40 protein-coding genes and 1 pseudogene (1 of these 41 cut by a window edge) are annotated in these 43,251 nt (G+C 63.1%); 20 read left to right on the forward strand and 21 right to left on the reverse strand.

The genetic code is table 11. The annotated features are described in order from the left end of the window. Positions 1-728: the 5' portion of an LLM class flavin-dependent oxidoreductase gene (locus N430_RS20705; protein WP_110634958.1), read on the reverse strand. Its footprint begins 637 nt before the window's first position; the window shows 728 of its 1,365 coding nt (coding positions 1-728); the start codon lies at positions 726-728; its stop codon lies beyond the left edge, outside the window. Between the two features lie 16 nt (positions 729-744). Then, positions 745-1,716, reverse strand: a complete 972-nt coding sequence (locus tag N430_RS20710) for an aliphatic sulfonate ABC transporter substrate-binding protein (protein WP_110634960.1) — start codon at positions 1,714-1,716, stop codon at positions 745-747. Between the two features lie 192 nt (positions 1,717-1,908). Between N430_RS20710 and N430_RS20715 the strand changes: the two genes are divergently transcribed. Beyond that, positions 1,909-2,787: an SMP-30/gluconolactonase/LRE family protein gene (locus N430_RS20715; RefSeq protein ID WP_110634963.1), complete on the forward strand. Its 879-nt coding sequence runs from the start codon at positions 1,909-1,911 to the stop codon at positions 2,785-2,787. Here the strand turns inward: N430_RS20715 and N430_RS20720 are convergent. The 7 genes from N430_RS20720 to N430_RS20750 all read right to left on the reverse strand — a co-directional run bounded on the left by N430_RS20720 (position 2,784) and on the right by N430_RS20750 (position 11,822). Further along, positions 2,784-3,668, reverse strand: a complete 885-nt coding sequence (locus N430_RS20720; protein ID WP_110634966.1) for a DMT family transporter — start codon at positions 3,666-3,668, stop codon at positions 2,784-2,786. The two genes, N430_RS20715 and N430_RS20720, sit on opposite strands and share 4 nt — an antisense overlap. 182 nt (positions 3,669-3,850) lie before the next feature. After that, positions 3,851-4,513, reverse strand: coding sequence for a bifunctional 2-polyprenyl-6-hydroxyphenol methylase/3-demethylubiquinol 3-O-methyltransferase UbiG (locus tag N430_RS20725; protein ID WP_110634969.1), 663 nt, complete (start codon positions 4,511-4,513; stop codon positions 3,851-3,853). A gap of 27 nt (positions 4,514-4,540) precedes the next feature. Beyond that, positions 4,541-5,362, reverse strand: coding sequence for a phosphatase PAP2 family protein (locus tag N430_RS20730; RefSeq protein WP_110634972.1), 822 nt, complete (start codon positions 5,360-5,362; stop codon positions 4,541-4,543). 2 nt (positions 5,363-5,364) lie between these two features. After that, positions 5,365-6,042 carry a histidine phosphatase family protein gene (locus N430_RS20735; RefSeq protein ID WP_110634976.1) on the reverse strand — a complete coding sequence of 226 codons (678 nt, stop codon included), beginning with the start codon at positions 6,040-6,042 and terminating at the stop codon, positions 5,365-5,367. A gap of 80 nt (positions 6,043-6,122) precedes the next feature. Continuing rightward, the gene (locus N430_RS20740; protein WP_110634979.1) at positions 6,123-7,496 is read right to left on the reverse strand and encodes an efflux transporter outer membrane subunit; all 1,374 of its coding nucleotides are present in this window, start codon (positions 7,494-7,496) and stop codon (positions 6,123-6,125) included. Continuing rightward, entirely contained in the window at positions 7,496-10,627 is a 3,132-nt protein-coding gene (locus tag N430_RS20745) for an efflux RND transporter permease subunit (protein ID WP_110634982.1), read from the reverse strand. The genes N430_RS20740 and N430_RS20745 overlap by 1 nt, the downstream gene beginning before the upstream one ends. A gap of 10 nt (positions 10,628-10,637) precedes the next feature. Further along, positions 10,638-11,822 (reverse strand): efflux RND transporter periplasmic adaptor subunit, encoded by a 1,185-nt coding sequence (locus N430_RS20750; RefSeq protein WP_256592159.1) that lies wholly within the window; start codon positions 11,820-11,822, stop codon positions 10,638-10,640. A 151-nt stretch (positions 11,823-11,973) separates the two neighbouring features. Here N430_RS20750 and N430_RS20755 point away from each other — a divergent pair, with 151 nt between their 5' ends. Both N430_RS20755 and N430_RS20760 read left to right on the forward strand, forming a co-directional pair. Next, complete coding sequence (locus N430_RS20755; protein ID WP_110634988.1) at positions 11,974-13,368, forward strand: ATP-binding protein; 1,395 nt, start codon at positions 11,974-11,976, stop codon at positions 13,366-13,368. Continuing rightward, entirely contained in the window at positions 13,365-14,027 is a 663-nt protein-coding gene (locus N430_RS20760) for a response regulator (protein ID WP_110634991.1), read from the forward strand. The genes N430_RS20755 and N430_RS20760 overlap by 4 nt, the downstream gene beginning before the upstream one ends. Before the next feature lie 312 nt (positions 14,028-14,339). Here the strand turns inward: N430_RS20760 and N430_RS20765 are convergent, their stop codons facing one another. The 5 genes from N430_RS20765 to N430_RS20785 all read right to left on the reverse strand — a co-directional run bounded on the left by N430_RS20765 (position 14,340) and on the right by N430_RS20785 (position 19,819). Continuing rightward, complete coding sequence (locus tag N430_RS20765) at positions 14,340-15,545, reverse strand: MFS transporter (protein ID WP_110634994.1); 1,206 nt, start codon at positions 15,543-15,545, stop codon at positions 14,340-14,342. 72 nt (positions 15,546-15,617) lie between these two features. Next, a complete protein-coding gene (locus tag N430_RS20770; RefSeq protein ID WP_110634997.1) occupies positions 15,618-16,664 on the reverse strand; it encodes a DUF3445 domain-containing protein in 1,047 nt (348 codons plus the stop codon). 17 nt (positions 16,665-16,681) lie between these two features. Beyond that, the gene (locus tag N430_RS20775) at positions 16,682-17,650 is read right to left on the reverse strand and encodes a PDR/VanB family oxidoreductase (protein ID WP_110635000.1); all 969 of its coding nucleotides are present in this window, start codon (positions 17,648-17,650) and stop codon (positions 16,682-16,684) included. Further along, positions 17,647-18,252 (reverse strand): dimethylamine monooxygenase subunit DmmA family protein, encoded by a 606-nt coding sequence (locus N430_RS20780; protein WP_110635003.1) that lies wholly within the window; start codon positions 18,250-18,252, stop codon positions 17,647-17,649. The genes N430_RS20775 and N430_RS20780 overlap by 4 nt, the downstream gene beginning before the upstream one ends. A 142-nt stretch (positions 18,253-18,394) precedes the next feature. Continuing rightward, on the reverse strand, positions 18,395-19,819 hold the full coding sequence (locus N430_RS20785; RefSeq protein ID WP_110635006.1) for a gamma-aminobutyraldehyde dehydrogenase: 1,425 nt from the start codon (positions 19,817-19,819) through the stop codon (positions 18,395-18,397). A 216-nt stretch (positions 19,820-20,035) separates the two neighbouring features. Between N430_RS20785 and N430_RS20790 the strand changes: the two genes are divergently transcribed. Continuing rightward, entirely contained in the window at positions 20,036-20,785 is a 750-nt protein-coding gene (locus N430_RS20790; protein ID WP_110635009.1) for a FadR/GntR family transcriptional regulator, read from the forward strand. Between the two features lie 42 nt (positions 20,786-20,827). Then, complete coding sequence (locus tag N430_RS20795) at positions 20,828-21,574, forward strand: cache domain-containing protein (protein WP_110635012.1); 747 nt, start codon at positions 20,828-20,830, stop codon at positions 21,572-21,574. 119 nt (positions 21,575-21,693) lie between these two features. Here N430_RS20795 and N430_RS20800 read toward each other — a convergent pair whose 3' ends face one another. After that, a complete protein-coding gene (locus N430_RS20800; RefSeq protein ID WP_110635015.1) occupies positions 21,694-22,149 on the reverse strand; it encodes a GNAT family N-acetyltransferase in 456 nt (151 codons plus the stop codon). 133 nt (positions 22,150-22,282) lie between these two features. Here N430_RS20800 and N430_RS20805 point away from each other — a divergent pair, with 133 nt between their 5' ends. The 9 genes from N430_RS20805 (at position 22,283) to N430_RS20845 (ending at position 34,021) form a co-directional block, all read left to right on the forward strand. After that, positions 22,283-23,485 carry an MFS transporter gene (locus tag N430_RS20805; RefSeq protein WP_110635018.1) on the forward strand — a complete coding sequence of 401 codons (1,203 nt, stop codon included), beginning with the start codon at positions 22,283-22,285 and terminating at the stop codon, positions 23,483-23,485. Positions 23,486-25,129: 1,644 nt separating this feature from the next. Next, complete coding sequence (locus N430_RS30050; RefSeq protein WP_371922786.1) at positions 25,130-25,780, forward strand: methyl-accepting chemotaxis protein; 651 nt, start codon at positions 25,130-25,132, stop codon at positions 25,778-25,780. 163 nt (positions 25,781-25,943) lie between these two features. Then, positions 25,944-26,144, forward strand: a complete 201-nt coding sequence (locus N430_RS20815; RefSeq protein WP_110635024.1) for a DUF1289 domain-containing protein — start codon at positions 25,944-25,946, stop codon at positions 26,142-26,144. A gap of 53 nt (positions 26,145-26,197) precedes the next feature. Continuing rightward, entirely contained in the window at positions 26,198-26,833 is a 636-nt protein-coding gene (locus N430_RS20820; RefSeq protein WP_110635027.1) for a LysE family translocator, read from the forward strand. Between the two features lie 131 nt (positions 26,834-26,964). After that, entirely contained in the window at positions 26,965-27,642 is a 678-nt protein-coding gene (locus tag N430_RS20825) for an AAA family ATPase (protein ID WP_110635030.1), read from the forward strand. Positions 27,643-27,919: 277 nt separating this feature from the next. Further along, positions 27,920-29,602 (forward strand): aspartate-alanine antiporter, encoded by a 1,683-nt coding sequence (gene aspT, locus N430_RS20830; protein ID WP_110635033.1) that lies wholly within the window; start codon positions 27,920-27,922, stop codon positions 29,600-29,602. 179 nt (positions 29,603-29,781) lie between these two features. Beyond that, the gene (locus N430_RS20835) at positions 29,782-31,881 is read left to right on the forward strand and encodes an alkyl/aryl-sulfatase (RefSeq protein WP_256592160.1); all 2,100 of its coding nucleotides are present in this window, start codon (positions 29,782-29,784) and stop codon (positions 31,879-31,881) included. Between the two features lie 163 nt (positions 31,882-32,044). Continuing rightward, positions 32,045-33,313 (forward strand): OmpP1/FadL family transporter, encoded by a 1,269-nt coding sequence (locus N430_RS20840; protein ID WP_110635039.1) that lies wholly within the window; start codon positions 32,045-32,047, stop codon positions 33,311-33,313. 39 nt (positions 33,314-33,352) lie between these two features. Next, positions 33,353-34,021, forward strand: a complete 669-nt coding sequence (locus tag N430_RS20845; RefSeq protein WP_110635044.1) for a DUF3313 domain-containing protein — start codon at positions 33,353-33,355, stop codon at positions 34,019-34,021. Positions 34,022-34,103: 82 nt separating this feature from the next. Here N430_RS20845 and N430_RS20850 read toward each other — a convergent pair whose 3' ends face one another. Continuing rightward, positions 34,104-34,928 carry a transporter gene (locus N430_RS20850; protein WP_256592161.1) on the reverse strand — a complete coding sequence of 275 codons (825 nt, stop codon included), beginning with the start codon at positions 34,926-34,928 and terminating at the stop codon, positions 34,104-34,106. A 367-nt stretch (positions 34,929-35,295) separates the two neighbouring features. On the opposite strand from N430_RS20850, the pseudogene N430_RS29755 reads away from it, so the two are divergent. Further along, positions 35,296-35,418, forward strand: a pseudogene (locus N430_RS29755) (chorismate mutase); the annotation flags it as partial. A gap of 135 nt (positions 35,419-35,553) precedes the next feature. Here N430_RS29755 and N430_RS20860 read toward each other — a convergent pair. Next, on the reverse strand, positions 35,554-35,883 hold the full coding sequence (locus tag N430_RS20860) for a hypothetical protein (protein ID WP_110635047.1): 330 nt from the start codon (positions 35,881-35,883) through the stop codon (positions 35,554-35,556). Positions 35,884-35,980: 97 nt separating this feature from the next. Continuing rightward, on the reverse strand, positions 35,981-36,151 hold the full coding sequence (locus N430_RS29495) for a hypothetical protein (protein WP_158288785.1): 171 nt from the start codon (positions 36,149-36,151) through the stop codon (positions 35,981-35,983). A 146-nt stretch (positions 36,152-36,297) separates the two neighbouring features. Between N430_RS29495 and N430_RS20865 the strand changes: the two genes are divergently transcribed. Next, positions 36,298-36,540 (forward strand): hypothetical protein, encoded by a 243-nt coding sequence (locus N430_RS20865; RefSeq protein WP_110635050.1) that lies wholly within the window; start codon positions 36,298-36,300, stop codon positions 36,538-36,540. A gap of 136 nt (positions 36,541-36,676) precedes the next feature. Continuing rightward, positions 36,677-36,940 carry a DUF3077 domain-containing protein gene (locus N430_RS20870; protein ID WP_110635053.1) on the forward strand — a complete coding sequence of 88 codons (264 nt, stop codon included), beginning with the start codon at positions 36,677-36,679 and terminating at the stop codon, positions 36,938-36,940. 45 nt (positions 36,941-36,985) lie between these two features. Here N430_RS20870 and N430_RS20875 read toward each other — a convergent pair whose 3' ends face one another. The 3 genes from N430_RS20875 to N430_RS20885 all read right to left on the reverse strand — a co-directional run bounded on the left by N430_RS20875 (position 36,986) and on the right by N430_RS20885 (position 40,533). Further along, positions 36,986-38,287 carry a nitrate/sulfonate/bicarbonate ABC transporter ATP-binding protein gene (locus N430_RS20875; RefSeq protein WP_110635056.1) on the reverse strand — a complete coding sequence of 434 codons (1,302 nt, stop codon included), beginning with the start codon at positions 38,285-38,287 and terminating at the stop codon, positions 36,986-36,988. Positions 38,288-38,296: 9 nt separating this feature from the next. Then, positions 38,297-40,018 carry an ABC transporter permease subunit gene (locus N430_RS20880; protein ID WP_110635059.1) on the reverse strand — a complete coding sequence of 574 codons (1,722 nt, stop codon included), beginning with the start codon at positions 40,016-40,018 and terminating at the stop codon, positions 38,297-38,299. A 332-nt stretch (positions 40,019-40,350) separates the two neighbouring features. After that, positions 40,351-40,533, reverse strand: a complete 183-nt coding sequence (locus tag N430_RS20885) for a DUF2986 domain-containing protein (protein WP_110635062.1) — start codon at positions 40,531-40,533, stop codon at positions 40,351-40,353. Between the two features lie 113 nt (positions 40,534-40,646). Here N430_RS20885 and N430_RS20890 point away from each other — a divergent pair, with 113 nt between their 5' ends. The 3 genes from N430_RS20890 to N430_RS20900 all read left to right on the forward strand — a co-directional run bounded on the left by N430_RS20890 (position 40,647) and on the right by N430_RS20900 (position 43,098). Continuing rightward, on the forward strand, positions 40,647-41,090 hold the full coding sequence (locus N430_RS20890) for a tetratricopeptide repeat protein (RefSeq protein ID WP_110635065.1): 444 nt from the start codon (positions 40,647-40,649) through the stop codon (positions 41,088-41,090). Positions 41,091-41,398: 308 nt separating this feature from the next. Next, entirely contained in the window at positions 41,399-42,292 is an 894-nt protein-coding gene (locus tag N430_RS20895) for a LysR substrate-binding domain-containing protein (protein ID WP_110635068.1), read from the forward strand. A gap of 101 nt (positions 42,293-42,393) precedes the next feature. Then, entirely contained in the window at positions 42,394-43,098 is a 705-nt protein-coding gene (locus tag N430_RS20900) for an SDR family oxidoreductase (protein WP_110635071.1), read from the forward strand. Positions 43,099-43,251: the final 153 nt, after the last annotated feature.

Raw genomic sequence — 43,251 nt, forward strand, 5'->3', positions numbered from 1 at the left:
CACTCGGCATGCCGGGCGGCGAACTGTTGGCCGCGGGCCGAGGCGCCGGCCTGGAACAGCACCGGGGTGCGCTGGGGTGAGGGCTGGCACAGGTGCATGCCGGGTACCTGGAAATGCTCACCGGCATGGCGGATGGCGTGCACTTTCGACGGTTCGATATAGCGGCCGGTTTCGCGCTCCAGCTGCACCGCATCGTCTTCCCAGCTTTTTTCCCAGAGTTTGTACAGCACCTCCAGGTATTCCTCGGCCAGGTCGTAACGCTGGTCATGGCCCAGCTGGCGGGCCAGGCCCAGGTTGCGCGCGGCGCTGTCGAGGTAGCCGGTGACGATGTTCCAGCCGACCCGGCCATTGCTCAGGTGGTCGAGCGTGGACATGCGCCGGGCGAAGGGATAAGGGTGTTCATAGGTCAGCGAAAAGGTCACGCCGAACCCCAGGTGCTCGGTGACCCCGGCCATGGCCGGCACCAGCAGCAACGGGTCGTTGACCGGCACCTGCACGCCACCGCGCAGGGCGGCTTGCGGGCCACCCTGGTAGACGTCGTAGATACCCAGCACGTCGGCGATGAACAGCGCATCGAACAGCCCGCGCTCCAGCAGGCGAGCGAGGTCGGTCCAGTAATCGAGGCGGTTGAACGCCACGCTGGTGTTGCGCGGGTGGCGCCACAGCCCCGGGGACTGGTGGCTGGCGGCGTTCATACTGAAGGCGTTGAAACGGATGTGGCGGGGCATCGCCTTCACTCCCTGGTCACGGCAATACAGAGGCCGGGTAGACGGCATCGGCGACCTGCAACTTGTGCGGGATCAGGCCCAGGCCCTGGAAGGTATCGGCCAGCTTCTGCTGCTCGGCGACGATCTGTGGGGTGATGGCCACGGCGTTATAGTTGCGCCGCTCGCTGGCCACCTCCAGCACATTGGCGTTGATGCCCAGTTGCGGTGCCAGCAGTGCGGCGACTTCGGCGGGCTTGGCGTTGGCCCACTGGCTGACCTTGCCCAGTTCGCTGAAGAAGGTCTTCAGCAGGTCGCGGTGCTGGTCGGCGAAAGCGGCGGTGGACAGGTAGAAGGTGCGGTTGTTGGTCAGGCCGCTGCCGTCGCGCAGGTTCTTCAGGCCAGGCTGGCTTTCGGCTGCCGCGAGGAACGGGTCCCACAAGGTCACGGCCTGCACGCTGCCCGATTGCAGGGCGGCGACGGCGTCGGCGGCGTTGTTGACATAGGCCGGGGTGATGTCCTGATAGCTCAGGCCGGCCTGCTCCAGGGCTACCGCCAGCAAGTATTGGGCGTTCCAGCCGCGGCCGGTGGCCACGCGCTTGCCTTTGAGGTCCTGCACTGCGGTGAGGTGATCCTGCTCGCGCACCACCAGGCCGATGCCGCGCGGGTAAGGTTGTTCGGCGGCCAGGTAGACCACGGGCTTGCCGGCAGCCTGGGCGAATACCGACGGCGCGTCGGCAGCGTGGCCCAGGTCGATGGCGCCGGTGCTCAGCGCTTCGAGCAGTTGCGGGCCGGCGGCGAACTCGTGCCAGCTGACTTTCACGCCCTGGGGCGCCAGGGCCTTTTCCAGCGCGCCACTGCCTTTGAGGATGTTGATGCTGTTGAACTTCTGATAACCGATGCGCAGGGTCTTGCTGTCTTCGGCAAAGGCGCTGGACCAGGGTAGCAGGCTGCTGGCGACAGCGGTCAGGAGGCCGCCGACGAGCAGGCGGCGCAGGGGGGAGAAGGGCATGGGCGTCGCTCCTTGAGCTGGGTGGGAAACGGTGTACCCAGCCTAAGGAGGTGGCGTTTGGCTTTCAATTTTTTAATTCCATTTGGTTAGATTGTTTTGTTCTTTTTATATCCTTTTGTTGCTATGTCGTCCGATGACGAAATTTTCACATCCTCTTGCTAGGATTCGGGCCAATCAAAAGGAGCCCCGTTCATGCCCATCCTGCGCCGGCGCAGCACCCGTATCGCCCTGACTGCCACCACTGGACTGGTGGCTGCCACCCTGGGTTTTTTCGCCTGGCAGTCGTTCTACCCGGTACAGGCCGCCACTGGCTGGAATGTCGAGGTGCTGCACCGCGACGTGGCCAAGGCCGCTTCGTTGCTGCCCCAGGCTGACGGCAGCCTGCTGGTCAGCCGCGAGCTGGATGACGGCAAAGGCAGCATTCTCAAGATCTCCGCCAACGGCGACCGCGTGGTGCTGATCGACAACCTGTCCAAGCCCGACGGCATGATCGCGGCCCAAGGTGGCTGGGTGTTCAGCCAGGAAGGCGGTCAAGCACCGGTCAGCCTGTCCCGCGATGGTCAAGTCACCCACCTGTTCGACGGTAACAGTGTGCAAGGGCTGTGGAACGATGGCGATCACCTGTATGCCATCGAAGATCGCAAGGGCAATGGGCGCCTGATGCGTTATGACTGGGCCAGCGGCCAGCTCGAAGTGCTGCGTTCGGGGCTGACCGAAACCGAAGGCCTGACCCGCTGCGCCGACGGCCGCCTGCTGTACACCGAGAAAGGCACCGGCATCGTTCGTGCGTTATCCGACGACGGCAAAGACCCGGTAGTGGTCGAGGGCCTGCACCATCCCACCTTCCTGATGTGCGACCAGCGCGGCCTGTGGATCAGCGAAGACAACACCCACCGCGCACGCCTGCTGCGGGTGGACGCCGATGGCACCCAGCACGTGGTGCTGACCTTCCTCAAGGCGCCGCAGTCGATCATCGCCGATGGCAAGGGTGGCTACCTGCTCGCCGAAGGCGGGCGCAATCGCGTGCTGCAGCTGACCCCGCCTGCCGACGAAGCCACTGCCCAGCGTTAACTGGGCAGGCGGCGCTTGCGCCCTGGCAGCAAGCCCAGCACCAGCAGGCAACCGAGCAGGATCACCAGTCCGCCAGCGGCCTGCAGCAGGCTCAGGGTTTCGCCGAGGAACAGCGCGCCGACCAGCACCGCCACCAGGGTGACGACGAACTCGACGCTGATGGCGCGGGTCGCACCGATGCGTGCCACCAGTCCGAAGTACAGCACGTAGGTGGTGGCGCTCATCACACTGCCGCTGAGCGCCAGATACAGCCAGTCGCTGGCCTGCGGCAAGGTTGGCACCGGGACTATCAGCAGCAATGGCAAGGTCAGCAGGCCACCGGCCAGGAACGCGCCGCCCGTCACGGTCCAAGGGTCCTGCCCGCGCAGGTGCAGGCTGGCGTAGTTGCTGCCGAAGGCCGCGCACACGCAGCCGAACAGCGAAGCGAGGCAGCCGTGGATGAAGTCCTCGGTCACTGCCTGCGCCGGGAAACCCACCAGCATGACCATGCCCAGCAGGCCCAGCAACAAGCCGACCAGGCCTTGCGGGCTGATCTTCTCCAGGCCCCAGACACGGCCGATGATCATCGAGAACAGCGGAATGGTCGCAACGAAGATCGCGGCCATGGCCGTGCCGATGCGCGGGGTGGCATAGGACAGGCCGATCAATTGCCCGGCGACGGTGGTGGCGCCGACCACCAGCAACGGCTTGAGCAGCGGGCGCAGGCGCAAGCTCCGGCCCAGCAGGGCGGCGAGGATGGCCAGGGTACCGCCGGCGATGAAGGCGCGCAGGCTTACCGCGCCGACCCAGCCGAAGGCATGCACCACCTTGAGCACCACCAGGAAGGAAAAGCCCCAGGCGATGGCCAGGAACAGGTAGGCGGCGATATCGCGCGGTTGCATGGGGCAGGGTCCATCCAGAAAGGAGGGGCGCAGGCTAGCGGGTTGTTGCAAAGAATTTCAAGATTGATCTCGCCTGTTCCGGCCTATTCGCGGGCTCGCCCGCTCCCACAGATATTGCACAGATCTCAAGTACAGCGAGGTACCTGTGGGAGCGGGCATGCCCGCGAAGAGGCCGGAACAGGCTATCCAGCCACGATCAGCAACGACTGCGGCACCGGGCTCTGCGGATGCTGCGGCTCCTGCAGGCTCAGCAACCTGAACCCCGCCATGTCCAGAGCATTCAGCCAGCTGGCCAAGGTCCGGAAGTACCACGGCATCGGCCGCCACTCCCCGGTAAAGCCAGCAAATGACTCCTCGCGCCAGCCGTCCTGATACTCCCCGCCTGCCACGCTCCAAGGGTGCAGGGTCTGGATCACCAGCACGCCAGCGGGCGTCAGCAGTGCTTTCATTGCAGCGAGCAAAGGAATGATGTCTTGGTGCAACAGGGCGAAATTGGCGCAGATCAGCTCATAGCCGCTGCCGATATTCACCTCACCTTCGGCCAGCTGCGCATAGCTGGCCTGGTGCACCTGCGCCGAGCCTTCGGCCCGCGCTGCCTCGACCAGCGCGGCGTCGCCATCCACGCCCGTCACCTCGATGCCGCGATCAGCCAGCGCCCGCAGCAACCAGCCCTCGCCGCAACCCAGGTCCAGCACCCGTTCAGGCTGGCGACCGAGGATCGCCAGCAGGATTGCCTGATCAGTGACCTGCCGGCGGCTCTCGATGGCGCCGCCACGTACCGCGTCTATCCACGCTTGGGCGTTGTGCTGCCAGCTGTGCAGCAGGGCGTCTTCGGGGCTGGGCATGTCGGTGTTCCTGAGCAGTGAGACTGCTCAAGCATAGGCGTTCGCCGACCTCTTGTCCGAAGGGGCCTGGGCGGGAGCCTGAAGCGCCTCGCGTCCGTAGAAGCCCAGCGCAGTGGCCCAGGTGGTCAGCCACACGAAAATCCCGGCCCAGAAGGTATGCGACATGTAGTGCCAGCCTTGCAGCACGCGGGTGGTGCCGTAGACGAAGCCGATCAGCAGAATGGCCACCAGCAGCTTGCGTGCATGCTGCCAGCGGTAACGCAGCGCCACGAAGTACAGCGCCAGCAGGGTGAAACCGCTGGAAGCGTGGCCGCCCGGCCAGCAACGACCTTCACCCGCCTTGCTGAACCAGCGGAAGTTCTCGTACCACTCCACGTGCGCCTCGGGGCCGCCATAGAGGGTGGTTTCCACCGGGCAATACACGCTGGTGTGGCTTTTCAGGTAATGGATGACCGTGGTGCTCAGGGCAAATGCCACTACCACGAACAGGAAGTCGCGGCGATGGCGGCTGGTAAAGCGCAGCACCGGGCTGATTCTGGCGGCATTCAGGCCGCGGGTGATCAGCGCGTCGGGGTGGTTGGCCAGGCGTGGCCAGATGAACGACAGCAGCGAGCCGATGATCGCCGCCTCGCCGGTCCAGTTCGGCAGGATGCGCGGCCATTTGTGGGTCACTTTCTCGAACAGCTGGTCATGCAGCAGCGGGAATTGCCCACTGACCGGGTCGAGCAGCAGGTTGCTTATCCAGCGGTCCAGCGTGGTGAGGTCGAACAGCAGGAAGGTGATCGCGGCGAGCAACAGCGGCAATAGCAAGTTGTTGACGTAGAACGTGGTGCGTGACGAAACGGGCATGCTTACTTCCCTGTGCTGCTGTTGAGTGTCTGCCATTGGTTGGCGTTGAGTTGCCCGAGCAAGTGTGCCTTGCCGTTGCTGTCTTTGCTGACGAACAGTGCACTGGCATAGCCGGCAACCCGTTCGCCGCCCGCTACGCGCAGCTGGCGTTCGAGGTGGTCGATGCAGCCGCTGTGGGTGACCAGCACCAGGTTGTGGCCTTCGCGCTTGTGCGCCAGGGCGGCGTCGGCAAAGGTGCTGTCACAGCGCGCCAGCCAGTCCTGGGTTTCGATGGCCTTGCCGAAGACGAACGAGGCCGTCTGCTGGGTGCGGACTTCCGGGCTGCTGAGGATATCGGCGTTGGCCAGGCCCAGGCGGCGGACACCATCGCCGACAGCGGCTGCGGCCTGGCTGCCGTCTACGGTGATGCCGGCAGGGTCGCCAAGGCAGGCATGGTTGGAGCGGTCGCAGCGCTCGGCATGGCGGATCAGCACAATCACCTTGCCGCTGTTCCAGGCGCTGTAGACGCCCTGTTCGCTCATCAATTGCGAGCTGCCCAGGTTGGTGACATGCGTGCGCAGCACGTGCCAGAGGCCGAACGCCGTGAACGCCAGCAGCAACGCCAGCAGCCAGACAACAGGCAGTTTCCGGCGTTTCTGGCGCACAAGGCGCGGGTGCGTCGCAATTACATTTTCCAGCATGCTGCCACTCCGAGGACAAGGCTGGCTGCACCTTATCCTCGGCTTTGTGGCCCAATAGTGAAGCGGATGTGAAAATTGTCTTATCCCTGCCAGCCGCCGCCGAGCGTCTTGTACAAGGTCACCCGGTTGACCTGCTCGGCCAGTTGCAGGCTGATCAACGACTGTTGCGCGGAGTAGAGCGAGCGCTGGGCGTCGAGCACATCGAGGAAACTGTCCGAACCTTGCTTGTACAGTGCCAGCGACAGGTTGTAGCTGGTCTGGGTGGCATCGGTCAGGTTGCGCTGGGCGTCGAGCCGTTCATTGATGTGGGCGCGTACCGAGAGCGCATCGGCCACTTCGCTGAAGGCGGTCTGCAGGGTCTTTTCATAGGTGGCCACTTCGATCTCGCGACTGACCTTGGCCGCGTCGAGGCTGGCGCGGTTGCTGCCGGCGTTGAAAATCGGCAGGTTGATCGACGGGGCAAAGCTCCAGGCGCCGCTGCCGCCCTTGAACAGCCCGGACAACTGGCTGCTGGCACTGCCGCCGCTGGCGGTGAGGGTGACGCTGGGGAAGAACGCTGCCCGGGCCGCGCCGATGTCAGCGTTGGCTGCCTTCAGCGTGTGCTCGGCGGCCAGTACGTCGGGGCGGCGCTGCAACAGCGTCGAGGGCAGGCCTGCAGGCAAACTGACCAGCAGCGCGGCATTGCTTTGGCTGTCATCCGGCAACAGTGAGCTGTCGACGCGTTGGCCAACCAGTAAATCCAGGGCGTTGCGGTCCTGCTCGACCTGGCTGGCGTAATTCGCCGCATCGGCGCGGGCCGACTCCACGGTGCTGCGGGCCTGGGCCAGGCTCACCCCGGACTCGCCACCCAGGCCGTGGCTCTGTTGCACCAGGGCGTAGGTCTTCTGCTGGCTGGTGTAGGTTTTGTTGGCCAGCTTGAGCAGCTGCTGGTCAGCGGCCAGGGTCATCCACGCGCTGGCTACCTCGGCCACCAGGCTGATCTGGGTGCTGCGGCGGGTCTGCTCCAGGGCAAGGTACTGTTCCAGGGCAGCGTCCTTGAGGTTGCCCAGGCGCCCGAACAGGTCCAGCTCGTAACTGCTGACGCCAAGGCCGACACTGTACTGGCTGCTGACCGAGGTCGTGCCATTGGACAGCGCGCGCTGGCGAGTGCCATCGGCCGTGGCCGACACCGCGGGCAGCATCGCGGCGCGCTGGATGCGGTATTGCGCCTGCTGGTACTCGACGTTCAGTGCCGCCACCCGCAGGTCGCGGTTGTTGGCCAAGGCCAGGGTTACGGTGTCGCGCAGACGGCTGTCGACGAACAGCGATTGCCAACTGATGTCGGCGCTGGTCGCGCTGTTACCGGTGGTCGTCGGCCACTGCTCGGCCACCGGCGCCACCGGGCGCTGGTAGTCGGGGGCCAGGTTGACGCAGCCGGTCAGGGCCAGCGCCAGCAAGAGGGGGGACAGGCGCATCAGGCTTCTCCTGCAACGGTTGCGGTGCTGTTGGCGCGGCGCCCGGCCAGGCGTTGCACCAGCACATAGAACAAAGGAATGAAGAACAGGCCAAGCACGGTGGCGGCCAGCATGCCACCCAGCACCCCGGTACCGATCGCCTGCCGCCCGCCCGCGCCGGCGCCGCTGCTCAGTGCCAGCGGCAGAACGCCGAGGATGAACGCCAGCGAAGTCATCAGCACCGGGCGCAGGCGGATGCGCACGGCCTCCAGGGTGGCAGTGAGCAAGTCCTGGCCGCGTTCGTAACCTTCCTTGGCGAACTCGACGATCAGGATCGCGTTCTTCGCCGCCAGGCCCACGGTGGTCAGCAACCCGACCTGGAAGTACACGTCGTTGGCCAGCCCGCGCAGGCCGGTCAGCAGCAGCGCGCCCAGGATGCCCACCGGCACCACCAGCATCACGGCAAACGGCACCGACCAGCTTTCGTACAGGGCAGCCAGGCACAGGAAGACGAACAGAATCGAAATGGCGTACAGCAGCGGTGCCTGGTTGCCGGCCAGGCGTTCCTGATACGACTGCCCGGCCCAGGCGTAGCCGATGCCATTGGGCAATTGCGCCATGATCTGCTCGACTGCGGTCATGGCATCGCCGGAGCTGACGCCCGCTGCCGGCTCGCCCACCAGCTCGTACGAACCGAAACCGTTGAAGCGCTCCAGCAGCGGCGAGGCGGTGCTCCATGAAGTGCTGGTGAAGGCCGACAACGGCACCATGGCGTCGCTGTCGTTGCGCACGTACCAGGCGCCGATATCTTCGGCCTGCATGCGCTTGTCGGCCTCGCCTTGCAGGTAGACCTTCTTCACCCGCCCGGCGTCGATGAAGTCGTTGACGTAGCTGCCGCCCATCACCGTGCTCAGGGTGGCGTTGATGTCGCTGGCGGCAACGCCCATGGCGCCGGCCTTGCGGTCGTCGATGGCGACGTTCAGCTGCGGTGTGTCTTCCAGGCCCTGGGCGCGCACGTTGGCCAGGCGCGGGTCCTTGGCGGCCAGGGCGATGAACTGGTTGCGCGCCTTGAGCAGCTCGGCATGGCCGAGGCCGCCGAGGTCCTGCAGCTGCACATCGAAACCGGAGCTCTGGCCCAGGCCCTGGATGGCCGGCGGGGCGATGACGAAGACGTTGGCGTCGAGGATCGACGACAGCGCCATGTTGGCCCGGCGTGCCACGGCTGCCGCACTGTGTTCGTCACCCTGGCGCTCGCTCCAGTCCTTGAGCTTGATGAAACCGCGCCCGGAGTTCTGCGCGTTGCCGCCATTGCCCAGGCCGCGCACGGTCAGGATCGAATCGACTTCCGGTTGCTCGAGCATGTAGTCCTGCACCTGGCGGCTCACCGCCTGCAGGCGCTGGTCGGTGCCGCCGACTGGCAGGGTCATCTGCATCATCAGCATGCCCTGGTCCTCCTCGGGCAGGAACGCTGTCGGCAGCTTGTGGAACATCAGCACCACGCCGCCGAGCACCAGGGCGTACACCAGCAGGCTGCGCAGTGGCCGCGCCAGCACCTTGCCGACGGCTCGCTGGTAGCGCTCGGACATGCGCTCGAAATTGCTGTTGAACCAGCCGAAGAAGCCGCGCCGTGTGACGCCGTGGTCGGCCAGCGGCTTGAGCAGGGTGGCGCACAGCGCTGGCGTCAGGGTCATGGCCACCAGCACCGACAGGGCCATGGCCGCGACCAGGGTCACCGAGAACTGCCGGTAGATCACCCCGGTGGAGCCGCCGAAGAAGGCCATGGGGATGAACACCGCCGACAGCACCACGGCGATGCCGACCAGCGCGCCGCTGATCTCGCCCATCGACTGGCGCGTCGCCTCGCGGGGTGCCAGGCCTTTTTCGGCCATGATGCGCTCGACGTTCTCCACCACTACGATGGCATCGTCCACCAGCAAGCCGATGGCCAGCACCATGCCGAACATGGTCAGGGTGTTGATCGAGTAACCGAGCAGGGCCAGCACCCCGAACGTACCGAGCAGTACGACCGGTACGGCGATGGCCGGGATCAGCGTGGCGCGCAGGTTCTGCATGAACAGGTACATGATCAGCACCACCAGGGCGATGGCTTCGAACAGCGTCTTGACCACCTCCTCGATGGAGATCTTCACGAACGGCGCGGTGTTGTAGGCCACCTCACTGCGCAATTGCAGCTTGCTGGGGAAGAACTGCTGCAGTTCGGCCAGCTTGGCCTGCACCGCGTCGGCAACGTCCAGGGCGTTGGCGCCGGTGGCCAGGCTTACCGCCAGGCCGCCAGACGGCCGGCCGTTGTGCTCGGCGATCACGTCGTAGCTCTCGCTGCCCAGTTCGACCTGGGCCACGTCGGCCAGGGTCACCACCGCGCCGGCGCTGTTGTGCTTGAGTACCACGTCACGGAACTGTGCAGCGGTCTGCAGCTTGCTGCGGGCGTTGATGGTGGCGTTGAGCTGTTGCCCGGCGCGGGCGGGCAGGGCGCCGAGCTGGCCGGCCGAGGTGTCGACGTTCTGTGCTTCCAGCGCGCTGCTTACGTCCGATGGCATCAGCGCATACTGCTTGAGCTTGTCCGGGTCGAGCCAGATGCGCATGGCGTAGCTCGAGCCCAGGGTGGTCACTTCGCCGACACCGCTGACCCGGCTGATCTGGTCGTACAGGGTGCTGGAGATGAAGTCGCTGATGTCCGTGGCGCCGATGTCGGGGTTGTCCGACACCAGGGAGACGATGATCAGGAAGTCGCTGGCCGAGTTGTGGATCTCGATGCCTTGCTGCTGCACCGTGTCGGGCAACCGCGCCTTGGCCTGCTCCAGCTTGGTCTGTACCAGCATCTGCGCGGTGTTGATGTCGGTGCCGGCCTCGAAGGTCAGGGTGATCTTGGCGCTGCCCGATGAACTGCTGCTCGACGACATGTAGGTCAGGCCGTCGAGGCCGGTCATCTGTTGCTCGATGACCTGGGTCACCGAGTCTTCCATGGTCTTGGCCGACGCGCCGGTGTAGGTGGCGCTGAGACTGATTTGCGGCGGAGCGATGTTGGGGTACTGCGCCAGCGGCAGCTTGAAGATGGCCAGGCCGCCACCCAGCATCACCAGGATGGCGATGACCCAGGCGAAGATCGGCCGGTCGATGAAGAAACGTGCCATGTAATACGCCTCAGTTGCTGTCGTTATGGGCGGTCAGGGTGTTGTCGCGGATTTGCACCTGTTGCCCGACACGGACCTTCTGCAAGCCCTGGACGATGACCTGGTCACCGGCCGCCAGGCCCTGGCTGACCCACCAGCGGTTGTCCACCGCACGGGCCAGGGTCAGCTCGCGCTGTTGCACCTTGCCGTCGACCACCACCAGGGCCGTGGCGCCGCCGCGTTCGTCACGGCTGACAGCTTGTTGCGGCACCAGGATGGCGTCGTGCTGCACGCCTTCCTGGACGGTGGCCTTGAGGTACATGCCCGGCATCAGCAGGCCGTCGGGGTTCGGCACCACGGCGCGGAAGGTCACGCTGCCGGTGCTTTCATCCACGCTCACGCCGTTGAAGGTGAGGGTGCCGGCATGGGCGTAGGTGCTGCCGTCTTCGAGCTCCAGGCTGATGCGCGTGGCGTCTGCCTGCTCGCTGGGCGCCAGCTTGCCGTCGGCCAGCTCGCGCTTGAGGCGCAACAGCGTGCTGCTGGGCTGGGTGAAATCGACGTAGATCGGGTCCAGTTGCTGCACGGTGGTCAGGGCGGTGGTTTGCTCGGCGGTGATCAGCGCGCCAGGGGTGACTGACGAAGTGGCGGTGCGGCCTGCGATCGGTGCGTTGATACGGGTGTAGTCGAGGTTGATCTGCGCCGTGCGCTGCGCTGCCTGGGCCGATTGCAGGCTGGCGCGGGCTTCGAGCAGGGCGGCCTGGGCGCTTTCGTTGTCCTCGGCGCTGATGGCGTCGATCTTCACCAGTTGCGCATCGCGCCTGGCCTTGAGTTCCGCCGCCTTGAGCGTGGCGTTGGCAGAGCTGACGGTGGCCTTGGCCTGGGCCAGCGCGGCCTGGTACGACTGCGGGTCGATCTGGTACAGCGCCTGGCCGGCCTTGACCGTGTCGCCTTCGTTGAACAGGCGTTGCTGGATGATGCCGCCGACCTGCGGGCGGATCTCGGCAATCAGGTGCGCGCTGGCACGGCCGGGCAGGGTGGTTGTCAGGGCTTGTGCCGCGCTGGTCACTTCGTACACGGCGACCTCTTGCAATGGGGCTGCCGGGGCGGCGGTCTCGGCCTCGCGGCAACCGCCAATGACCAGCAGGCCGGCACTGAGCAACCAGGCGCGGGCCAAGGGCGAACGGGCAAGCATCAGGGAGTGGAATAACGTAGGCATCGCAGGCTCCGAGCCAGAAGATTTCGATGGCCCAAGCGTGCGCGGCAATTGTGCAGGCAATGTGCAGAAAGCGTGGAGATTGCCCGGCGCGCCTTGCGGCAGCAGGGCCTGCGCGCTTCAATAGCGGCAATTCCAATGTGCCGGCGGTGCCATGAAACTCAGCCTTTCCCGCAAGTTCTTCATCGCCATGCTCGCGGTGTGCGCATTTGCCGTGCTGGGCATGGTGTTCGCCGCCTACCTGAGCCTGAAGTACGGTTTTCTCGGCTACCTCAACCAGCAGGCCGAAGAACGTATGGACCGTATCGTGCCGCGGGTCGAGCAGGCCTATGCGCGTAACGGCAGCTGGGACTTCATCCGCCGCGACAAGGACCAGTGGTTCGAGCTGCTGCGCCCGGACGATGCCCAGCCGGACAAGACCTTCGACCCCAGCCTGCTGACCGTCTCCGACCTGACCGGCGCGTTCGTGCGCTTTGCCCTGCTCGATGAGCAGCGCCAGCCGATCATCGGCTACCAGGCGGCCAGCAGCGACATGCTGCTGCGGCCAATCCACCACCAGGGCCAGGTGGTCGGCTGGATGGCCCTGGCGCCGCTGCAGTCGGTCACCAGCGTCGGTGACCGGCGCTTCCAGCTCAACCAGCTGCGCTCCAGCCTGCTGATCGGCCTGGCCTGCCTGCTGGCTACGGCGGTGATCGCCTGGTGGCTGAGCCGCGCCCTGCTGCGGCCGATTCGCGAAGTGGCCAGCGCTACCCATCGCCTGGCGGCGGGGGATTACGCAATCCAGCTGCCGGTACGCTCGGCCGACGAGGCAGGGCAACTGGCCGGTGACTTCAACCGCATGGCCGCCACCCTGGCCAGCAACGAGCGCCTGCGCCGTGATTTCATGGCGGACATTTCCCACGAGTTGCGCACCCCACTGGCGGTGATGCGCGCCGAGCTGGAAGCCATGGAAGACGGCATTCGCCCGCTCGATGGCAACGCCCTGCGCTCGTTGCAGGGCGAGGTGGGGGCGCTGAGCAAACTGGTCGACGACCTGTTCGAGCTGTCCTTGGCCGAGGTCGGCGGCCCCACCTATCGCCGCGAACGCATCGACCTGTGCGTGCTGCTGCCGGTAGTGGCCGACGCATTCCAGGCGAGCTTCGCCGAGCGCGGGCTGGCCCTGCGCCTGGAATTGCCCGAACAACCACTGTGGGTACTGGGCGATGAGTCGCGCCTGGGCCAGTTGCTGCACAATCTGCTGGAAAACAGCCGCCGCTACACCGATGCAGGTGGCCACACGGTACTGCGGGCATTCCAGGACGGCGACCAGGTGCTGGTGCAGTGCGAAGACACCGCCCCGGGAGTGGACAGCGCATCACTGGCGCGGCTGTTCGAGCGCTTCTACCGCGCCGAGCGCTCGCGCAACCGTGCCAGTGGCGGCACCGGGTTGGGCCTGGCAATCTGCCGGGGCATCGCTGAAGTGCACGGTGGCAAGCTGACCGCCAAGGCCTCGGCCCTGGGCGGCTTGCTGTTGTCCCTTACCCTCCCGGTTGCCGGAGACCAGGCATGAGCCAGATCCTGCTGGTGGAAGATGAACCCAAGCTCGCCGCCCTGGTGGGGGATTACCTGCGTGCCGGTGGCTACAGCGTCGATCACCTGGCCGAAGGCCTGGCCGTCATCCCGGCGATCCGCCAGGGCCAGTACGACCTGGTCCTGCTCGACCTGATGCTGCCCGGTCGCGATGGCCTGGACATCTGCCGTGAACTGCGCGGTTTCAGCCAGATGCCGCTGATCATGATGACCGCCAGGGTCGACGAGATCGACCGCCTGCTGGGCCTGGAACTGGGCGCCGACGACTACATCTGCAAGCCGTTCTCCCCGCGCGAGCTGGTCGCGCGGGTCAAGGCGGTGCTGCGCCGCAGCGGCCAGCAGGCGCCGAGCCTGGGGCTGGAGCTCGATGCCCGTGCGTTCCAGGCGCGTTACCAGGGCGTGCCGCTGGACCTGACGCCTGTAGAGTTCCGCATGCTTGCCGCGTTGGCGGCGCGCCCCGGCCAGGTGCTGTCCCGCGACCAGCTGATGAACCACATCTACCAGGACCACCGGGTGGTGGCTGACCGCACCGTCGACAGCCATGTGAAGAACCTGCGGCGCAAGCTCACGGCAGTCACCCCGAAGCACGATCCGTTGCGGTCGGTCTACGGGGTGGGTTATAGCCTGGAGTTTGAGTGAGCTCATGGGTTCGCCGTGAGCGGTGTGGCGCCTGGGAGATCGAGCGCCGCCCGCGCGGCGCATCGCGAGCTGCGCTCGCTCCTACGTTTGTTTCGGGCCAGTAACGCCTGTGACAGGCGCGCGCGACCGCCTTGTTGGTACGACGCAATATCGCGCCATGCACCAAGGCGTTCGCGCGCAAATCCCACAGGAAAATTGGCCAGAAACAAACGTAGGAGCGAGCGCAGCTCGCGATGCGCCGCGCGGGCGGCGCTCGATCTCCTAGGCGCCACACCCCCAACGGCGAACACCTAAAGGCCAACACTCAAATCATCAAACCCCCACAGCAACGGCCCCAATGCCAGGCTCCCGCTGAATACTGGCCAGTGGCACCGCCACCAGCAGCAAGGTCAGCACCACTGTCACGCCGATGCCCCAAGCCGCCAGGCTGAAGCCACCCAGCGAAATCAGCCCGCCGGAAATAGCCGGGCCTACTGCCAGCCCGAGACTGAGGAAACTGCCGGCGGCAGCCACCACGCGCCCCTCGCGATCCAATGCTGCAGCCAGGCCGGTGAGGTAGCTGAGAGCGTAAAAGTAGGTGATACAGATGGTCATTACCCCGGCGGTGTAGAGGGTCTTGGAGTGCTCACCCAATACGTAGCTGAGGCTGGTTGCGCCGGTCAGCAGAATCGCCAGGATCACCGGCGTGCTCATGCCGAAGCGCTTGCCGACCATGGCGGCGATCAGCGGCCCGATCAGGCCGACGAACGACTGGAACGACAGCAGCACGCCCAGTTCATCGCCGCTGTAGCCAACCATGGTGCCGATCCGCTCGACAAAGGCCCAGCCCATGGTGTCGCGGGCCTGGAACACGAACATCGCCAGCATCATGCAGATCGCCGGCAGGCTCAGCAGGATGTTGCCTGCCCCTGGCTTGCCGGTTGACGCCTGGGGCGAAGGCTCGGCAACCGGTGCGCGCTGCACCATCGCCGGAATAGCCAGCAGCATCACCGCCATGGTCGCCGCCATCGCGTAGTAAAGACCGTGCAGGCCATGGGCAGCCATGACCTTGGCATAGCCCAGCATCACCACGATCATCAGCACCACCGACAGCACGTTCATGTGCCCGGCGACCCGGTCCGGGTGCTTGGCGCTGGACACGGCAGCGTTGCCGCAGGCCAGTGCCAGGCCGGCGCCAATACCCGCCACGCAGCGGACTGCCGCGAGTGCATAAATGCTGTCGACATTCGCGCTGAGCAGGTTGGCGGCAATCGCCAGCACGGTGCCGGCCAAGGCCAGGGTGCGCCGCGGTGCGCGGCCCATGAACGGGGCGACCAGCAGCGAGGCGAGCATGGTGAAGCCGAATTCGGCCGACATCAGCAGCCCGGCCTGGGCTTCGTTGAGTTGCAAGTCGTGAATGATGGCGCTGATCAGGAACGGCAAGGCCCACAGCCCGAGCAGGCCGACGCCGTAGGCAGACGCGGCGGCGGAGAACACCAGGCTCCAGCTCTCGGGCAAGCAGTGTTTTATTGTTTTCATTGGCTAACACCTGAATGGCATGCACAGCATTGGGTAGACGCGCGCCGGTGGTCGGCGCGCGCAGGGTACGGGTTACTGCTGGCTTTCGTCGACCGGGGTGCCGTCGTCGTACTGCGACAGCCAGCTGACCATGGCATCGCGGTAGCGGGTGAAGCCCTTGTAGTCGACCAGTTGCTGGTCCAGGTCGCGGATCACCCGGTGCATGCGCTTGGCCCACTGCGGCGCGAACTCGGCCAGTTCCTGCAGGCTGACCAGGTAGGTCCGCACCGGGAACAGCACGGCGTTGCTGCGTGGCAGGCGGTGCAGGGGCTGAAGTTCGATGCGCAGGTTGACCCGTTCACCGGCGTTTTCGGCGGTAATGGTGGTGCGCTCCGGGGCCCAGTCGGGCAGGGTTTCGGCGGAGGTTTCCAGGCGCGGGTCAACGGTGATCGACCAGTTGGTGCGGCGTACCGGGTGGCCAGGGCGCAGGCGCAGAAGGAACTTCAGCGCCCGCTGCAGGATGCCCATTTCATGCAGCTTGGGCACCGGGCCGTGGAACTCCATGAAGCTCATGCCGAGGTTGAAGCGCAGCGAGTAGTCGGCGCGCTGGGTGGCCATGCCGGCGCCCATCACCAGGGTGTCGTCACGCTCTTCGAGGAGAATGAACTCGCCCTGGGCCTGGCGGGTGATGTATTCCATCGGCTCCATCGGCAGGGTGCTGGCATCGCCGAAGGTGAAGGTCTGGTCGATCTGCAGCGGGCGGTTGATCCAGTGCCACTGGCTGCCTTTTTTCTCCAGGGTGAAGTGCTCGGGGTAGTCGCGCGAGTACGACTCCATCAGCAGCTCCAGCAGGTCCCACTGGGCTTCCATCATGTGCGGCAGGGCGGCGTAGTGCACGCCCGGCTGGCTGTCGAGGGTGTGTGCACGGTGGTGACATTCAGAGATGTAGTGCTCGTCGATGTCGAACTGCCCGCGCAGCGCGCCGGTGCCGAACGGTACGTGCGGCTCGACGTTCATCGAGTACATGTACTGGTCTTCCGGGTACGGGAAGGGCAGGCGCAGCACGGCTTCGCGGCTGTTCTTGTAGGTGTGGCCCTGGCCTGCGTCGGCGTAGGATTCGATCGGCTTGAATACGGTCATGTTGTTGTTTTCCTGTCTCAGAGGTCTACGACCAGGCGGCTGCAGTTGGCGCGGGATACGCAGGGCATGAATTTGCGCTTGCTCAGCTTGTCTTCCTCGCTGAGCCAGTCATCGCGATGGTCGAGTTCGCCATCGAGGTCCAGTACTTCGGTCTCGCAGTAGCCACAGGCGCCGCCGCGGCACAGGTAGGGCACCTTGTAGCCGGCCTGTTCGGCGGCTTCGAGCAGCGACTGTTCGGCCGGTACTTCGATGGTCACGCCCTGGCGTGCCAGGGTGACGCTGAACGGCTGGCCACTGGAGCCTTGCTCGACAAAGCGCTCGTAGTGAATGTGGCTGTCGGTCCAGCCCAGGGCGCGGGCGCTGTCGAGGGTGTCGTCGATCATGCTGTCCGGGCCGCAGACATACACGTGGCTGCCCAAGGGGCGGTCGGCAAGGATGTGGCGGATGTCCATGCGCGCATCGACACCTTGCACGTACAGATGCACGCGCTCGCCGTAGCGTGCCTGCAGTTCCAGGCCCAGGGAGGTGTGCTCGGGGCCGCGCACGGCCAGGTGCAGCTCGAAGGTGGCCTGCTTGAGCTGCAGTTCTTCCAGTTGCGAGTAGACCGGGGTGATGCCCACGCCGCCGGCAATGAACACGTGCTGGCGGGCGTGCTTGGCCAGCGGGAACAGGTTGGCCGGCTGCAGGATCTGCAGCAGGTCGCCTTCAGCGACCCGGTCATGCAGGAAGCGCGAGCCGCCCCGGCCATCGCTGACCCGGCGCACGGCGATCTGGTAGGCGCTGGAGTCGTAGGGCGAGCTCATCAGCGAGTAGGCGTTGCGGTGGGTCTTGTCGCCGTCTTCGAGCACCACCACCACGTGGCTGCCGCCGGAAAACGCCGGCAAGTGCTTGCCGGCCGGGTCGACCAGGGTGAAGCGGGTGATCTCCGGGGTGAGCGCTTCGATGCGGGCGACGCGCACGCTGAGGGTGCCGTTATGGGTATTCATGTGTCGAGCTCCTCGGCTGCTGGCAGTTCGCCCGGGACTTCGCCATCGGCCTTGATGCCCTGGAAGGCGGCCAGGCGGCGGGAATAGTGGTCGCGTACCACCAGGTCGAGCTGGCAACCAGGGCAGCTGAACACGCGCTGGGTGACGTTCTCGGTGTAGGTGTCGCAGTGCGCGCACCACACGCGGCGGACCAGGGTGCCGCTGTGTTCGCGCAAGACTTCGTCACGGTTCAGGTCAACCGCGTTGGCGGCTTGCATGGCGGTACCGATGAAGCTTTCCGAGCCGCTGAGGTACAGGCGCGTGCCCATGTGGGCCTGGCCCAGGCGTTCGCGCAGGGCGGTGATCAGCGCCTGGTTGCTGGGGAATACCTCCAGCCCGGCCGCTTCTGCGGATTGCAACGCCTGCAGGTGGTCGTGCCCGGAGAACGACTCGGTGGAGTAGAGCAGGGTGCTGTGGGCGCGCTGTGCAGGGGACATGTCCGCGATCAGGCGCAGCATGGCCGCGCCGCCGCTGCCCTGGCCCGCGATCAGGTGGCGTAGGCCGCCTGCCATGGGCCGCAGCTGGTCGTAGACCGGGCGGCTTTTGATGCCGGTGATAAGCATGGTGACACACCTCGTAAGCCCGAACCCCCGGCCTGTGCCGGAAGGTAACGTTGACGGCTGTTTTCAGGCTCGGGCATGGGCGGAAGCAGAACCCATGCCATATTGCCTATGGTTTTATATGTTTTATGACCAAAGTCGACAATCAGTGCTTGAACATCACGTGGCGCACGCAGGTGTAGTCTTCCAGGCCGTACATGGACATGTCCTTGCCATAGCCCGACTGCTTCATGCCGCCGTGGGGCATTTCGCTGACCAGCATGAAGTGCGTGTTGACCCAGGTGCAGCCGTATTGCAGGCGTGCAGCCAGGCGGTTGGCGCGGCCGACATCGCGGGTCCACACCGAAGAGGCGAGGCCGTAGTCGGAATCGTTGGCGAAGGCCAGGGCCTGGGCTTCGTCGGTAAACGGGGTGACGCTGACCACCGGGCCGAATACTTCGCACTGGACGATCTCGTCATCCTGGCGGGCATCGGCCAGTACCGTCGGCGCGAAGAAGAAGCCGTCGCCTGCGCCCCGATGGCCGCCGGTGACCAGGCGGATATGCGGCTGAGCCTTGGCGCGCTCGACAAAGCCTTCGACACGCTCCAGGTGCTCGCGGGTGATCAGCGGGCCGAGCTCGGTTTCAGGGTCGTCCTGCAGGCCCATGCGCAGGCTGGCCACGGCCTCGCCCAGCTTGCTGACGAACTGCTCGTAGACGCCTTGCTGGACATACAGGCGGCAGGCCGCAGTGCAGTCCTGGCCGGCGTTGTAGAAGCCGAACGCACGGATGCCTTCGACGGCGGCATCGATGTCGGCGTCGTCGAAAATCAGTACCGGCGCCTTGCCGCCGAGCTCCATGTGGGTGCGTTTCACGCTGCTGGCGGTGCTGGCGATGATCCGTGCGCCGGTGGCCACGGAACCGGTCAGCGACACCAGGCGCACCTTGGGGTGGTTGACCAGCGGCTCGCCAACGCTCGGGCCACGGCCGAAGAGGATGTTGACCACGCCGGCAGGGAACAGCTCGGCCATGATCTCGCCCAGCGCCAGGGCGGTCAGCGGGGTTTGCTCGGAGGGCTTGAGCACCACGCAGTTGCCGGCGGCCAGCGCGGGGGCGAGCTTCCAGGCGACCATCATCAGTGGGTAGTTCCATGGCGCGATGGAGGCGATTACGCCGAGTGGGTCACGGCGGATCATCGAGGTGTGGCCCGGCAGGTACTCACCGCCGGCCGAGCCCGACAGGCAGCGGCTGGCGCCGGCAAAGAAGCGGAACACGTCGGCAATGGCCGGGATTTCGTCGTTCAGCGCCGCCTGGTAAGGCTTGCCGCAGTTCTGCGACTCCAGGCGGGCGAGGCGGGCGGCTTCGGCTTCGATGCGATCAGCCAGCTTGAGCAGCAACTGGGCGCGATCCTTGGGTGCGGTCTGCGACCAGCCGACGAAGGCCTGGTCGGCGGCCTGCACTGCAGCATCCACCTGGGCAGCGCTGGCTTCGGCGATAGTCACCAGCACCGTGCCTTCGGATGGGTTGTACACGGCGTACGGGCTGCCTTGCCCGTCGACCAACTGGCCGTTGATCAGGAGTTTGGTTTGCATGGCGGATTCCTTGGTCGGTCTTATTGGTAGAAATCTAAACCTATGAAACCATATCTTAATATTTTTAGTTTGCCAACCACTGCGAAAATCGACTTCCAGGCGGTAGAATGGCCGGCAAATCGGTATCGGGCGCTGGCCCGTTCGCTATAAGATGCGGAACTGAACCTTTTAGCTGTGGCCCGCGCCAAGCCTGGCAATGCTCGATAGGGAGAGGCAATGACTGCCCTGAATAGTGCTCGTAACACCGCCTTCATCCGGTTGCGCCAGGAAGGGCGGACCGATGAAGTGGCGCGCCGCCTGGTGGAGGCGATCGAGCTGGGGATGTTCGCTGAGGGGCAGCAACTGCCCAGTGAATCGGAACTGGCCCTGCAATTGGGTGTGGCCACGGTGACCCTGCGTGAAGCGTTGGTAGTGTTGCGCCAACGTGGCTTGATCGAGACCCGCCGCGGGCGCAATGGCGGCAGCTTTGTCTGTGCCCCGGTGGAGTTGCCCGAAGCGCTGCTGCTGCAACGCCTGCGCGACATGAGTGGCCCGGACCTGCGCGACCTGGGCGATGAACAGACGGCGATTTCCGGCACCGCGGCGCGCCTGGCCGCCAAGCGCAGCTCGCCGGAGCAACAGGCACGTATCGCCCAGCATATCGAAACCCTCAGCCAGGCCGGTTCGCGCCTGGCCCGGCACCGTGCCGATGCGCGTTTTCATATCGAAGTGGCTGCTGCCGCCCAGTCGCTGCGCCTGACCAGCGCGGAAATGCGCCTGCAGTCGGAAGTCGGTGAACTGCTGTGGATGGAAGCCGCTGGCGGCGGTGACGTGACGGTGGTCGAACACGAGCACCGAGCCATTCTCGAAGCGCTGGTCGCCGGTGACGCGGTGTTGGCTGGTGCCTTGGCCGAGGCCCATGTCAGCCGTGGCATCAAGCGCCTGATCAGCCTGCGTCTGGAGCTGCTGGCCGACGAGCAGGACTGAGCCGTCCATAACAACAAAGCTGTACCTGCGTGAGGTAATGCCATGTTTGCCCTGAGCGACAATGACCCGCTGTCAGCCTGTGCCCAGCAGCTGGACCACACCCTGGGGACCATCTTCGGCCAGGTTCGCCAGCTGGTGGAAGAAACCCGAGCGCTATGGGAGCGGGTGCTGGCCGAGGGCCGCCAGCCGTGTGCCAAGGACCTTGCGACCCTGCGCCCGGCCATCGACCAGCAATTGCTCACCACCGGTGCCTTTGGCTGTGGCGGCGGCATCATCGTCGAGCCCAACGGCCTGGCCGACCGCGAGATGCACCTGGAGTGGTGGTACCTGGCCGACGGCGGCAAGACCCTGCCGCTGCGGCCGAACTTCGACCGGCGCCGCGAAAACTACTACGACTACACCGAAATGCCGTGGTACAGCCGGCCGATGAAGACCGGCAAGAGCGTGGTCGAAGGGCCGTACGTGGACCTGTACGGCACCAACATGTACGTGCTGACCTTCACCATGCCGATCGAGGTACAGGGCCGGTTCATCGGCGTCGCCGGGCTGGACCTGTCGCTGCACAATGTCGAGCGCCTGCTGGTGCGCAGCCTGATGCGCCTGGAGCATGAGGCAGTGCTGATCTCGGCGGACGGGCGGGTGATTGCCTCGAACACAGCGAACTGGATGGTCGGCGACTTGGCCCAGGCCTTGTTGAACACCTTGCCGCGCGATGGCATTCGCCTGGCGTTGGCCGAGTCCGAGGCGGGGTGGTCGCTGGTGCGCTTGCCGGTGCTCAGGCGCAAGTGATGGGTCGACTGGGCCGGCCTCTTCGCGGGTAAACCCGCTCCCACAGGTACTGCACAGGTCCCGATGACAGTGCTATCCCTGTGGGAGCGGGTTTACCCGCGAAGAGGCCGGAGCAGGCGTCACAAGGCCTTGCGCATGAACACCCGGGCAAATCCTTGTTCTTCAGCCCTGTGCGTCTCGACATAGCCAAGCCTGCGATAGATCTCGATGTTCTCGGTCATCCGCTCATGGGTATACAGCCGCACGGCATTGCACCCTGCTTGCCGTGAGCGGGTTTCACACAGCTGCATCAGCACCTTGCCAATCCCCCGGCCCTTGCACGCGGGCGACACCGCAACGTTGGCCAGCAGCATCTCATCGCCTTCGCGCTCCAGCACCAGCACGCCCACCACCTGCGCGCCTTGCAGTGCCACATGCACCTCTGCATCCGCCACCACCTGGCGATAGTCATCCAGCATCGGAGCCGGCGGCTTGCCGATGCGGGCGATATAGGGCGAGTAGGCCGCCTGGACCAGCGCCTTGATCGCCTCGATGTCAGCAAATTCGGCCCTGCGAAGGGTAAGGTCTGGGTTCAAGTTGAAGCCTCCTGAGTTCGCCTGAGCCTGATAGGTATGAGTCTGCCACGCTTCACTCCGCTGCTTTCGTATCCAAACGCCGGTCACCCCGTGCTAAAAACCGGGCACTCGACAAAAACAACCGGAATGCCTGATGTCTGCCAGTCAACCACCTGCCAATGGCCTGTTCGCCACCTTTTGCCTGAGCAGCTACCTGCTTTCGCTGTCCTACGGCACCACCTTCCTGCTGGCAATGACCCTGCGCGCACACGGTGCCAGCGAAGCCGATGCCGGCACGGTGATCTCCGTCGCCATGCTCAGCACGTTTCTGGCGGTGATCTTCTCCGGCCACCTGACTGACGTGATTGGCGCGCCCAAGGCCGTGGCCGGTGGCGCGGTGTTTCTCGCCGCGGCCTGCCTGGGCTTTGCCGCCGCCCCAGGGTTCGGTACGGCCATCCTGCTGTGTGGCTTGTTGCTGGGCTTCGGTTGGGGCCTGTTCTATACGCTGGGGCCGATCATCGTGGCGAAGCTGATCGAGCCGGCACGGCGGGTCAAATACTTTGCCTTGCTCTCGGGCAGCATGATGACCGGCATCGGCACCGGGCCGTTGCTGGGGCGCGCGGCGCAGGCGCTGGGTTACCCGGTGGAGGCTGCCTTCGTCGCTGCAGCCGCGGCGAGCGTGCTGGGTGGCGTGATGTTCCTGCTGATGGGGCCGCGCATGCAGCAGCTGAAGACCGGCGCCGTGGTGGTGTGCAAGATCACCCCGGCAGCCACGCGTGCGGTACTGTCTTCCAAAGCGGCCTTTGCCATCCTGATGGTTGGCCTGGGCGGCGCGATCTTCGGTGGGTTGTCGAGCTTTCAGACCTCGTACGCCAGCGCCAGGCAGCTGGACTACTCGCTGTTCTTCCTCGGTTTCATGTCGGCTGCGATCTCCTGCCGCTTGCTGATTGCCGGTTTTATCGTCAAGCGTGACCCGTACCGCATGGCCTGCCTGCTGACGGCGTTGATGGTGCTGTCGGTGCTGATGTTCATGTACGGCGTCGACAGCACGGCGGCCTATGTGCTGGCGGCAGTGGTGCTGGGTGTCGGCTATGGCCTGACCTATTCGGTGATCAACGGCCTGGCGGCCAACGAAGCGCCCGCCGGGCAGACCGCCCAGTCGCTGGTGCTGTTCAGCCTGGCCTATTTCGTGGGCGTGTTCGGTTTCCCGCTGTTGGCCGGCAAGGTCATCGTCCAGGCAGGCATGCCGGCGTTGCTGCAGTTGCTGCTGGTAATTGCCCTGGCCAACTGGTCGATCACTTGCGGCCGCCTGGCTTGGCGGCGCTGGAGCAACCGCCCCGTGATGGGGCGCGCGTGAACAGGCGCACCACGCCGGTGCGCATGCGGGGAGTGTCGAACGCAGGAAAGCGCGAATAGTTAGCTTGCATACGAGTTGGCTTGCAACTTGCTGTCACTTTGCCATCCGATGTCGCGTATGGTGAAAACAATGTCGCTTTCAAGCAGTTCCATGCAGTTGTCATCGAGCGAGAAGGGCTGGCTGCCCTGGTTCGGTAAAACCGGCAAGATCAGCATGGGCTGGGCCTGTCGCCTGAACCGCGCGCACTATCCCGTGATCGAGCAAACCTTCGAGGCCATCGCCCAGACGCGCGTGCAGTTGCTGCACAACTGGGCCCGTGAGCAGTGGGAGCATCTGGCGGAACTGGCGCAGCACATGGCCCCAGGTTGCAGTGAGGCCGACCGGTCGCTGTTGCTCGACAAGCTGGCCCAGGCTGAAGACTTTTCCGAACTGTGCGTGATCGACGCCGCTGGCAATGTCATCGCCTCTACCTGGGCAAAGCGCGGCAACTCGCGGATCGACCAACTGCAGGCACTGGCCCAGGGCCTGAAGGCGCCATTCCTGCACGGCCCCTACAGCGACCCGCTGACGCTGCAGATCGGCCCGTCATCGTCGCGTTTCCACGATGAGGTGACGCTGATGTTCTACCAGCCACTCAAGCACCAAGGCAAAACCGTCGGCTGCCTGTGTGGGCGGGTGCCCAACGATGTGTTGGGCGACCTGATCCAGCGTGAGGCCGGGCACATCTATGCCGAGTCTGGCGACAATTACCTGTTCATGGCGCAATCGCACTTCGACCGCACCATCCAGCCAGGTACTGCTTTGTCCCGTTCGCGCTTCGAGGACGGCACCTTCACCCATGGCGACAACCTCAAGAGCGGCGTGCACACGCCCTGGAGCACGGTGCAGATCCAACGCCATACCGAACTGGAACTGCGCTTCACCGACCCCTCGACCCGCGAACTGCACCCCGGTGTGCGGGAAACCATCCGTCACGGCGCCAACCTGTTCGTGACCTACCCAGGCTACTCGGACTACCGGCATGTGCCGGTGGTCGGCAAGGGCGTCACGTTCCAGTTGCCCGGCTCGCCAGACCGCTGGGGGATGATGTGCGAAGCCGACCTGGAAGAAGTCTACCGCCGCCGCTCGCTCAGCTACGGGCTGATGAAACCCTACGTGGCAACCATGGCCGGGTTGTTCGGCTGCAATTACCTGGTGCAGCACTACGCCGGTTTGCCACAGGGGCTGAACGATGCCCTTGAAGCGCTGTGCATGGTCGCCGCCACGCTGCTGTTCAGTGTGCTCGGCCCCAAACGCCTGGCCGCACGCCTGAATGGCATGAGCGGCGTGCTGCGCACCATCGCCGAGGGCGAAGGCAACCTGCGCCAGCGCCTGGACACCAGTACCATGGCCAACGACGAGAGCGGTGACATGGCGCGCTGGATCAACAGCTTCATCGACCGCCTGGACGCGGTGGTGGGGCAGGTGATCAAGGCCAGCCGCACGGTGGGTAGCACCAACCAGATGATGCTGGGCCGCAGCCAGGAGGCGAGCGTGACGTCCGCCGATGTGGCCGACGCGGTGCACCAGATGATGATCATCATGGAGGAGCAGTTAGGCGAACTGCAGCAGGCTTCGGTCAGCGCCGAACAGATGAAGCAGGCCATGGACGAGGTGGTCAGCCGCGCCCGCGAGCAGTTCCTGGCGGTGCAGGCGGGGACCCAGTCGATTCGCGATGTGGTGGCGCGCTCGTCATCCAGCGTGCAGTTGCTCGACAGCCGCATGGGCCAGATCGGCAACATCAGCGGGCTGATCAGCGACATCACCAACCAGACCAACCTGCTGGCGCTCAATGCCGCCATCGAGGCGGCCCGTGCCGGCGAGCATGGCCGTGGTTTCGCGGTGGTGGCCGACGAGGTGCGCAGCCTGGCGGCGCGGACCTCGCGTGCCGCCGAAGACATCCGGCAGATGGTCGAAGGCCTGCAAGGCGAAACACAGCAAGCCGTGAGCTTCATGGAGGCCGGCGTGCAGGATGTCGATAACAGCCTGCGCCTGGCAGAAGAGGCCTCGTCGGAGAACATACAGCTGCATCAGGCGGTGGAGGCGATGTTCGCGATCATCCAGCAGCTCAACCGGCGCAGCGTGGAATACGGCAAGACCATCGAGCAGGTCAACCAGTCGTCCAGCGAGATGCGCCAGACGGCGGTGGTGTTGCAGAGCAGTGCCGAGACGGTGAAGGTCAATGCCAGCAAGCTGCAGAAGCTGGTGGGGCAGTTCGAGGTCAGCAGTGACAGCGGGCGTGCTGCGGCAGCGTGAGCGAGCACGGTCTGTGTGGGAGCGGCCTTGCGTCGCGAAAGGGCTGCGTAGCGGCCCCAGAATCTGAGGCGCGACGCAGATTGCAGGGGGTCGCTTTGCGACCCTTTCGCGACACAAGGCCGCTCCCACAGGATATGATCTGCGGCCGTGATTGGAGCCCGCCATGGCCAAAGACATCGAAAACCCCTGCGTCTCGCTCTGCCAGCTCAACAGTGAGCTGTGCGTGAGCTGCGGCCGCACCCGTGAAGAGATCCGCAAGTGGCGCGGCATGAAACGCCCGGAGAAGATGGCCACCGTGCAACGCGCGGCCACGCGGATGAAGGCCATCAGCAAAAAGAACGCCAAGCGCCAGGGCAACGACTGAAGCGCTTGCGCTTGTGTAAGATGCAGGCTTCGCACCGTTCTTGAGCCTGTCGCATGGATACCCACTCGCTTCTCGCCTTCACCCTGGTCGCGGCAATCGCCATTGCCAGCCCGGGGCCCGCCACCTTGATGGCCATCAACAACAGCCTCGCCCACGGCCAGCGCAGTGCCGTGTGGTCGTCACTGGGCAACGGCACGGGCCTGTTCTGCCTGTCGGCGGCCGCCATGCTTGGCCTGGGGGCGTTGCTGGCCAGTTCCGAGATGCTGTTCAACGCAGTCAAGCTGATCGGTGCCGGCTACCTGTTCTACCTCGGTGCCCGGCAGTTGCTCAAGAAAAGCCCGATGCTGGTGGATCAGGCGGCGGCCAAGATCAGCAAGCCGACCCCCTTGAAGCTGTACAAGTCAGCGTTCCTGACGGCTGTCACCAACCCCAAGGCGACCATGTTCTTCACCGCGCTGTTCCCGCAGTTCATCGACCAGGGCGCGGCGCTGCTGCCGCAGTTCCTGACCCTGACCGGGATCTTCGTGGCGTTGTCGCTGAGCTCGTTGAGCCTGTATGCCGCGTTGGCGTCGCGGGCCAAGGGTGTGCTGACCCGGCCGGCGCTGTCGCGTTGGGTGAGCCGGGTCGTCGGCACGACGTTCATCGGTTTTGGTGCGGCCATTCTGACCATGCGCCGGCAGGCCGGTTAAGAGCGTTCTCAGGCCCACTGGTTGGAGACTGACAAGGAGCGTTGCAATGAAGTACCCAGGAAGAGCCATCGCGGCATGCGTCGGCGCCTTCCGAGTAGGGCATCGGGCGGCAACTGCTGCTGGCCGTGGCGATGCAGCTGCAGGCGCCGGGCCGGCAAGGATTGTTCGCCTGGGTGCTGGCGGATAACCCGCACCGGCATTTCTATCAGCGCTGCGGTGGCGGGGAGGTATCCACACAGTCCATCGAGCTGGCCGGGCAATCATGGCCGATCACGGGGTATCGCTGGTCTTCAGCTGCTGCAGCTGATACGTGCGTGTTCAATCCCGATGACTATCTTGAAACGCTTGGCTGGCGCGTGTTCAGCCGGTCGCGCAACGCCGAGGCTTGGCGGCTCGTGCTGCTGGCGCTGGAGCGAGCACTGTCGCGCGCGAGGCCGAACGCGCGGTTGCAGTTGGTGGTGGGCGTGCAGGCGTCGGGGAAAAGCTATTGGATCGAGCACAATCGTGCCGCTACCAACGACACCAGTTGCCTGTATTTCGATGCAGCACTGCCGCGGCGCGTGCACCGTGCGCCAATCCTGGCGTTGGCTGCGCGCCATGGTGTGCCGGTCACGGCAGTCTGGGTGCAGGCTCCGGTCGAGCAGGCATTGGCACGCAATGCCTTGCGCCGGGTCGATCATCAAGTGCCGAGGGCGAGTATCGAGGCGGTGGCGGCTGCGTTCGAGCCACCTTGCAGGTCCGAGGGGTTTGTCGAGGTTATCGAAGTGAACGCCAGCCAACGTGGGCACGAGAAGGCTGCAAGGCTTTAAGTGTCGGCAATCGGTCGGAGGTTGCCGGTCGTGAATGGCTTCTTACGACCCCATGTGGACGTTCACTCCACCAAAAGAAGCTTTAATACCCAATGTGTGCGATGTCTTGGAATTCCTACGGTGTTACTGAGCTTCTTTGGCCATCCATTGGGGTAGTGGCACAACCACATGAATTAGGCGCCAACAGATGTAGACTTCTAGACGCCAGCAAGTAGTGTCAGGATTTCCGACTATGGAATAGCAACCAGTCGGGAATGAATCCGTTGAGGAGATGTCGATGATCGACCTTGCCCTTGGCGCTTTACGTGCCAACCCAGAAATTGCGGTATTTCTCGCCATCGCATCGGGAGTCATGCTGGGGCGCCTGCAGATCGGCAGCTTTCATCTGGGTTCGGTTGCTGGGGCGTTGTTGATGGGCCTATTGATCGGTCAAATCGGCCTGGAAGTACCGCATGAACTCAAAGCCGTGTTTTTTGCTCTGTTCATTTACGCGGTCGGATTCAAAAGTGGCCCCGAGTTCTTCGGAAGCCTGAACCGGGGCACACTCAAGCTTGTGCTGCTCTCTGTCGTTCTATGCGGTACAGCATTGGCGGTAATCCTCGCCATGAATGCGCTCTACGACTTTGATGCAGGTTTCACCGCAGGCCTGGGCGCAGGTGCTCTGACAGATACCGCAATCATGGGGACGGCCAGCAGTGCGATTGCCCAGTTGCCACTGGATGCCGCAGCCAAAGCAGAACTCAACAGCCATATGGCGGTGGCGTATGCGATTACCTATGTATTCGGTACGGTGGGGTTGATCGTCTTTGTCGGCAGCGTCGCCCCGCGGCTGCTTGGGGTAGATCTCAGGACCAGCGCACAGGAGCTTGAACGAGAGCTGGGCATTGAGAGGGATGAGGAAGCTTTCAGCATTCCCTATACCCGCATCGTCGTCCGGGCACACCGTCTCAGTCACGCTCAGCTGTCAGGCAAAACGATCGCAGACCTCGAAGCCCGCTACCCATCCCTCAGCATTGAGCGGGTGACTCGGGCAGAGCAGACCCTGGAGCGTGATCCAGGATTGACGCTGGTGCAGGGAGACATCATCGGTGTTTACGCCTTGCGTGATTCAGTCGGCATGCTCGACAAATGGATAGGCCCAGAGGTGGACCACGCCGGTACCCTGTCGTTTCCCACGCGCAGCGTTGACGTTGTGCTGACCAGCCGCCAGTTGGCCGGTCGTACCCTTCACCACATCAAGCTCAAGCTTGTGGGTGCAGAGCGGATGGGATGCTTCTTGACTGGAGTTACGCGCCAAGCTCTGTCATTGCCCCTATTGCCCGAGACTGTGCTACGTAGAGGCGACGTTATCAGTTTGACGGGACGCGCTGCTGGCGTTGACGCGTTAGCGGCGCAACTGGGACGTATACGCAAGGCGAGCCATCGCACCGACATAGCCATTCACGCCCTTGGCATGGTGCTTGGTTCCTTGCTTGGCTTGCTCTCCACACATATAGGCATGATCCCCGTCGAGCTCGGCATTGGTGGTGGCATCTTGCTGACAGGGCTGGTGATCGGTTGGTACAACTCGCGACATCCAGAGATGGGGGCTTTACCTCCTGCTGCTCAGTGGGCGTTTTCCGAATTCGGCCTGACAGCTTTTGGCGCCGTTATCGGGCTTCTCGCCGGCCCGGCAGCGCTTACCGCCATACTGGAACAGGGACTTGCGTTGGTGGTGGCAGGTGCACTGGTAACCCTTGTTCCGCCTCTGGTCACGCTCTATTTCGGCCGTTACGTACTTGGGCTGCACCCGATGATTCTGTTGGGCGCTTTAGCAGGAGCACAGACAGAAGCGGCTTCGATGAACAAGATCATCGAACAATCAGGTAGCAATACGCCAGTAGTCGGATTCACTGTTTGTTATGCCATTTCCAATGTTTTATTAGCCGTGTGCGGCCCTATCATTATATCAGTGGCTTGATATTAAACTGCCATAAGAAAACCGCACTGTTAAAAAGTTCTACTTTTTTTAGAGCTTTTGCTTGAAAGCTTTGAGAAGCCGCCTAATGTGAAAATTCTGTTGTGCAGGTTTGCGTCTCGTTCTCGAGTGACCGTGCCATACAGCGAGATGGCGCCAGCTCGGGCGTTAGGCGTAATTACTTGATTTCGCGGTATTTAATATTCCGCTGGCAGTTACCTCATTGGTACAGCGCTTCTGTTAAAAAGGAGCTTGTCATGAGAATGATTGCGAAACTGAAGCCAACCCATTCAGTTACTGCAGCGCCTTCATCATTGTGGAAATTGAGCTCATCGTTTCTCTTGGCGAGTGCTATCGCGTTCACCAGCCAAGGGTGGGCGGAAGAAGCGCCAAAGCCCGCCACCGATGCGACCAAAGCGGCCAATGACGCATTGCTCAAAGAACTGCCCTTCAACGACAAGACCTCTTTCGAACTGGCACATAAAGGCTTCATCGCCCCGCTGCCTTCCGAGCCGATCAAAGGTACTAGTGGCAATATGATCTGGGACCCGAGCAAGTACGGGTTCATCAAGGAAGGGCAAGCCGCTCCCGCGACAACCAACCCCAGCCTGTGGCGCCAGTCGCAACTGATCAACATCTCCGGTCTCTTTGAAGTCACTGATGGCATTTACCAGGTGCGTAACTACGACCTGTCCAATATGACCATCGTTGAGGGTAAAGAAGGTATTACAATCTTCGACCCGCTAATCTCCGCAGAAACCGCTAAGGCCGCTTTGGACCTGTACTTCAAACATCGTCCGAAGAAACCTGTGATCGCAGTAATCTATACCCACAGCCATATTGACCACTATGGCGGCGTACGTGGCGTGATCGACGAGAAGGATGTGAAAGCCGGCAAGGTCAAGATCTATGCACCCAAGGGCTTCCTGGAGCATGCCGTAGCAGAGAACGTCATGGCCGGTACCGCCATGAGCCGCCGCGCCTCCTACATGTATGGCAACCTGCTTCCACCGAATGAAACCGGCCAACTTGGCGCGGGCCTGGGCACTACAACCTCTGCCGGTACCGTGACCCTCATCCCGCCAACCGACATCATCGAGAAGACCGGCGAGAAGCGCACCATCGATGGGCTGACCTACGAGTTTCTCTATGCGCCAGGCAGTGAAGCGCCGGCCGAGATGCTGTATTACATCCATGAGAAGAAAGCGCTCAATACCGCCGAAGACTCTACGCACACCCTGCACAATACCTATTCGCTTCGCGGTGCGAAAATCCGCGAGCCGCTGCCTTGGTCCAAGTACCTGAACGAAGCGCTGAAGATGTGGGGCAACGACGTGCAAGTCATGTATGCCATGCACCACTGGCCGATCTGGGGCAACAAGGAAGTCAAGGAGCAGTTGTCTTCCCAGCGTGACATGTATCGCTACATCAACGATGAAACCCTGCGCCTGGCCAACAAGGGTTACACCATGACCGAAATCGCCGAACAGGTGAAATTGCCCAAGTCGATTGCCAATCGATTTTCCAACCGTGGTTACTATGGCTCGCTCAATCACAATGTGAAAGCCACCTATGTCTTGTACCTGGGCTGGTTCATTGGTAACCCGGCCACACTTTGGGAACTGCCGCCAGAAGAGCAGGCCAAGCGCTATGTGGACATGATGGGGGGGGCCGATGCTGTGCTGAAAAAGGCCAAGGAATATTTTGACAAGGGCGATTACCGTTGGGTTGCGGAAGTGGTCAATAAAGTTGTGTTCGCCGACCCGAGCAACCAGGCAGCCAAGAACATGCAGGCCGACGCGCTTGAGCAACTGGGCTACCAGGCCGAAAGTGGGCCTTGGCGGAACTTCTACCTGACCGGCGCCAAGGAACTTCGCGAAGGTGTCAAGCAGCTGCCAACCCCGGATACTGCCAGCCCGGACACTGTGAGGGCCATGGATCTGGACTTGTTCTTCGACTACCTGGCCATGCGTTTGAAAGGCCCAGAGGTTGAAGACAAGCACATCACCCTGAACTTCGACTTCACTGACCTGAAACAGCAGTACGCAGTGGAGATGGTCAACGGCGTGCTCAACCACACCGAGGGCATGCAGGCGAACGACGCCGATGCCAAGGTGACCCTGACCCGGGACACCTTGAACAAGCTGATGCTCAAGGAAACCACCCTCAAGGACGCTGTGGCATCAGGGGCAGTGAAGGTAGACGGTGCTGAAGCCAAGCTTGAAGAATTGATGAGCTACATGGACAACTTCGAGTTCTGGTTCCCTATCGTTACGCCTTGAAGAATCGCGAGCGTCAGCGGACGCAGGCAAGGTCAACGACTTGCTCGTGGCCTTGCCACGTTCCTGGGGGAGCGAGGGTAAAGCTTGCGGCCCTCGGAAAATGGAGTGAGCGACGATGAAAAGCTACCGATCCGCCAGTACGCTCTGTGCGCATGTGCGAGCCATGAGCTTGCCGATAGTGGCATTGATCACATCCATCCAGACGAACCCAGCCTGGGCGGGTGGGATTCTGATCTATGAAGCTGGCCAGGAAGGTAATGGCTTGGCGAATGCCGGCTCTGCAGCGCTGGCCAACGACCCCAGTGTGCTAATGAGCAACCCTGCAGGTATCACACAGCTCAAGGGCACCCAGATCAGTGCCAATGCGCAGGTGATCTTGGGCGCCCTGCGTTTTTCCCGTGACGGCAACAACCAGTTTGACGGCAACGAGGGCGGCAACGCTTTGGAGTATCTGCCGGGGGCCAGCCTGTTCGTCAGTCACCAGCTCGACGAACGCTCCGCCATCGGCTTTGGCATGTACGGCAACTTTGGCCTCGCTTTGAATTATGACGATGACTGGGCCGGCCGCTATTTCACGCAAGAGGCCGCGATCATTGGTGTCTCGTTACAGCCCACGTGGGCTTACAAGTTCACGGACGATCTGTCGATCGGTATCGGTCCACGCATCATGGTCGGCTATTACCGTACCGAGATGGCCATCAACAACAACCTGTTGGGGCTGGCTGACCGCCCTGATGGCCAACTGGAATACAAAGATACCGATGTCGGCGTGGGCGTGAACCTGGGTGTGCTTTATCAAGTAGATCCGAGTACACGGCTCGGGCTTGCTTATACCAGCAAGGTCAAGCTGGAGTTCGAGGATAAGCCCCATCTGAGCGACGTCAGCAACCTGCTACTCAACGCAGCGTTACGCCGCCTGGATGTCGACTCACTGGAACTCGACTTGAACGTACCGCAAACAGTCACCGCCAGCATCGCGCATGAACTGGATGAACAGTGGACACTTTTGGGCAGCCTCGGTTGGCAGGACTGGAGCGATTTCGGCGATGTCGGGGTGGATGTCGATACCAATGCTGGCGGTACTAGCCGCACCGTGGACCGCAAATACAAAGACACTTGGCACGCCTCGGTAGGTGCATTGTATCAAGCTACCCCTCAATGGCGCTGGAGTGTAGGCCTGGGGTACGACAGCTCAGCCGTGGATGATGAAGACCGCACCGTCGACAACCCGATGGCCGAGACCTGGCGCCTGGCCGCTGGCGTCAACTACGCGGTGGATGAAGGGCTGGACCTGCACCTGGCCTACACCTTGGTGTGGCTGGGTGACATGGACGTTGATCAAACCAAGAGCCGCTCCGGCATAACACTGTCGGGCAGCTACGACAACAGCGCATTGCACATTATCGGCGGGGGCGCGACCTGGCGCTTCTGAGTGGTGCGGATCATCGTTACGTAAGGAAGGAGACCCTGCATGAAAACCAAGATATTGGCCGCTAGTCTGTGCCTCACCACACTCATGTTGCATGGCTGCGCGAGCAAATATGTGGAGTCGGACCAGTACTCTGGCTTCCTCAAAGATTACAGCATGTTGAAGGAGGACAAGTCGCCATCGGGAGCGGCGGTGATGCGCTGGATCAAACCTGGGGTAGACGTCAATCGCTATACCAGCGTGTACCTGGAGCCTAGCCAGCTCTATCCAAAACCGCAGCCGACAGAAAAGATTCCGCAATCGACGTTGCAAGGCATCACCACCTACTACGACCAAACGCTCAAAAACCATTTTTCCCAAGCGCTGCCTTTAGCGACAAGCCCTGGGCCAGGCGTGCTGGTAGTCCGGCCTGCCATTACCGCTGTCAGCGCGAAGACCAAAAGCCTGCGTCCCTATGAAGTGATCCCGATTGCGCTGGTGGCGGCGGGGATCAGCACCGCTACCGGGATACGTGATCAGGATACGAGCATAGCGACCGAGGCGGCCTTCCTGGACGGCGATACCAATCAGGTCGTGGCTGAGGTGGTGCGCAAGGGTGCTGGTACAGAGTTGGAAAATTCTTCGCAGGTCATGCAGGCCAAGGATGCCAAGGCGGTGCTTGATGGCTGGGCCAAGGACATGGTCAGCTCATTCCAGGCACTCAAGAAATAGTCCATATACGCTCCATTTAAACGCTAAATGGGGCGTCTTGATTGTTCCGCTGAAAGCATGGAGAGCATTCGCAAAGATGTATTCAGCGGGGGAACAGCAACGTGACCGCGACGCGAAAGCCCCAACCCTGCGGCCCATCTTTGGGGCTTTCAATCCAATAGCGCGGACCGGCCTGTACAGTCAGTGGCTGGCCGCCTAGCCTCAGTAGCTGGGTTACTGTCAGGTTGATTGGCACAGCCCACTCTTGCGACTGCCAGTTGTAAGTCGATTCGCTGTTGATGCCGAACGTGGTGAAACTGCCGGTCGTGTAGGACAGGAACGGTTGCAGGAAAGTCTGATTGATCTTTTCCTTGTCATCGGCTGGGCTGCCTTCGAGCCCCCAGATATGGTTGGCGAGCACGCCATGCGTCCAGCCATTAGCTTGCTTGAGCGCCACCACCGTCGGGCCGGCACCCCACTGCTCACCGCCAAGCAGGTCATCGCTGGCGGTGGGTATCAATAGCACCGGGCCGGCACCAAGGATCCAGCCGCTTGTTGTGGGTTGCTTTGGCGAAAAGAAGAAGCTTTGCGTTACATCACCCACTCCTGACTTGTCGGCAATACCCCGTGGCGCGAGGCCATGCTGGTCAATGACTGGCAGGATAGTGCGGGAGATGAGATTCCAGTCGGCGTTCAGGCTAAAGGGCAACACAGGTTGGATATTGGTGAGGCTGCGCTTACCGTCCCCTGTTGGGCCAAGTTTCTGGTCCCAGTTATATTGCACAGGCAGGCTATACATGGCCGCGATAGGGTTCTGCGCTTTTTTTGCCAACTCTGCGGAATCATCTGCCAGCACAGGGGAGGCATAGAAATGCCACGCCAGCACTTGGGAAATTACAATGCCTCTCTGAATAGACGAACTCAGCATCTCTGCTCCTCCCGGAGGCCAAGCACAAAGGGTTCGCAATCGACCATCAGCAGACTAGCATCTCCAGGGGGATTAATTCTTCCGTATTGACCGGCCGCTGCGGGTCCAGGCTGTGTGAAAACTCCAAGCGGGCTCCGCTGATTGAGAAACAACCTAAAAATCGCGCTCCTGCGTGAATTCTGGGTCAGGTGAGTAGCCGCGCTGATTCAGAATACGCATAGAAGCGCGTTGTCCGACTTGGCCTTAGCGTTTTCACACAGCCTGGGTCGGAACAGCCATCTACGACCGGCCGCTTTCGATCCAATCGGCCGTCAAAAGCGTCCGCAAAAACTCGATAATGATCACTACAAAGCAATGGATTTGAGGCGAGGCGGGTGCTTCGCCTGCGGTGGTGGAACAGGTCTACCGGGCCATGATATCGGCGTTCATCGCCGAAGAGCTGAACATTCACGCCACGCTGATTGCCACTGATCCAGCGGGCAATGCGTGAGCATTCATTGGAGCCGCGTGCATCAGGCGGGCAGGGCGCCTCAACCTTGCACAAGGGATCGAGGCGCCTCTGGGTAATGACTACAGCGACAGCGCGGTCACCCGCGAAGGCTTGGCGTTGGGTGACCGCGGTCGGTCAGTCCACCCGCACGAACACGTTCTTGGCCATGTTGCTGCCGCCAATGGCTTCCAGACGCTTGCCGCCGTCCAGTACGCGCACATTGATCAGTGCCTGGCCATCCTTGTCGCGCGCGACGACCTCATCATCCTTGCGCTCCCACTCCTCGACCTTGAACTTGTTGCCGTAGGCAATGATGTAGTCCTTGGCGAACTCGACTTTCTGTTTTGGGCCCTGGATGCCCATCACCGTGGTGGTCTGTTCATAGGTGCCTTCCAGGGCATCGTTGCTGCAGCCGGCCAGTACACAGAAGGGCAATGCTGCGAGCACGAGTTTGAGTTGACGCATGGGATTTAAGTATCGATTGGCTTTGATCGAACGACCAGGCGCGAGTCTGGGCGCCGGTCCTTCGGCTACCGCACGGGGTGCGGTTAACGCCGCGGGATTATACAGACCGTTTAAAAAAATCAGATTTTGCCCCTTTCTTGTAGTCCATTTCCCAAAGATACTCTTCCCGCATATTTTCCGTTGCGGCTGCTCTGCCAAGGGCTTTAGTCTCGGCCTGTCGCTGCTCATCAGCGACACGGCTTTGACAGGCCGTAACGGTATTATGCATGTGGCTCGCCTGATATGGCGGCTGTACGTGGGGCACGCTTGCGTGCGCCGGAACTTGCATAGTCCGCCGGTCTGTCAACCCATGTACAACTGCCACCCGACTGTTTGACAGCAGGCAGGTGGAAGCCCCACGAAAGGTACTATGCGATGTTGAAGATTGTCCCCGATCCACCCCACGATATTCATTCCCTCGAAGATACCCTGATCCAGGCCACTGACTACGCGCTCTGCGCGACGACTGTGCTGCATCAGGCGTTGCTGCTGCAGCCAAAGTCACCGGCGTCGATCCTGATGATGGCCTCGATGCACGAGATGGAGGCGCTGCGGGTTTTGCTCGAATCGGCGTTGATCCAAGTGCAGATGCCTACTGGGCCTCGGACCTTGCACTAAGGCTCAGGTGATGTGCTGGCTGGTCTGGCCTCTTCGCGGGCACGCCCGCACCCACAGGGGATCGCGTACCCATGTGGGAGCGGGCGTGCCCGCGAAGAGGCCAGACCAGGCAATAGAGATCAGGGAGATTTACACAATGACCACAGACAACACCCAATGCACCGTCGGCAAGACCACCTTCTTCCAAGGTGAAAACCAGAGCCACCCATTGTTCCGTATCGAACCCGGCATCCCCTGCCGCGATGCCCGAGAGCAGGCTTCGGAACTGATGGGCTATGTGCGCGAACTGACCATCCTGGGCCTGATGGATGAAAAGCCGATGATGATCTGGGCCTCGCACTACCTCAGCGCGATGGCCAAGGCGTTGATGGATGATGCCGAACTAGGCATGACCCAATAAGCCAAGATTGCGTCAGCAGGGAAGTCTGGCGCCTGAACGCCGCAATCAGTGCTCGCCCATGATTTCCCGCGCCAGGGTCAGGCGGCGGGTGTGGAAGTCGTACTCATAGAGTTCGGCATAGCGCCCCCACTCGATGGCCACCTTGAGCACGCGCTCGGCTTCCTCGGCGTCCATGTACTCCGTCAGGCGGTCGAGCACGGTCTTTTCCAGCAGGCCGGCGGGCTCCAGGTGGAGGCTGTCGAGGATGTAGCTGATCAGCGACACGCGGCCCTTGCACTGGCGCGCGAACAGGTCCTGGCGCCGCGCCTGGCGGGCCGTCACATAGTTGCGGCCCTGGCGTGTGAGGCGGATGTCGGCCTCGATCACCTGGACCAACCCGAGCAGGCCGAGAGCCTCGTAGATCGGGAACAGCACCTCGTCGGGCAGCTCGGTTTCCTCAGCCAGGTGGGGCAGGTCGGCCTCGCCATTGAACGGCTCACCGGCGATGAGCTCGAGCACGCTCTCCATCCGTGCGATGTCGGCGTCGGGCAGCCGGTAGCCCAGCTCCACGGCCGGCGGCGCGCCCGCCGCAGCGATGGCTTCGGGGCGCTGGGTCATCAGCCCGTAGACTTCATCGATCAGTGCGCGGACTTCCGCCGAGTCGGCATTGCGCGGGCGCGGCAGGTCGATGTGCAGTTCCGAGCGTACCCGGCCAGGGTCGCTGGAGAGGATGAGGATGCGGTCGGCCATCATCACCGTCTCTTCGATGTTGTGCGACACCACCAGGATGCTGCGGGTGGTGATGCGCTGTTCTTCCCAGAGTTCGAGCATGTCGTCGCGCAGGGTTTCGCCGGTGAGTACATCGAGCGCCGAGAAGGCCTCATCCATCAGCAGCACTTCGGGGTTCATCACCAGGGCGCGGGCGATGCCCACGCGCTGGCGCATGCCGCCGGACAGTTCGCGTGGCAGGGCGCCGCCAAAGCCGGACAGGCCGATCAGTTCCAGTGCCGCATCGGCCAGACGGCCGCGCTCGGCTGCACTCACGCCCTGGGCTTCCAGGCCGAGTTCGACGTTCTGCTGCACGGTCAGCCAGGGGAACAGTGCGAACGTCTGGAACACCATGGCCACGCCACCCACCGGGCCGTGGATCGGCAGGCTGCGGTAGTTGACGGTGCCGCGGTCGGCGTTGACCAGGCCGGCGATGATCCGCAGCAGGGTCGATTTACCTGAACCGGAACGGCCGAGCAGCGCGACGATCTCACGTTCGCGCAGGTGAAAGTCGACGCCTTCGAGGATGGTGCGCGGCGTGCCGTCGGAGGCCTGGAAGGCCTTGCTCACGCCCTTGAGTTCGATCAGCAGTTGTTTCATGGCAGGTCCTCAACGACGGTTTTCGGCGAGCAGGTACAGGCGGCGCCAGAAGAAGCGGTTCAACAGCATCACGTAGATGCACATGACGCCGATGCCCAGGGCGATGCGGTGAAAATCGCCGGCGTCGGTCATCTGCTTGATGTAGCTGCCCAGGCCGTTGGCCACCAGCGAAGTGTCGCCCCAGCTGACGTACTCGGCGACGATGCTGGCGTTCCAGGAGCCGCCGCTCGCGGTAATGGCGCCGGTGACGAAGCTGGGGAACACCGCCGGCAGGTACACGCGTTTCCATTTCAGCCAGCCGCGCAGGCCGAGGTTGTCGGCGGCCAGGCGCAATTCATAGGGGATGGTCGCAGCGCCCGCGACCACGTTGAACAGGATGTACCACTGGGTGCCGAAGACCATCAGCGGGCTGAGCCAGATGTTCGGGCTGAGCTGGAAGTGCACCAGCACCAGGACCACCAGCGGGAACAGCAGGTTGACCGGGAACGCGGCGAGGAACTGCGCCAGCGCCTGGACCTTCTGCGAGTAACGTGGGCGCAGGCCGATCCAGATCGACAGCGGCACCCACACCAGCGAGGCGAGGGCGATCAGCAGCATCACCCGGCACAGGGTGATCAGGCCAAGGCCGAGCACGTGCAACGCCTCGCCCCAGCCGACGTCCTGGTGCACGAACAGCCCCAGGCGCAAGAAGGCGAAGGCGCAGGCCAGGATCAGGATCACGTCCCAGGCACGCGGCCACCAGGTGGGCAGGCGCAGCCACTGGCGCCTTGGCACAGTGCCGTCGTGGCGCTGGGCGAACCAGCCCATGGCGTTCTGGAAAGCCTTCGCCAAGTGCTCGCTGAAGGCGCTCAGCCAACGGCTGCGGCGGGCGAAGTCAAGCATCCACGAGCGCTGTGCGGTGTCGCCCTGGGTGTCTTCGAAACGGAAGCGGTCGGCCCAGGCCAGCAGCGGGCGGAAGAACAGCTGGTCGTAGAGCAGGATGCCGCTGAGCATCGCGCCGATGGCCCAGGCGATGGCGCCAAGGTTGCGCTGGTCGATGGCCACGGCGATGTAGGAGCCGATGCCGGGCAGCTTGATGTCCTGTCCGGCCACCGAGATGGCTTCGGCGGCGACCAGGAAGAACCAGCCGCCGGACATCGACATCATCATGTTCCACAGCAGGCCAGGCATGGCGAACGGCAGCTCCAGGCGCCAGAAGCGCTGCCAGGCCGAGAGGCGGAAGATTCGCGCAGCCTCGTTCAGCTCCGGCGGTACGGTGCGGAACGACTGGTACAGGCTCAGCGCCATGTTCCACGCCTGGGAGGTGAAGATGGCGAAGATCGCCGCGCATTCCACGCCCAGCAGGTTGCCCGGGAAGAGTGCGATGAAGGGCGCGATGGCAATGGCCTGGAAGCCCAGGATGGGCACCGACTGGAGCACGTCCAGCAGCGGGATCATGGCTTTTTCAGCGGCGCGGTACTTGGCCGCCAGCGCGGCGAAGACGAAGGCGAACAGCAGCGAGCAGCCCAGCGCGATGAACATCCGCAGGATGGTGCGCATCAGGTAATAGGGCAGGTTGACGGGATCGAGGGAAATTGGCAGCGCCTCACCGACCACGAACGGCCGGCTCATCTGCATGGCGCCATAGGCGGCGAGCACCAGCAATACCAGCACCAGCGGCAGCAGGATCCAGTCCCAACGATTGGGCGCGGCGTTACGCAGGCCTGGCGACGGGGTGAACAGGCGGGCCATGATCAGGTCTCTATCGTCAGGGGCTGGGAAGGGCAGATGTCGCCACGTGAGCCAGTATGGTTCAGTTGGCTTACAGGTCAATGGCAGCGCCAGTCGCAAGCAACTGGCCAGAGGGCGGCAAATGCCTGAGAGATATTAAGATTTGTTTAATCGCCACTGACGGGGAGTGAAGTGATGAGGCGTGTGCTCAATGCGGCATGGGGAGGGTATGTAGCTGGACCAGCAACTGCGTAGGCGATCAATCCCGTCCTCATGAAAAGGAATTCACGAAAATGATCAGGTTTTTCTTGATGAAATATCGCAGACGCAGCGTTGATCGAGCCTGCTGGGGCTCAGGCGATTGCCTGGGCCGCCGGTGTGTCTGATTCGTTCTGTACAACTGCCGCTTCAGCTTCAAGCTTCAGCCGGTCGGCCTTGCTGATGTACTTGGGCTTGTTGCTCTTCGGTGCCAGCTTGGCATTGGCCTTTTTCTGGTGGGCCTTGAGCAGCTGTTTGAGTTTCTTCTGGCGGTTCATTGCGTATCTCTGATGTGCAGCGTGGGTCGCGCATTGTACCTCGGGAACTTCATCCTGCGGGCCCGGTCTGTAGGCTCTCGCCGAATTCCCCTGACCTTTTGAGTGCCTATCCCATGCCAAGCCAGCGCTTGCTTTCAACACTGTTCCTGTTGTTCGGCGCCGCTGCCTGCCAAGGCGTGCTGGCGGGTTCATATTCGGCGCCGATGCACAGCAACAAGGCCTCGACACAGCTGATAGAAGCCGCATCGCGGCAATACGAGGAAGGCAAGCTGGACCAGGCCGCTGCCACGCTGGAGCGCGCGCTGCAGATCCAGCCGGGCAACCCGGCCACACTGCACTACCTGGGTGTGCTGCGCCTGGAGCAGGGGCAGTATGACCAGGCCGAAGTGCTGGCGGTGCGTTCCAACCAGCGAGTTGGGCGCAATACTGCGCTGCGCAATCGCAACGTTCAGCTGATTCAGGCCGCGCAGAAGGCCCGCAGCGCTGGCAGCGTGCCCGTGGCTGGCCAGGGCAGCCATGGCGACGAACACGTCGAGCCCCTTCAGCTGTTCAGATGAAACATTCGTTTCTCCCTTTGAGCGCCATTGGAACAGGAATTGCTCGCAATGCTGAGAAGCTGACCAGACAGGGGATACGCCCATGCTCGTGGAGGACCACTACTTCATGTTGCTCGTTGTGGCGATCGTGCTGGCCGTGGATGTGGTGGCGGTCACCCTGTATTGGCGCAGCAAACCCTGAACCCAGCCTCGGGGGCTGAATACCCCTAGTCGGGGCCTTTGCGATGGATCATCGGCTGGCACCGCTTCCAAACCCGAGGTGATGGCGGTAGCCTCGGGAGACCTTGGCCGATAGAAAATCCATTCCCATGCCTGCTGGATTCCCCGGGTTGCCGTCACTCAATGCGCTGCGTGTGTTCGAAGTGGTGGCGCGTCAGTTGAACTTCCGCCTCGCCGCCGAGGAACTGGGCGTGACCCAGGCGGCGGTCGCCCAGCAGGTGCGTGGGCTGGAGGCCAGCCTGCAGGTGCGCCTGTTCGAGCGCCTGCCACGGGGCGTTGGCCTGACCGATGCCGGGCGTGGCTATGCGGCGAGCATCCGCAGCGCCCTGGGGATGATCGATGAGGCCACCCGGCTGCTGCGCCCGGCGCCGTCCCAGCTCACGGTCAGCGTGACGCCTACCTTTGCCTCGAAGTGGCTGATTCCAAGACTCGGCCACTTCGCCGAGGCCCACCCCGACATCGACCTGCGGCTGCTGGCCACCGACCGGCTCTCGCATTTTCATACCGATGGCGTCGACATTGCCGTGCGCTACGGTCAGCCGCCGTTCGGGGCCGGGCTGAACGTCGAGCTGCTGATGGAGCAGCGGGTTGTCGCAGTGGCGAGCCCGGCATTGCTGGCTGAAATGGGCAGGCCAGAGAACTTCGCTGCCTTGCAACGCTATGTCGCCCTGCACGATGGGCACAACTTTTGGCCGCAATTCACGGCCGCCTTCTTCCCTGAACATCCGAAGCCGACGGCGAAGAGTGTGCGTTTCAACCAGACATCACTGGCTATCGACGCCGCCATTGGCGGGCAGGGTATTACCCTCGCCAGCTATGCCTTCGTCAAGGACGACATCGCGGCTGGCAGGCTGGAACAGGTGTTCCCCCAGCAGTTGCAGCTGGACAAGGCGTTCTACCTGGTCTGGCCGCGCAAGGCGCAGGAGGTAGCAGCACTCGGCCTTGTCAGAGCATGGCTCAAAGGTCAGGTAGGCGATAGTTAATCTACTGTCTCTGCAAGCATTCCCTGCCTCCCTCGTCCAGCGGGCGGCTGCTAGTGTGATGAAACTTGCAACAGCGCAGTTCCATTACCCCAGGAGGCAACATGTCTGTAGAAAAAGTGGCAATCATCACCGCTGGCGGCAGCGGCATGGGCGCAGCAGCGGCACGTCGGCTGGCCGCTGACGGCTTCAAGGTCGCCATCCTATCTTCTTCAGGTAAGGGCGAGGCGCTGGCCGCCGAGCTTGGCGGTATCGGCGTTACCGGCAGCAATCAGTCGGTCGAGGACCTGCAGCGGCTGGTGGATGCTGTGGTCGAGCAATGGGGCCGCATCGACGTGCTGGTCAACAGCGCCGGCCACGGCCCGCGCGCGCCGATCCTGGAAATCAGCGACGAAGACTGGCACAAGGGCATGGATACTTACCTGCTCAACGTCATCCGCCCGACGCGGTTGGTGACGCCTTACATGCAAAAGCAGAAGGGTGGGGTGATCATCAACATCTCCACCGCCTGGGCGTTCGAGCCTGTTGACTTGTTCCCCACATCGGCCGTGTTCCGCTCGGGCCTGGCGGCCTTTACCAAGATCTTCGCCGACCAGTTCGCTGGCGATAACGTGCGTATCAATAATGTGCTCCCCGGCTGGATCGACAGCCTGCCGGCCACCGAACAACGCCGCGACAGCGTGCCGCTCAAGCGCTATGGCACCAGCGAGGAGATCGCCGCCACCATCGCTTTCCTGGCCAGCGACGGTGCTGGCTACATCACCGGGCAGAACATCAAGGTCGATGGTGGCGTGACGCGCAGCGTCTGAGCAGGTTGTTTGGGGGAGGCCAGCAGGTGTTCGCCTTGAGGTTTTTGTCGCCAGTTAGATCGAGCGCCGCCCGCGCGGCGCATCGCGGGCAAGCCCGCTCCCACATCTGTTTCGGGCCAGTCTCTCCTGTCATGCCAACAGGGCCCGCCTTGT

Origin of the sequence: Pseudomonas sp. CC120222-01a (assembly GCF_003097235.1) — a bacterium.
In the GTDB taxonomy this organism is placed as follows: Bacteria; Pseudomonadota; Gammaproteobacteria; order Pseudomonadales; family Pseudomonadaceae; genus Aquipseudomonas.

Bases quoted from the DNA above. Each gene is read 5' to 3' on its own strand.
- N430_RS20895 (WP_110635068.1), top strand. From the start codon at position 41,399: ATGCCTGCTGGATTCCCCGGGTTGCCGTCACTCAATGCGCTGCGTGTG.
- N430_RS30050 (WP_371922786.1), top strand. From the start codon at position 25,130: ATGGACGAGGTGGTCAGCCGCGCCCGCGAGCAGTTCCTGGCGGTGCAG.
- N430_RS20725 (WP_110634969.1), bottom strand. From the start codon at position 4,513: ATGCCCAGCCCCGAAGACGCCCTGCTGCACAGCTGGCAGCACAACGCC.
- N430_RS20760 (WP_110634991.1), top strand. From the start codon at position 13,365: ATGAGCCAGATCCTGCTGGTGGAAGATGAACCCAAGCTCGCCGCCCTG.
- N430_RS20850 (WP_256592161.1), bottom strand. From the start codon at position 34,928: ATGCTGAGTTCGTCTATTCAGAGAGGCATTGTAATTTCCCAAGTGCTG.
- N430_RS20770 (WP_110634997.1), bottom strand. From the start codon at position 16,664: ATGACCGTATTCAAGCCGATCGAATCCTACGCCGACGCAGGCCAGGGC.
- N430_RS20820 (WP_110635027.1), top strand. From the start codon at position 26,198: ATGGATACCCACTCGCTTCTCGCCTTCACCCTGGTCGCGGCAATCGCC.
- N430_RS20790 (WP_110635009.1), top strand. From the start codon at position 20,036: ATGACTGCCCTGAATAGTGCTCGTAACACCGCCTTCATCCGGTTGCGC.
- N430_RS20885 (WP_110635062.1), bottom strand. From the start codon at position 40,533: ATGAACCGCCAGAAGAAACTCAAACAGCTGCTCAAGGCCCACCAGAAA.
- N430_RS20780 (WP_110635003.1), bottom strand. From the start codon at position 18,252: ATGCTTATCACCGGCATCAAAAGCCGCCCGGTCTACGACCAGCTGCGG.
- N430_RS29495 (WP_158288785.1), bottom strand. From the start codon at position 36,151: ATGCATAATACCGTTACGGCCTGTCAAAGCCGTGTCGCTGATGAGCAG.
- N430_RS20860 (WP_110635047.1), bottom strand. From the start codon at position 35,883: ATGCGTCAACTCAAACTCGTGCTCGCAGCATTGCCCTTCTGTGTACTG.
- aspT (WP_110635033.1), top strand. From the start codon at position 27,920: ATGATCGACCTTGCCCTTGGCGCTTTACGTGCCAACCCAGAAATTGCG.
- N430_RS20710 (WP_110634960.1), bottom strand. From the start codon at position 1,716: ATGCCCTTCTCCCCCCTGCGCCGCCTGCTCGTCGGCGGCCTCCTGACC.
- N430_RS20825 (WP_110635030.1), top strand. From the start codon at position 26,965: ATGCAGCTGCAGGCGCCGGGCCGGCAAGGATTGTTCGCCTGGGTGCTG.
- N430_RS20745 (WP_110634982.1), bottom strand. From the start codon at position 10,627: ATGGCACGTTTCTTCATCGACCGGCCGATCTTCGCCTGGGTCATCGCC.
- N430_RS20815 (WP_110635024.1), top strand. From the start codon at position 25,944: ATGGCCAAAGACATCGAAAACCCCTGCGTCTCGCTCTGCCAGCTCAAC.
- N430_RS20750 (WP_256592159.1), bottom strand. From the start codon at position 11,822: ATGCCTACGTTATTCCACTCCCTGATGCTTGCCCGTTCGCCCTTGGCC.
- N430_RS20880 (WP_110635059.1), bottom strand. From the start codon at position 40,018: ATGGCCCGCCTGTTCACCCCGTCGCCAGGCCTGCGTAACGCCGCGCCC.
- N430_RS20720 (WP_110634966.1), bottom strand. From the start codon at position 3,668: ATGCAACCGCGCGATATCGCCGCCTACCTGTTCCTGGCCATCGCCTGG.
- N430_RS20840 (WP_110635039.1), top strand. From the start codon at position 32,045: ATGAGCTTGCCGATAGTGGCATTGATCACATCCATCCAGACGAACCCA.
- N430_RS20730 (WP_110634972.1), bottom strand. From the start codon at position 5,362: ATGCCCGTTTCGTCACGCACCACGTTCTACGTCAACAACTTGCTATTG.
- N430_RS20870 (WP_110635053.1), top strand. From the start codon at position 36,677: ATGACCACAGACAACACCCAATGCACCGTCGGCAAGACCACCTTCTTC.
- N430_RS20890 (WP_110635065.1), top strand. From the start codon at position 40,647: ATGCCAAGCCAGCGCTTGCTTTCAACACTGTTCCTGTTGTTCGGCGCC.
- N430_RS20740 (WP_110634979.1), bottom strand. From the start codon at position 7,496: ATGCGCCTGTCCCCCCTCTTGCTGGCGCTGGCCCTGACCGGCTGCGTC.
- N430_RS20715 (WP_110634963.1), top strand. From the start codon at position 1,909: ATGCCCATCCTGCGCCGGCGCAGCACCCGTATCGCCCTGACTGCCACC.
- N430_RS20785 (WP_110635006.1), bottom strand. From the start codon at position 19,819: ATGCAAACCAAACTCCTGATCAACGGCCAGTTGGTCGACGGGCAAGGC.
- N430_RS20755 (WP_110634988.1), top strand. From the start codon at position 11,974: ATGAAACTCAGCCTTTCCCGCAAGTTCTTCATCGCCATGCTCGCGGTG.
- N430_RS20795 (WP_110635012.1), top strand. From the start codon at position 20,828: ATGTTTGCCCTGAGCGACAATGACCCGCTGTCAGCCTGTGCCCAGCAG.
- N430_RS20900 (WP_110635071.1), top strand. From the start codon at position 42,394: ATGTCTGTAGAAAAAGTGGCAATCATCACCGCTGGCGGCAGCGGCATG.
- N430_RS20765 (WP_110634994.1), bottom strand. From the start codon at position 15,545: ATGAAAACAATAAAACACTGCTTGCCCGAGAGCTGGAGCCTGGTGTTC.
- N430_RS20845 (WP_110635044.1), top strand. From the start codon at position 33,353: ATGAAAACCAAGATATTGGCCGCTAGTCTGTGCCTCACCACACTCATG.
- N430_RS20775 (WP_110635000.1), bottom strand. From the start codon at position 17,650: ATGAATACCCATAACGGCACCCTCAGCGTGCGCGTCGCCCGCATCGAA.
- N430_RS20865 (WP_110635050.1), top strand. From the start codon at position 36,298: ATGTTGAAGATTGTCCCCGATCCACCCCACGATATTCATTCCCTCGAA.
- N430_RS20875 (WP_110635056.1), bottom strand. From the start codon at position 38,287: ATGAAACAACTGCTGATCGAACTCAAGGGCGTGAGCAAGGCCTTCCAG.
- N430_RS20735 (WP_110634976.1), bottom strand. From the start codon at position 6,042: ATGCTGGAAAATGTAATTGCGACGCACCCGCGCCTTGTGCGCCAGAAA.
- N430_RS20805 (WP_110635018.1), top strand. From the start codon at position 22,283: ATGTCTGCCAGTCAACCACCTGCCAATGGCCTGTTCGCCACCTTTTGC.